This is a genomic window from Methylobacterium sp. GC_Met_2, from assembly GCF_026540795.1.
Lineage (GTDB): Bacteria > Pseudomonadota > Alphaproteobacteria > Rhizobiales > Beijerinckiaceae > Methylobacterium.
In genome coordinates this window covers 1-56,782 of sequence record NZ_JALNUM010000015.1, presented here as the reverse complement: position 1 = coordinate 56,782, position 56,782 = coordinate 1, and the positions used below count along the sequence as shown (strand labels likewise).

Sequence of the window (56,782 nt, the reverse complement as noted above, 5' to 3'; positions counted from 1 at the left end):
AGCGCGATCGAGATCTTGATCGGGATCGTGTTGATCGACTTCGCCACCGCGAGCCACATCGGCACGCGGCCGGCATAGGAGCGGCCGTAGTTCTGCGGGCACCAGTTGCCGATGCAGACCGGGCTGTCGACCACCACCGTTTCGGGCTTGAACAGGCCCGAATTGAGCGCGGCCGAGTAGACGTAGGGCTTGAACGACGAGCCGGGCTGGCGCAGCGCGTCGGTGGCGCGGTTGAACTGGCTCTCGCCGTAATCGGCGCCGCCCACCATGGCGCGCAGAGCGCCATCAGGATCGAGGATCACCATGGCGGCCTCGTCGACATCCATGGCGTCGCCGGACTTGCGCAGGGTGTCGGCCACCACCTCGTCGGCCCGCTTCTGGATCGCGAGGTCGAGCGGCGTCTTCACCGTCAGCACGCGGTCGTTGCGCAGCTTGCCGGCGTCGGCCATGCCCTTGATCTCGCCGAAGGCCCAGTCGAGGTAGTAGTCGGCTGTGATGTCGCGGGTTCGGGTGACCGGGGTCGCGGGATTGCGCAGGGCGGTCTGGATCTGCCCCTCGGTGACGAAGCCCGCCTCCACCATGTTGTGCAGCACGTCCGCCGCCCGGGCGCGGGCGGCCGGCAGGTTGACGTGCGGCGCGTACTTGGTCGGCGCCTTGAACAGGCCCGCCAGCATGGCGGCCTCGGCGAGGCTGATGTCCTTGAGCGGCTTGCCGAAATAGTAATCCGCCGCCGCCACGGCGCCGAAGGTGCCGCCGCCCATATAGGCGCGGTCGAGGTAGAGCTTCAGGATCTCGTTCTTGGTGAGATGGCTCTCCAGCCAAAGTGCGAGGAAGGCCTCGTTGATCTTGCGCTCGAGGGAACGCTCGTTCGTCAAAAAAAGATTCTTGGCGAGCTGCTGGGTGATGGACGAGCCGCCCTGCGTGCCGTTGCCGCCCTTCGAGTTGTTGACCAGCGCCCGCAGGGTGCCGATCGGGTCGATGCCCCAGTGCTCGTAGAAGCGCCGATCCTCGGTCGAGACCAGCGCCTTGATCATAATGTCGGGAAACTCGTCGAGCTTGAGCGAGTCGTCGTGCTTGATGCCGCGCCGACCGACCTCGGTGCCGTAGCGGTCGAGGAAGGTGACCGCGAGATCCTGCTGCTTCAGCCAGTTCTCGCTGGTGAGCTGGAAGGCAGGCTGCGCGAACGCCAGCATCAGCACGGCGCCGCCGGTGCCGATGGTGACGCCCTCGCTGGTGAGATCCAGCACGGCGCGCTTCCAGCCGCGCACGGCGAAGCGGCCCATGACCCGCCGGAAGCGCTCATAGGCTTCGCCGGTTGACCGGCCGCTGTCGTACAGGCTGGCGTTGACCCAGGCGTCGAAGGCGAGGGCGGCCCGTTCCAGGCGAACTTTGATCTCGGTGAGCGTCGGCAGGCGCACGATGTCGAACCCGGCTTGTCGAGCGCCTCTGCGGCGGGGCGTGAAGCGTCTGAACCGCAGACACGGGAGCTGCGGCCGGGCCACCGCACGGCATCCTCCTCCATAGCAGGATCCGGAACCGCGGGCGAGGCTCTGCGCAGTCTCGCGAATCGCCGCGGACGCGCTTGGGCATAACGCGCGGAGACCTGACCCAGTCGCAGGATTGCGGCCACGCTTGCTCCGCCGCCCCGGCTCGGGCAGAGAGACGCCCTTCCGATCGAGAGACCACATCGATGCCCAAGCCCGAGGCGGTGCGCCACGGGGCGGCCGAGCCGTTCTGGCGCACCAAGACGCTCGAAGCCATGACCCCAGCCGAGTGGGAGAGCCTGTGCGACGGCTGTGGCCGGTGCTGCCTCCTGAAGCTCGAGGATGAGGACACGGGCGAGGTCCACCACACCGATATCGGCTGCACGCTGCTCGACGGTCTGACCTGCCGGTGCCGCGACTATGTCCGCCGCCAGAAGCGGGTGCCCGATTGCGTCCGGCTGACGCCCGAGGCGGTGCGGGCCATCGCTTGGCTGCCGCAGACCTGTGCCTACCGCCTCGTGCGGGACGGGGAGCCGCTCTATCCCTGGCACCCGCTGATCTCGGGTCGGGCCGCGAGCGTCCACGAGGCCGGCATCTCGGTGCGCGGCCGTCTGTCCGGCAACGAGGAGGAGTTTTCGGAAGAGGAATACCCGGACCGGATCGTGGACTGGCCGGCACTCGATCCGCAGGCGGGCTGAAAAGTCCTGGATTGGAAAGGTCGAGACCTTTCGCGGTTCCAGGGCAGAGCCCGGGAATCCGTCAGGACTTCGCCCTGACAACCCACCAAAGGGCTGAAGCCCTTCGGAAACCCGGGATCCCGGATCAGACAGGCTCCGTGCGCGATGACGGGGCGAGCAGCCGTCCCCCGGCCAGACCGTTCACCGCGATCACGATGGCGACCGCCGCCGCATGCATCAGGAGATCCGTCGCGGTGGCGTCATGCGGGTGGACCGGCATCAGCAGAGCCGCCGCAGCCGCCGACACGGCGAGGCCGCCGAGCGCCGCCGTCAGGTTCGGCCGCAGCGGGCAGGCGCGGCGCAGCATCGTCACGATCAGCACCGACAGCGGCACCGAGGCGCAGATCAGGAAGCTGAAGCAGTCCGCGACCGTATGGGCCCCCGGGAGGTCGGTTCCGGGGGCGATCCACTCCCGCAGGCAGCCCAACCCGCTGGCACCGATCCAGAGGGCGAGGGGCGGCAGCGGCAGCAGCGCCCACCGGCCCGAGCGGCCCGGAACGCTCGTGGCGAAGGCTGCGTAGGCCGCGGTGATCGCCGTCAGCACGGCGCCGATGGCCGCCAGGGCGAGATCCGGCACGTGCATGCGCAGCATGAAGCCCGTCATGCCGGCCTCGGCCACCAGCAGCAGCCCGGCCAGCAGCGCCGCGCCGAGCCACACAGCCGTGCGGATCCCCGGCGCCGGCAGCGGCCGGACCGGCTCCAGCTCGCCGGCCAGTGCCTCGACGAGCCGGTCGTGACGGGTGGCTTCGCAGCCGGCACGCTCAGCCATCACTCCGCCTCCCGCGTCAGGCTGGTCCGGAGCGCCTTCAGCGCCCGATGCAGATTGACCTTCAATGCGCCCTTGCTGCGGCCGGTGAGCGCCGCGGCCTCGTCGAGCGACAACTCGCGCAGGCCGAGCTGCTCGACCGCCTGCCGCTGCCCATCGGGCAGGGACGCCACCGCGCGGGCGAGCGCCGCGGCACGGTCCCGCGCCTCGAGGCTCTGGCCGGGCGCCGGGCCGGGATCGACCTCGGCCTCGTAGGCGAGGGGATCGTTGACCTCCCGGGGGCGGCGGCCCGACCGGCGCAGCCGATCGATCGCCCGCCGCTGCGTGATGGCCCGCAGCCAGGGCATGAACGGACGGGCGGGATCGTAGCTCGCCCGCGCCCGGTGGACGGTCATCAGCGTGTCCTGCACGACGTCGTCCACCGCCTCGCCGCGGACGCCCTGCGACCGGGCGATCGCCGAGACGACGGGCAGGCAGGCCTTCAGCAGCGCGCGATAGGCAGCGGCATCGCCGCGTTGCGCCGACGCCATCAGACCCGCGAGTTCCTCTTCGAGCACCATCCGGGCCCCGCCGCCGTTCCGCCCCCTGGCTCGTGCCGCATCTTGCCCGGCCTCGGAGCCCGGCGCCAGCGACCAGCCGCACGGTGCGAGCCCGGCCTGCACGGCGAGGATCATCGCAGCGCCTCCCGCTGCACCCCATCCTGATCGAGGCGGGCGGCAGCGAGGATGCGCCCGTCCTCCGCCTGGAGCAGAGCGGCCGCCGCCTCGCCCTCCGGACGCGCCGCCGCGAAGGTCGCAGCGCCCCCGGACCAGCGGCCGAGATCGCGGATCGCGCGGACGACGTTGGCCTGCTCCAGGGTGCGCCCGGCATTCTCGCCGCGCAGTACCCGGGTGGTGTGGCTCGGATCGAACCCGACCAGCACCACCTTCGCGGCGCCGTTCCCGGTGCCGACCCGTACGACCAGTTGATCGCCTTCGCGGGTCAGAGCCAGCGGGATGCCGGGTCCGGCCGCCCGGGCCCGCGCGATGGCGCCGCGCACAGCCGCCTCGTCGGATCCGACGAGGCCGACCGTTCCGTCGATCACGGCCTGCGGCGTGTAGGTGGGCCCGCCGAGCCGGGCCGCATAGGCCTCCTGCCGCGCGGTCGCGGCCGGCAGCGCGTAGGGGTCACGCCAATTCAGATGGTTCCAGTAGGTGACGTGGAACGCCAGCGGCAGGATTGCGGCGCCTTCATGCGCGAGGCGCCCGATCAGCGCCTCTGCGGGCGGGCAGGAGGAGCAGCTCTGCGAGGTGAAGAGCTCGACGACGACGGGGCGTTCTGCGGCCGCGGCCGGGCCGAGGGCGGCACCGAGGAGGGCGAGGGCGATCGAGACGACAGGGCGCATGGACGAGATTCCTGCGCGCCGGTGGATCGATCCGGCGCACCTTTCCCTTCGCCCCGCGGCGGCTTCGGTTACCCCGGGTCCGACCCGTCGAGTTCGAACGCGTCCACGTCGCGCAGCAGCGCCACGAAGGCTTCAGCCCCATGCGCCAGGGCCGCGCGCCCGGCCTCCGCAGTGCCGAGGCGCGCGTCGCCGATGGCGCCGGAAGGATGAAGGTCGCCCGCCTTCCAGGCGAAGGCCGCGGGTCGGCCGGCACGCAGATGGGTGAAATCGCGGACCATCGCGCGCGTCCGCGGCGGGAAATCGGCGATCCGGTCGGTCCGCACGAGGTCCGGCCGCAGCGCCAGCATCAACGCGGTCTCGACCCCGCCGGCATGGATGCCGTGGGCGATCTCACCGGCCGGAAACAGGCCCTCCGGGTAGCCGAACCGCGCCCAGGCGGTCGTCACCGCCACCATCCTGTGCCGGGCGCGCAGCTCGGCCGCCGCGAGATCGATGATGGCGCTGTTGCCGCCGTGGCTCGAAACCATCACGAGCTTGCGACAGCCAGCCCGGTGGAGGGCGGTGCCGATCCCCGTCCAGGCGGCCAGCGCCGTCCCGGTGTCCAGCGAGAGCGTGCCCGGAAAGGCATCGTGCTCGTCGGACTTGCCGATCGCCTGCACGGGCAAAATCAGCACGTCGAGATCAGCCGGTGCGCACGCGCACACGCCAGCGAGGTAGCCCTCCGCGATGATCGTATCGGTCGCGAGCGGCAGATGCGGGCCGTGCTGCTCGATGGCGGCCACCGGCAGCACCGCAATGGCACGCCGCATGTCGCGGCTCGCCAGGTCATCCGTGGTGAAGTCGGACCAGAGCCGCGCCGCCATGCCTGCCGGGACCTCCGCCTGCGCCGGGCGGCGACAGGTCACCGGCCCCTCTAGACGGTGCGGGGCCGGCGAGTCGACAGGCCGCCGAGTGAATCGACTCAGCCGAACAGCGCGTCGATATCGTCCTGGGACGGCACGGCTCCGTCGGCCTGGGGGCCGTTGAGCATCAGATCCTCGGCCCGGGCCCGGCGGGTACGCTCGGCCGGGTCCGTGGACGCGGTGTCGCGCGCCTTCACGGCGCCTACGAACCGGGCCAGGCGCTGCTCGAACAGCCGCAGCGATTCGACGACCTTGGCGATCCGCTGCCCGGTGATGTCCTGGAACGCGCAGGCCTCGAAGATCGTGTTGATGCGCTCTTCGACCGCCTCGCGGTAGCCCGGCCCGTCGGGCAGGCCGAGCATGGCTTCGGCGGCTTCCATGATCGTGTTGGTGGCGCCGGCCGTCGCCACGACGACGCTGCCGAGCTCCTCGTGCGCCATGGGGATCCGATCGCGACTCATCTCGTTCGCGCGGAGGGCCCCGATCTCCTCGCGGAGATGGGAGATGTACTCGGCGATCTCGCTCAACTCGGCGATGACGGCCTGCGGTTCCCGGAACCGCACTTCGGACTGCCGGGGGACGGCTAACGACATGCTGTTCTCCTGAGATCGGCCTCCGTCCGGACCATCCGCGCCGTGTACGGGCGTCTTCCGAAGGATCGGGGAGCCGGGCGGACGGCGCGGGGCGCGTGTCATCGATCTCAATCAGCTGCCGCAGACGGCTTCGATCTTCGATTTCAGGGTGGCGGCGTTGAACGGCTTGACGATGTAGTTGTTCACGCCGGCCTTCTTGGCGGCGATGACGTTCTCGGTCTTCGATTCGGCCGTCACCATGATGAACGGCGTCGTGCGAAGATTTTCGTCGGCGCGCACGTGCCGGAGCAGCTCGTACCCCGTCATCGGCTCCATGTTCCAGTCCGAGATCACAAGGCCGTACTTGCGGTCCTTGAGACGGGCCAGTGCCTCGGTACCGTCAGAAGCGTCATCAACCTCTTCGAAGCCGAGCTGCTTCAGAAGATTTCGAATAATGCGGACCATCGTCTGATAATCGTCGACAACGAGGATCGGCATGCTCAAGTCGAGAGCCATCGAACCACTACTCCGTAATTGCCCGGCGGGAGGCCGCGGCGGCTCCCGGAAAGATTAACGCTTCGCTATGGCTGCAATTTAGCTGCGCCGCACGTGATTTTGAATAGGGCCTGCGCATTGCGAAGCCGTTAATTGCAGCCGGCGGCGCATGGCATACCAAAGTGTTGCACCGCGGCATCCGCCCCTCGCTTGACCCTCCGGGCGCCTTTGGGCAGGGTCCGGTCGCGTCGGCCCCATGCGGGCATGACCTGCGATCCGAACCCGACCTTTCGCGTATCCGACCCCGACACAATGGCCTCAGGCGACGAGACGGCGGCGCGGTCCTTCACCATTGGCCGTCCTGACGCGCCGGTTCCGCCGGACCTTGCGGGGGCCGTGGCGGCGATCGGCAATTTCGACGGCGTCCATCTCGGCCATCGCGTCCTCGTGGAGAGCGTGCGGGCGGCGGCTCGGGATACCGGCCGGCCGGCCGTCGTGCTGACCTTCGAGCCGCATCCGCGGGCCTATTTCACCCCCGACGCGCCGATGTTCCGCCTCACCAGCCTGGCCGCCAAGGAGGTCGTGTTCGCGCGCCTCGGGCTCGACGGGCTGATCGTGCGCCGGTTCGACGGGGCGCTTGCCGCCACGGGGGCGCACGCCTTCGTGATCGACTTCCTGAAGGGATCGCTCGGCCTGTCCGGCGTGGTGGTCGGCCACGATTTTCATTTCGGCCGTGGCCGTGAGGGCACACCCGCGGTCCTGGCCGATCTGTGCCGGGAGGCGGGCCTGAGCTGCCGCATCGTGGCGCCGGTCGCCCTCGGCGACGAGGCAGACCCGGTCTCATCGAGCGCGATCCGCGCGGCGCTCGCCGCGGGGGACATCGCCCGGGCCAACGCCCTGCTGGGCTACCGCTGGTTCGTGCTGGGCCCCGTCCGCCACGGCGACAAGCGCGGCCGGCAGCTCGGCTTCCCCACCGCCAACGTGATGGTGCCCGATTGCGGTCTCGCGCATGGGATCTACGCGGTGCGGGTGCGCATGGCATCGGGCCGGTTCCGCGATGGTGTCGCCAGCTACGGCCGCCGCCCGACCTTCGACGATGGGGCGCCGCTCCTCGAAACCTACCTGTTCGATTTCTCCGGCGATCTCTACGACCAGGAGATCGCCGTGGAGTTCGTGGGCTATATCCGCGGGGAGGAGCGGTTCGCCAGCGCCGAGGCGCTGGTCGAACGGATGCACATCGACGCCGACGCGGCGCGATCCCTGCTGGCGCGCGATGCAACCCGGTCGATGCTGGACTGAGGTCCCGGGGGGATCGCCGGCCGCGCCGATCGTGTAGAAAGGCGGCATCAAGCAGGAGGCGGACGTGCTGGGTCGTTACGAGCGCGCGAACAACGGCGAAGCGGTGGTCGAGTACGGCGACGGCACCATGCGGGTGATCAAGCCCGGCAGCTTCGTGCGTTGCGCGGTGACCGGCGAGCCGATTCCCCTCGATGGGTTGCGCTACTGGAGTGCGCTGCGCCAGGAAGCCTATTCCTCCCCCGAGGCGATCCTGAAGCGGTTGAAGGAGACCGGCCGGCCCTGATCGTCAGGGAGCGGCGTCGAGCACCTGTTGCAGTTGGCGGCGCACAGCGTCCGGATCGTCGAACACGAGGCGCACGCGCAGCACCCGCACCCGGGCCACGAAGGAAGCGGGCAGGCGCACGGCGTCCTTTTCGGTCGTGACAAGCTCGGCATCGAGTCGCCGCGCCGCCTCGAGCAGGGCGGCCAGTTCGCCGTCCCGATAGGCATGGTGATCCGGGAAGGCGCGCTGCGCGGCGAGCGTGGCCCCTGTCTCAACCAGGGTGGCGAAGAATTTTTCCGGGCGCCCGATGCCCGCGAAGGCGTGGCAGCGCCGGCCTGCCCAATCGTCCGTCTCCCGGACGAGGCGTGCCCGGTGGACCGGAACGCCCCGGTCCGCGGCGGCCCGGGCGATGGTGTCGCCCGGCGCCCCCTCACCGATGACGATCAAGCCGCCGACATGGGGCCATTGCCGGGCGAGTGGCGCCCGCAGCGGCCCCGCCGGAACGGGCAGGCCGTTGCCCACGCCGACGGGCGCATCCACGACCACGAGGCTGAGATCCTTCACGAGCGACGGGTTCTGCAGCCCGTCATCCATCACGATGGCGTCGGCACCCAGTCGCCGGCACAGGGCGGCTCCTCCCGGCCGATCACGCGCGACGATCGTCGGCGCCCGGCAGGCGAGCAGCAACGGCTCGTCGCCGACCTCCCCGGCGCTGTGCCGGCGCGGATCGACCTGCATCGGACCGGCCGTCCGGCCGCCATAGCCGCGGGACAGGAAGGCGGGCGCACGCCCGAGTTCGGCGAGCAGGGCCGCGACGGTGAGCGCGGCGGGCGTCTTGCCTGCCCCACCGAGCGTGAAGTTGCCCAGGCACAGGACAGGACAGCCCGCCCGCACGCCCGTCCGATCCATGCGCCGGGCCACCAGCGCCCCGTAGGCTGCCCCCGCGGGTGCCAGGACGCGCGCCAACGGATGATCCGGTCCGGAAGCCCAGAATCCGGGAGGCCGCATCAGGCCCGCGCGAGCGGGCGCACGCGACCGCCCCGGTCGAGGCGTTGCAGCTTCATTTGTGCGACGAACGGGTCGAGCACCGCGAGCGTGCGGGCTACCGCTCCCTCGAAGGGCTGAAGGGCGCGCTGTCCCGCCTGCGCCATGGTGGCGAGCCGGGCCTGATTCCCCAGGAGCTCGCCCGCAACCGCGGCCAGTTCGACGCCGTCCTGCACCGCAACGGCCCCGCCGGCCCGATCGAGCGCTTGGTAGACCATGCCGAAATTCTCGACATGCGGTCCATGCAGCACCGCCGTGCCGAGACGCACCGGCTCGATCGGGTTCTGGCCGCCCCGGCTCACCAGCGAGCCACCCAGGAACCCCAGGGGAGCGAGGCGGTAGAACAGGCCCAGCTCGCCGATCGTGTCGGCGACGTAGACGTCCACGGATGGATGGGGGCGCCCACCGGCGGAGCGCCGGGCGGTCCGCAGCCCCAGGGCTGCTGCGCACTCGACGACCTCCGCGCCCCGGGACGGATGCCGCGGGGCAATGAGCGTGAGGAGTTGGGGGAAGCGCTCCTTCAACAAGGCGTGCGCGTACGCGATGGTGGAATCCTCGCCCGCATGTGTGCTGGCCGCGATCCAGATCGGCCGTGCGGCCACCATGGACCCCAGATACGCGAGTTGCTGCGGGTCGGCCGGGGGCACCGACGCGTCGAATTTCAGGTTGCCGGAAATGCTCACCCGCGGCGCGCCGAGCTGGGCGAAGCGGGCCGCATCGTCCTGGGTCTGGCTGAGGCAGATCGCGATCCGCGACAGGAGTGCCTTGGCGGTGCGCGGGCAACGCTCCCAACCGCGGAACGAGCGTTCCGACATGCGGCCGTTGACCAGGATCAGCGGGATCTCGCGCTCATCGAGCGCCAGAATCATGTTGGGCCAGATCTCCGATTCAGCGACGACCGCGAGGTTCGGCTGCCAGTGATCGAGGAAGCGCGCCATCCAGCGCGGCGCGTCGAGGGGCATGTACTGATGGACGGCGCCGACCGGCAGGCGGGCGCCGATCAGGTCGGCGGCCGCGCGGGTGCCCGTGGTGACCAGAACCGAGAACCCGCGGGCGATCATGCCCTCCACGAGGCCGATCAGCGACAGGGCCTCGCCGACGCTGGCGCCGTGCATCCACACCAGGGGACCGACCGGGCGGGCCCGCCCGGGCAGGCCGCGCCGCTCGGGGAGACGCAGCGGATCCTCCTTGCCGCGCTGCGCCCGCCACGCGAGGAGCCCGGACAGGGCCGGCTCGCCGACCCACAGGCCGACCCGGTAGGCCCGCAGCGGCAAGGTCACGGAGGGACGCCTCATGCGGCGTCTCCCACCGGCGCGGCGGCCTCGACCGAGGGCGCATCGCGGTAGAGCGCAGCCCGGTCGGCGCGCCCGACCAGGGTGTAGGCGCGGGCATGGACCCGGTTCATCTCGGCCTCGACGAAGCGGCGGAGCGTCTCGAAGGCTTCGCCCGCGCTGTCGCGCGGCACATAGATCGGATCGCCCAGCACGATCGCGCCGCGCCCGAACGGCAGGCCCAGACAGGCGCGATCCCAGGACTTGAAGCGCAGATGCCGGCTCGTCACGACGGCCGCCGGGATGATGGGCCGGCCCGAGAGGCGGGCCAGCGTCAGGATGCCGGCGTCGCACCGGCGCGAGACCTTCGGCACGTCCGCGCTGAACGCCACGGACTCGCCGTCCTTGAGCGCCCGCAGCATGGCCCGCAGCCCTTCGGCCCCACCCTTGGCGCGCGCATCCGTGGCCCGATTCCGGCCGCGGGCGCCCGAGGCCCGCATCACCCGGACGCCGAGTCGCTCCAGCGCGATGGTGTTGATGTTGCCGTCCGTGTTGCGCGAGATGATCGTGGCGACCCTGTCGTGGGACCGGCGCATCAGGGGCATCATGATGTGCTGGCCGTGCCACATGCCGGCGATCATCGGCGTGTGCGCGTCGATCCAGGCATTGGCCTGCCCGGCCGACGCGCCGCCGGCCTGGACCACGAAAGGGTTGGTCCGCTGCACCAGCCGCAGGTAGGCCGCCGCGAAGCGGCCGAGCAGGCGCTGCACGCCGGGCTGACGAAGGAAACGTTTGCCGAGGCTCATGTCACGCCTGGGGTGGCCGGAGCGCCACCCGATCAGTTCCGGATCGGAATCGACAGCGCATGCTCTAGCCCCCGCGCATCAGACGAAACAATCGGCCCAGATCACAACCTGCGCGCGAAGCGCCGGCTAAGCTGCTGCCCCGGGGTGACGCGGATGCTCCTGCGGCACGGCGAAAACACGGCGAGCCGGCTTGTTTAGATTTATTCCAGACTATAGATTGGAATCGATCTAGAAAAGGAGAGCCGCTATGGCCGCCGTCCTCGAAAGCTCCGCGGCGCTGGCTGCAGAAGCCCGCCGCGCCTTCGTCCTGCGTTACGTGCAACCCGGCCTCGCCGGTCTGATCGATGGCTCGGTCTCGACGCTGGCGCCGATCTTCGCGGCGGCCTTCGCCACGGGTCACAACCACGCGACGTTCCTGGTGGGCCTCGCGGCCTCGGTCGGGGCAGGGATCAGCATGGGCTTCACCGAGGCCCTGTCGGACGACGGCAGCATCACCGGCCGCGGCGACCCCTGGATCCGTGGCCTCGTCTGCGGCGCGATGACGACGCTCGGCGGCCTCGGCCACACGCTGCCCTACGCGATCCCCGACACCCTGCCGGCCGGCTGGCCGAATCCCTTCTGGCTTGCCACGAGCCTCGCGGTAGTGGTCGTCATCGTGGAGCTCGTGGCGATCGCGGCGATCCGCACCCGCTACATGGCCACGCCGTTCCCGCGCGCAGCCCTGCAGGTCATGCTCGGCGGCGCCCTGGTTCTGGCCGTGGGGATGCTGATCGGCAGCGCGTGACAGGTGCCGCTTGACGGCGGCGCCCGCGCCCGCGATGCGAGGGCCGCTCCTCGGCCGCTCCCGGGCCGTCCCGCGCGTGATTCCCGGCGTTGACCTTCCGCCTCGTCCACCTCAGCGATCCGCATGTCGGCCCCCTGGGCCGGGTGCGTCTGCATCAGCTCATCGGCAAGCGGGCCACCGGCTACGCCAATTGGCGGCGCGGCCGGTCGCGCAGCCACGACATGACCGTACTGGAGAGGCTGGTCGCCGATCTGAAAGGGCAGGGGGCCGGGCACGTCGCCTGCACGGGCGACCTGTGCAACATCGGCCTGCCGAGCGAGTGGGCGACGGCGCGCACCTTCCTGGAGGCGTTGGGCTCACCGGATGCGGTGAGCTTCGTGCCGGGCAATCACGACGCCTACGTCCGCGGCTCCCTGGAGGGGCTGCTCGAAGCCTGTGGCGCCTACACGGGCGACGATTCCGGATCCGTCGGCCGCTTCCCGTATCTGCGGCGGCGCGGGCCGCTTGCCCTGGTCGGCCTGTCGAGCGCGATCCCGACGAAACCCTTCGTGGCCACGGGACGCCTGGGCGCGCCGCAGCTGGCAGCGGCCGAATCCCTGCTCCGGGCGCTCGCCACCGAGCCGGGCCGTCCATTCCGGGTCGTGATGATCCATCACCCGCCGCAGCCGGGCGGCGCGACGGCGGGCCGCGAATTGCTCGACGCGGCGGCCTTCACGGCGATGATCGGACGCGCGGGTGCGGACCTGATCCTGCACGGCCACAACCACGTGACCAGCACCGCCCGCATCCCGGGCCCCGATGGGCGCGGCGTGCCGGTCGTGGGTGCATCCTCAGCGTCGGCCCGGCCCGATGGGCATGGGGCCGTCGCGGCGCGCCGGGCCTCTTACATCGTGTACGAAGTCGCCCAGGCGGGAGACGGCTACGCGCTCGCGGCCCGGCGCCGCGGACTGGGCGCCGAGGGCACGATGTGCGACCTCGGGCCCGTTGATGTGGCCTGAGCCGATCAGACGACGGCTGCGAGCTTCTGCCCGGTCAGGCTAGCCTCGTAGCGCTCGGCCTGGAGCCGTGTCAGGCCGCAGATCAGGGCCAATGTGCCACGATACACGGTGTACGTGCCGTCATGCGTCGGCTTGACGCGAATCACCTCTGCCATGGGTCTTGTCCTGTGTTGGAGGTTACTTGCCGTGGACCGAGGAGATCGTCCCTCCCTCGTGAATGATTCTGTTGAACGCGCGGACAATGAGCACGTTATCGATCAGACCCCTCGTGGCAAGGGTCGGATACGGACGAATGCTTAGGTATTTCTGCTGCGGCGCGGCAAATCCTTGTACGGACTGACGATCCCGGGCTGCGCAAAAAAGCGGCGGCTGGCCTGCATATTGAATGCAACTATGCGACGCCGCCCAGCGACGCGAATCAGGGGCGGATTTTGGCCCCTTGGGGCGCGCGAGAGGAATTTCGATGCAGCTTTGGCGTCTGACGGCGACCGACCTGTCGGCTTTGATTCGGACCGGTCAGGTCTCGGCCCGAGAGGTCGCGCAGGCGGCCCTGGACCGGCTCGACACCGTCAACGGCCGGATCAACGCCGTGGTCGAGCATCGCCCGGAGGAAGTGCTGGCGCAGGCGGAGGCGATCGACGCCGCCCGCGGCCGCGGCGAGGCCCTTGGGCCGCTGGCGGGCGTGCCCGTGACCGTGAAGGTGAACGCCGACCAGCGCGGCTTCGCGACCACCAACGGGCTACGGCTCCAACGCGATCTCATGGCCGGGGACGACAATCCCGTGGTCGCCAATCTCCGCAGGGCCGGCGCGGTGCTGCTCGGGCGGACGAACACGCCAGCCTTCTCGCTGCGCTGGTTCACCACCAACCAGCTCCACGGCGACACCAAGAACCCGCGCGATCCGGCTCTGACGCCGGGCGGCTCGTCGGGCGGGGCCGGCGCCGCGGTGGCGGCCGGGATCGGGGCGATCGCCCACGGCACCGACATCGCCGGCTCGGTGCGCTACCCGGCCTATGCCTGCGGGGTGCACGGCCTGCGCCCGAGCCTCGGCCGCATCCCGGCCTGGAACCCGTCTTCCCCCGAGCGCGGGATCGGACCGCAGCTCATGGCCGTATCGGGGCCGCTGGCCCGCAGCATCGCGGATGTGCGCCTCGGCCTGGAAGCCATGGCGGCGCCCGATCCGCGCGATCCCTGGTGGGTGCCGGCGCCGCTCGTGGGCCCGGAAGTCCCGCGCCGGGTCGCCCTGTGCGTGCGGCCGGGCGGTCTCGCCACCGTGCCGGAGGTCGAGAACGCCCTGCGGGATTCGGCCCGCCGACTGTCGGAAGCCGGCTGGACGGTCACCGAGATCGCCGACACGCCGCCGATCCGTGAGGCGAGCGAGCTGCAGCTGCAGCTCTGGCTGGGCGACGGCTACGCGGCTGTCCGTGAAGCGGCCGAGCGCGAGGGTGACCCGGCGGCGATCGGCCTCCTCGAGAGCTTCCGGGCGCGGGCCGAGGCGATGCCACCGGACGCGATCGCCCGGGCGCTGACGCGTCGCCTCACGCTCGTCCGGGACTGGTCGCTGTTCCTGGCCGAGAACCCGGTGCTGCTCGTGCCGGTCTCGGCCGAGCTGCCGTTCCCGGACGGGCTCGACCGGACGGAGGCCGGCGTCGCCCGGGCCTTCGAGGCGAACCTCCTTCAGGTCGGGCTGGCGCCGCTCGGGATCCCGGCGCTGACGGTGACCACCGGCCTCGTCGGGCGCACGCCCGTGGGCGTGCAGCTCGTGGCCGCCCGCTACCGGGAGGATCTGTGCCTCGCGGCCGGTGCCGCGATCGAGGCGGCCGGGGTACCGGAGATGCCGGTCGATCCGGCCTGAGACCCCTTCGACCTGGGTTTCCAAAGGGCTGAGCCCTTTGGCGGGTTCTCAGGGCAGAACCCTGAGATGGTCTCCAGGGCTCTGCCCTGGACCCGCGAAAGGTCTCGACCTTTCGAAACCACGACTCACGCAGCCCCGAGGCTCGCCAGCAGCGCCGCGAACAGCCGTGCCCGCTGCGGCAGCGTCTCGATCAGCACGTGCTCCTCCAGGGTGTGATAGCCCTGACCGAGGGGACCGAGCCCGTCCAGCGTCGGAATGCCGTTGGCGCCCGTGAAATTGCCGTCCGAGCCGCCGCCGGCGCTGCGGTGGGGCAGAGAATGGCCGAGCGTCTCGCTCAAGCCCCGCGCCGTCTCGTAGAGGGCCATGCAGCCGGCATCGGGCTCCCAGACCGGCCGGGTCACGCCGCGGGTCACGGTGAAGCGGACGCCGTCCTCTTCCCCCGCCAGAGCCAGCATCCGCGTGACGCCGTGGTCGAGATCGGCCTGTCGCTTGGCCATGCTGAGCGCTTGGCCGCGGCAGAGCGTCGGCACGCAATTGACCCATTGCCCGCCCGAGACGATGCCGGTGGAGAAGGTGCAATCGGCATCCGACAGGGCATCGATCGCGAGGATCTTGCGCGCCATGGCGCGGATCGCCGAGCGCCCCTCGTGGGGCGAGGCACCCGCATGACTCGGGCGGCCGGTCGCCTCCAGGTCGAACCGCGCGATGGCGTAGCGGCCCGTGACCACGCCATTCTCCGGCTGGCCGGGCTCGGGCACCAGCACGAAGGTGTGGCGGGCGGCCTCGGCCTCGATCAGGTCGCGGGTCGAGGGGCTGCCGATCTCCTCGTCGCCGGTGAACAGCACGGTGATCGGCAGCGGCGTCTCGATCCCGGCCGCCGCGAGCGCACGGATCGCCGCCAGCGCGATCACGTTGCCGCCCTTCATGTCCAGGATGCCCGGTCCGTAGGCGCGATCACCCGCGATCCGCCAGGGCAGGGCGCCGAGCGTCCCCACCGGGTGGACAGTGTCGAGATGACCGAGGATCAGGATCCCCGGCTCGTCCCGGCGCGGATGCGCGAAGCGCGCGCGGACGCAATCGCTCAGGCCCATCCGCCCCGGGATCGTCTCGACCCGCGCGCCCAGGAGGGCGAGGTCCCGGGCGGCCACACCCATCATCCGGTTGACCGCGGCCGCGTCATAGGTCGGGCTCTCGCATTCGACCCAGGGGCGCAACGTCGCGAGGATCTCACCCGCGTCGAGGTGCAGATCCGGGATCATCGGGCGGCCTCCGCGGCGAAGGGGTCGGCGACTCGGGGCCAGTAGCGGCCCGAGCGCTTCGTGTAGGGGATCGCGCCGTAATCCGGCGGGACCGCCCCGGGCGCCGCCACGTAGCGAACCGCGCTCGCGATGGGCGCGAAGGCGGCATAGAAATGCTGCATCGACTTCACCACGACGATCCGCTTGTCGTCGAGGCTGAGCCCGAGCCCCGTGAAGGCGTCCGGCGCGAAGGCCTGCTGGCGCTTGTGGGTCAGCACCACGTGGAGCCCGTCGGCCTCGACCCAGGCGGCGGGGCCGAGATGGGCCCGGCCGCCACTCAGCCCGGTCTGGCTGTGGTCCTCGGAGAGGCCGCGCACGGTGACGCGCAGGTCGACGGGATCGCCCGAGGTCACGCCGCACTTGCCGCCGATCCGGAGCGTGAAGCGCGCCCCGAGCCCGGCCTCGTGACAGATCCCGACCGCGCCGGGATCCCAGATCAGGCCGAGGGCCACGTCCCGCACCCCGCGCTCGGCCAAGCGCGCGAGGATCGCGGTGTTGTCCGAGGGGGCGCCCGCGCCAGCATTGTCGGCGAAATCGGCGAGCACCATCGGGCGCGGATCATCGGAGTCCAAAGCCGCATCGATGGCGGCGTCGATCGTGTCGCAGCGGCTCGCCGCCTCCTCGCGCATCGCCCAGACGGCGGTGGCGAGGTCGTCGGCGAGCGCCTGCGCCTTGCCGGCATCGCCGTCGGCGACGACGAGTATCTTTGCGCCGACATCGGCCACGTCGCCCCACGGGAAGCCGTGCCCGAAGGACACCGACAGGATGCCGTCCCGCCCCTCGAGCGTTTCCATCCGGCGCACGAAGCCCGCGACCGGCTCGCGGCTGGTGCGCCACATGTTGATGATCCGGCAATCGGCATAGGCCATCACCGGCCGGATCTCTTTTGCGACCGACCGCATCACGAGCGGATAGAGATCGCGGGCGCGGTCGACGATATCGGTGTGGGGGTATTCCTTGTAGATCACGATGAGGTCGGCGCTCTGCCGCATCGTCTCGGTCAGGTGGCAGTGCAGGTCGAGCTCGACGCCGATCACCGCGTCCGGCCCCACGATGGCGCGGACACGCTCCAGGGTGTCGCCCTCGCAATCATCATAACCCTCGGCCACCATGGCGCCGTGCATGAACAGCAGCACCGCATCGACCGGCAGCGCGGCCTTGAGGTCGTCCAGCAGGGCGTCGCGCAGCTCCTCATAGACGGCCCGGAGCGTGATCCCGCCGGGCTGCGCGAAGGTCGAGAGGCTCTCGACGACCGTATGGCCGTCGGCCTCGGCCAGTTCGCGCCACGCCTTGAGGCCGATATTGCTGAGACTCGGCGGGTTCCGGGTGCCGTCCCGGCGGGCATAGTCGGCGTGGAAGGCCGCGCGGCCCGTCGGCAGCGGCGCGAAGGTGTTGGTCTCGGTGGCGAGGCCCGCGATGAAGATCTTCAAGGTTCCGTCCCACTCCGTCCCGGCCGCCCGGTCAGGGGGGGCTCAAGGTGATGATCGTCTCGGTGGCGGTGTCGACAGCCTCGCGGCTGTAGAGCATCGGCACATGGTCCTGGCGGCCCCAGATCGGGGCCAGGTCGGCGTAATGCGGGCTGCCCGGGTCCCCGGACTGGCCCGGCACGTTGATGAAGACCGATCGGTCCCAGTCGCCCACGTCCACGATCATGCGGAACGAGGCGCCGTGGGTGAGCCGGAACGTGTCGGTCCGGTACTCCGCGTGCATGACCGATGCCGCGGCCCCGCCGACCGGCAGCGGGCCGACATCCCAGGCTTGATCGGGCCTCAGGCCGGTGAGGGGATGGGCGAACAGGGCGTGGTGCAGACGGCCCCAGGACCAGCCGATCCGGGGCTCGCGAAGCGCAATCGTCTCCGCATCACTCCCTCCCCCCGCAGAGGGGGGAGGGAGAGGGCCTTCTACCTCCGGCGTGAGCCTGCCCATCGGGTCCGACCCCATCCGCTCCAGGCAGTCCCGGAACGCGGCCCCGAGGGCGTTCGCCAGCAGCTTTTCGCGTGTCACGACGTCGAGACCACCGTCCAGCCGCTCGATCAGGCTTTGCGTGTCACCGGGCGGCAGCAGGCGCCGGGTGCCGGCATCGGGCACCAGCGTCTCGAGCAGGGCCGGCCGCAGATGGTGGACCCAGCACACCTCGATGAGGGCGGCCGCCGCGGAATCCGGATCCAGTCGGCCCTCGAACGACGCCAGCAGCGCCTGGGCCGAGGCGATATCGGGGTCGGAGGCGGGCGACATGGCCCGGACCAGATTCGCAAGCCGGCGGGCGGGCTCGGAAAACGTGTCGCCCTGAAGCGCGCGCGAATCCTCCAGGCTGTGCCGGGTCTGGCCGCCGAGTACCGCCCGGATGCGCCGGGCGCGCCAGGGTTCGGCCCATTCGAACCCGACCTTGTGCGCCTCAGCATCAAAATCCGGCGGCAGGTTCATCGCGTTGGCAGTGGCGAGCCAGCCCGCCTCCGGGTCGAGACTGCGGGGCAGGGTGCCGGGATCGTGGAAGCCGGCCCAGTCGTAGCGGCCGTCGCCCGGCACCGGCAGCAGCCCGTCATGGGCCGGCCGCACCGGCGCCTTGCCGGCCATGAACCACGCGATCCGCCCCGTGGCGTCGGCGTAGAGCTGGTTCACGGACGGCGCCGACCAGTGGCGCAGGGCTTCGCCGAAGGCTTCCGGGGTGGTGGCGCCGAGATAGGCGAGGCTGCCGAGATAGGCGGCAGCACCCGGCTCGGACCAGACGGTCCGCAGCGCGAAGGCGCGGCCCGCGGCCTCGCGGATCACCGGGCCGTGCCGGGTGTAGCCGAGCAATACGGTCTCGTCCGGCCCACCGCGCACCGGGATGTTTTCCACGACGCGCTCGATCGGCTCCCAACCCTCGCCGTAGCGGTAGCGATCCGGATCGGCCGGGTCGGTCTCGCACACGAACAGATCCTCCTGATCCATAGGCGCGATGGTCAGGCTGAAGGCCGCGTGGCCGTTATGGCCGATCGAGATGCCCGGCAGCGCCGGCTCGCCGGCCCCGATTACGTCGAGCCCCGGCGCTGTCAGATGGACCGCGTAGCGCAGGGACGGCTGCAGGTAGACCCGGTGCGGGTCGCTCGCCAGGATCGGACGGCCGGTCTCGGTGCGGGCGGCCCCCACCACCCAGTTGTTCGAGCCTTCCACCGGCTCCTTCGGGGCGGCGCGGGGTCCCCGCGTGACGGCGCCGTGCGCGTCGACCTTGCTCCAGGCCCAGGCCTCGTCGCGGGGTGCCACCAGGCGTTCGGGCGAGACGCCCACCGTCGCGGTGGCGAGGCGAAAATCGTCGAGGAGATCGTCCGGCCAGTCGGCGGCATCGAGCCGGTCCGGCACAACCGGGTCGTGCGGTGGGCTGATCCGCTTGCGCAGGTCGTCCGCGGCGAGCCCGGCCGCCCGGGATTCGGCGCGGGCCAGAACGCGGGCGCGGGCGACCTCCGAGAGCACGTTGCGCACCAGACCGTGGCTGCGGATCCGCACCACATCCTCCGGCTGCCAGCGGGCCGGGCGCGTGTCGGTGAGGGCGAATTCCGGCGGCAGCAGTTCGGGCCGCGCCTCGGTGAGCGCCACGTAGGCGTTGAGCCCGTCCACGAAGGCCGTGACGATGGCGCGCGTGTCCTGCGGCCCGTACGCAGCCCATTCGGCCGCCATATCGCCCCGGAACAGGAACAGCCGGGCGGCGCGGTCCTGCGCGAGGTATCCGGGTCCGAAATTCGCCGCCAGCAGGCCGAGGCCGCGCTTGCGCCAGAGGTCGAGCTGCCAGAGCCGATCCCGCGCCGCGTTGAAGCCCTGCGCCCGGAAGGCGTCGCGCGTCGAGCCGGCCCGGATATGCGCCAGCCCCCAGCGGTCGACCCGGATCTCGACCGGGCCGTCGAGCCCGGGGAGGGGGTACGCGGCCCCGCTCACAGGGCGACTTCGATCAGGTGCGGCCCCGCGTTGGCGAGCGCGTGCTGGAACGCCGCGATGAAGTCCGACAGGGTTTCGACGCGCCGTCCCTCCACGCCGAAGCCCCTGGCGAGGCTCACCCAATCCAAAGCCGGATCGTCGAGGCTCAGCATGCCGATCGCCTTCGGGCCGGGATTGAGCGCGCCGACATTGGTCAGCTCCGCCCGCAGGATCGCGTAGGAGCGGTTCGACCAGACCAGCGTCACCACGTCGAGGCGTTCCCGTGCCTGAGTCCAGAGCGCCTGCACCGTGTAGAGCCCGCTGCCATCGGCCTGGAGGTTGATCACCTTGCGGTCGGGGCAGGCGATGGCGGCGCCGGTCGCCATCGGGATTCCAAGCCCGATCGAGCCGCCGCTGAGCTGCAACCACGTGTGGGGCGCCGCGTCCCGAGTCAGGGCGAAGAAGTTGCGGCCCGTGGTGATCGACTCGTCGCAGATCACCGCGCCCTCGGGGATCAGCGCGCCAAGCACCTGCCCGATCGTGTCCTGATCGAGCGGCCCCGAGGTCGGGAGCTTCGGGCGCGGTGCGGCGGCGACCGGCTCGGCGGGCGGGGCGCCGACAGCCTCGGCCAGCCGCCCCAGGGCGTCGATCTGGTCTTCCTCGGGGGTGGCCAATGTGATGGTGGAGGAGCCGTCCGGCGCCAGCAGGCTCGGCTTGCCCGGATAGGCGAAGAAGCCCACCGGCGGGGTCGCGCCGATCAGGATGATATGGCGGAAACCCTTCAGGGCGTCGATGCCCTGGTCGATCGGGTAGGGCAGGCGCTCGATCCGCACGGTGCCGGCACCGCGATCGATCCGGGAATTCGACGTCATCGCCATCAGCTGCGCGCCGGTCTTGCGGGCGATCCGGGCGGCGATGACCCGGCCTTCGTTCCGCACCGCCCAATCGCCGAGATGCAGGAGCACCGGCTCACCGCTCTGCAGCGCGCTCACCGCGGCCGCGATCGCGGCGTCTCCGGCCTTGGCCCGCTCCGGGATCGCCGGCACCGGCGCGGGCCCGGTCCCGGGATCCCAGGCGGTATTCGCGGGCAGAATCAGGGTCGCGACCTGACCGGGCGCGGTGCGGGCGGCCGCGATGGCGGCGGCGCCGTCCGAGCCGATCTCGGCGGCGCTCATGCCGGTCCGCACCCAGGACGACATCGGCCAGGCCAGACCTTCGATGTCGGAGGTCAGCGGCGCGTTGTATTCCCGGTGGTAGGTCGCGTGCTCGCCGACGATGTTGACGACCGGGGTGCGCGCCTTCTTGGCGTTGTGGAGGTTGGCCAGCCCGTTGGCGAGGCCCGGCCCCAGGTGAAGCAGGGTCGAGGCCGGCTTGTCGGCCATGCGGGCGTAGCCGTCGGCAGCGCCGGTCGCCCCGCCCTCGAACAGGAACAGCACGCAGCGCATCCCCTCGACCCGGTCCAGGGCGGCCACGAAATGCATCTCCGAGGTGCCGGGATTGGTGAAGCAGACCTCGACCCCGCCCTCCACGAGGGTCCGGACGAGGCTCTCGGCCCCATTCATCGCAGCCGGCATCCCATCGCTCACGGGCAGCTCTCCCTCTCGCTGGCGGCCTCGGCGGCGCCATGGATTCTGTATTATCGTGACGCCGTGGCGGTCCAGCGCAAGGGGCGGCGGGTGACATCTCCCGTTCGCCAAACGCTGGCATCATGGCACGGTCTGGCGCGGGACTTGCCGGAGGCGAGCCGCACCTTCCACCCGTGGGGTCCGATGAAAACGCGCCGCCTGATTGCCGCCGCCCTGGCCTGTTCCGTCGCCTCGACTGGACCCGTCGTCCTGGCGGGGCCTGCCAGCGCCGAGAGCGTGCTGCGCATCGCCATGACGGCCACCGACATTCCGACCACGACGGGGATGCCCAACAACGGCTTCGAGGGTATGCGCTTCCTCGGCTACCCGATCTTCGAGGGGCTGGTGCAATGGGACCTCAAGAGCACCACCAAGCTCGCCGGCATCGTCCCGGCCCTGGCCGAGCGCTGGGAGCAGGACCCGAACGACAAGGCGGTCTGGACCTTCCACTTGCGCCAGGGCGTCAAGTTCCATGACGGTACCGCGTTCAATGCCGACGCGGTGATCTGGAATCTGGACCGCTACTTCAAGAACGACAGCCCGCAATTCGAGCCGCAGGGCGCGGGCATTTCCCGGGCCCGGGCGCCGCTGGTCGGATCTTACAAGAAGATCGACGACGCGACGGTTCAGATCACCACCACGCAGGTGGCGTCGTACTTCCCCTACATGGTGGTCTACCTGCTGTTCACCTCACCCCAATCCTTCGAGAAGGCGGGGCGCGACTGGAGCAAGGTCGCCGCGCTACCGGCGGCCGGGACGGGGCCGTTCAAGATCACCCGCGTCGCCCCGCGGGAGGCGGTCGATCTCGCCAAGTTCGACGGCTACTGGGATCCGGACCGGATGGCCAAGGTCGACCGGGTCCGGCTGCTGCCGATCCCGGAGGCGAATGCCCGGGTCGCGGCCCTGCGGTCCGGACAGGTCGACTGGATCGAGGTGCCGGCGCCCGACGCGATCCCGTCCCTGAAGCAGGCCGGGTTCACCATCACCACGGGCTCCTACCCGCATGTCTGGCCCTACATCTACAACATGGGCGCGAAAGACAGCCCCCTGAAGGACGTGCGTGTCCGGCAGGCGCTGAACTACTGCGTCGACCGGTCCGCCCTGGTGGAGCTGCTCAACGGAACGGCCGAACCGGCCTCGGGATGGCTCAACGACAAGGACCCGAATTTCGGGTCCCCGAAGAACCGCTACACGTTCGACGCCGCCAAGGGGAAGGCGCTGCTGGCCGAGGCCGGGTATTCGGATACGAAACCCCTGAAACTCAAGATCATGATCTCGTCGTCCGGCTCGGGACAGATGCTGCCCATGCCGATGAACGAGTACCTGCAGGAGAACCTGAAGCAGGCCTGCAACGTCGATCTCAGCTTCAACGTGGTCGAGTGGCAGGTGCTGTTGAACTCCAGCCGCGCGCTGCCGGATGCGCAGAGCCTGCAGGGCTCGTTGGCGCTCAACGTCTCCTCGCCCTCTTCGGACGCCGCCGTGATGGCGCGCTACTTCGGAAGCGACCGCTTCCCCCCGGCCGGCTTCAACTTCCCGAACTGGAAGGACGACGCGTTCGACGCCGCCCTCAAGGCGCTGGCCGAGACCACCGACGCCAAGGTGGTCGACGCCCAGACCAAGGCCGCGCACGAGCGCCTCGTGGACAACCCGCCCTGGCTGTTCATCGTCCACGACCTCAACCCGCGCGGGATGGCGAAGACGGTCCACGGCTTCGTCTCGCCGCAATCCTGGTTCGTCGACCTCACCCTCGTCAGCGTGAAATAAGCCGATGCCCGATCTCGATCCCGTCCACGCCTCCGCGGCCGAACTCGCCCGGGCGATCCGCGCGCGCAGCCTCTCGCCGGTCGACGCGGTGGACGCGCTGCTCGGGCGCATCACGCAACTGGAGCCGAAGCTTCAGGCCTTCACGGAGGTGTTCTCCGCCGATGCGCGCCTCGCCGCCGAGGGGGCCGACCGGGCGATCCGGTCGGGCCACACGGTGGGGCCGCTCCACGGCGTGCCGGTGGTGCTCAAGGACCTGATCGATCTGGAGGGCCGGATCACCATGGGCGGCTCGGCCGCCCACCGCGCCCGCAGGGCCGAGCGCACCGCGACCGTCGCCCGCCGCCTGATCGCGCAGGGGATGATCGTGCTGGGCAAGACCCACACGGTGGAATTCGCCTATGGCGGCTGGGGTACCAACCAGCATCTCGGCACGCCCTGGAACCCCTGGGACACGGAGGTTCCGCGCACGCCCGGCGGATCGAGCAGCGGCACCGGCGTCGCGGTGGCGGCCCGGATGGCGCCCTGGGGCATCGGCACCGATACCGGCGGCTCCGTGCGCCTGCCGGCTGCCTTCTGCGGGCTGACGGGGCTCAAGGTGACGGTCGGGCGGGTCTCGACCTGGGGGATCGTGCCGCTCTCGACGACCCTCGATTCGCCCGGGCCGCTCGCCCGCACGGTGGAGGACGCTGCGCTCCTCTACGAAGCGATCTCCGGGCCGGATCCCCTGGATCCGACCACCCGCGGCATCCAGCCGGAGGCACCCTGGCCCACGCTCGACCGCGGCGTGCGCGGCCTGCGCCTCGGCCGCATGCCCGTGGTCGAGCGGGAGGGCGTCGCCGCCGACATGCTGGCCGCCTACGACGACGCCCTCGACCGGCTCGCCCGGCAGGGCGCCGAGATCGTGGACGTGGCCCTGCCGTTCCGGTTCAGCGACTGCGTGGCGATGAGCGCGATCACCAACGCCGAAGCCTACTTCGTCAACGGGACGTTGGCGGAGGACCCGTCCGCGCAACTCGGCGACGCCGTGCGGGCCCGGATCCTGGCCGGCGCCACGGTCTCGGCGCAGGCGTATCTCGGCACGCTTCACCGCCGTGCCGCGATGAAGCAGGCCTATGCCGAGGCGTTGGCGGGGATCGACGCCCTGCTGACGCCGACCACGGAATCGGCTGCCGTGGCGCTCGCCGCGGTCGACGAGGCGCACCTGCCCTCGCGCTTCACCCGGTTCGGCAACCTGCTCGATCTCTGCGCCCTGGCGCTGCCGAACGGCTTCACGGCCGAGGGCCTTCCGCTTTCGCTGCAAGTCGTTTGCGGCGGCTACGAGGAAGCGATGGCGCTGCGGATCGGGCAGGCCTTCCAGCAGGCCACCGACTGGCATCTGCGTCAGCCATCCTTGTAAGGATCGAGGCCTGCGGCGGCGGCGGACGCGATCAGGATGCGGGGTTGCGCGTCAGCGGTTGAACAAACCCCCTGATCGACGCGAGGCACCACCAGACGAGCTTTACGTTGCTGATGACAGCATTGACGCCGAAATGGACCATCAGGAAGGCGTACAGGCAGCCTACGTCAATGACCCCGATCACGCTGGCCGTGGCGTCCGACAGGATGCCGATCCACCACGCCCCCGTGACGGTGGCTAGACCGAACAGGCATAAACCCAAGGCGAGAAGGGCGGGGTGTGCCGCGCACCATTGGGCCACGGCCTGGTTATTCTGAGATGACCCGTCCATGCCCCCACCCGAATCGATGAGCGGGGCCGATCATACGGGATTGCGACTGTCCGTCCTCTTGGCGACAGGCATGACCGCGGACGCCTGTGCGGCCCAGCACTGATGATCTTCGCGCCTCGCCGCCGTCCTTCGGAGGCGCTGCTCAGGCTGCCGGAGCCTGCCCGGCGACGACGACGCCGAGGGTGCCGAGCAGCGAGGATCGGGCGCGGCTCACCCGGCTCTTCACGGTGCCGACCTGACACCCGAGCTTGCTCGCCGCCTCCTCGTAGGTATGGCCTTCGGCGCCGACCAGCAGCAACGCCTGACGCTGCGCCACCGGCAATCCTTCGAGGCGCGCCCATACGACCTTGAGGGTGCTGGCATCCTCCTGATCGGCGAGGCTGGTCATCTGGCCCGCATGCGTTCCGTCGACATCCTCGATCTCGCGCCGGGTCTTGCGCAACTCCGAGTAGAATTGATTGCGCAGGATCGTGAACAGCCACGCGGTGAAGTTCGTGCCGGGGCGGAACCGTGTCTGGTTGGCCCAGGCCTTGACGAAGGTCTCCTGGACGAGATCGTCGGCCCGGTTGACGTCCCCCGCCAGGGACAGCGCGAAGGTCCGCAGCGCCGGCAGCGCCTTGATGATGTCGCCCCGGAAATCGAAGGGCACAAGCTGGCCGTGGGCGGCGACCGCGACCTCGAACCGCGCAACCAGATCTCCGAATTGCGCCGGCAGAGGCTCCAGCTCGACGAGCTTGAAATAGTCGCGGATCGGCAGGGCGAGGTGCTGCCCGATGGCCGTGGCGTAGCCATCGGCCTTGCGGTCGATTTCGGCCCTGCTCGACGGCTTCGTGGCGTCTTCGATCATGGACGTATCCGGATCCCGTTACTTGTATACTGGAACTGCTCTAACATCCGTACCGGTGGAAATATGAACCGATACCAAACGCTCCCTGCGGTATCGGGGGGTAGAGGCAACGGGCGCCTAACGGCCGAGGTTAATCCATCCGTGCTTCTGAGCTGGAAGCGGCCTGTCCGGCGGTGCAGACTGCGCATCGTGAGGAGCGCGCGATGAATCAGCACCACGGGGATCACGATCATGTGCATCACGGCAGCGAAATCTCGCCGGTCGAAGCCCGTGTGCGGGCGCTGGAATCGCTGCTGACCGAGAAGGGGTATCTCGACCCGGCCGCCCTCGACGCGCTGGTCGAACTCTACGAGACCGAGGTCGGTCCGCATCTGGGCGCCCGGGTGGTGGCCCGGGCCTGGGTCGATCCCGCATTCCGGACGCGGCTGCTGACCGAGGCCACGCCGGCGATCGCGGAACTGGGCATCGGCGGGCGCGGCGGCGAGCATATGGTGGTGGTGGAGAACACGCCCGAGATGCACAACCTCGTCGTCTGCACGTTGTGCTCCTGCTATCCCTGGCCGGTGCTCGGCCTGCCACCGGTCTGGTACAAGGCGCCGCCCTACCGGGCCCGGGCGGTGATCGATCCGCGCGGCGTGCTGGCGGAGTTCGGGGTGACGCTGCCGGAGACCACGCGCATCACGGTCTGGGATTCGACCGCCGAGACCCGCTACATGGTCCTGCCGCTGCGCCCTGGGGGCACCGAGGGCTTTTCCGAAGAGGCCTTGGCTGCCCTCGTCACGCGCGATTCCATGATCGGCACCGGGCTGCCCAAGGCCCTGCCGGTCGAACCCGCGGAGATGCCGGTATGAACGGTGCCCAGGACCTCGGCGGCGCGCACGGCTTCGGGCCGGTGGTGCCGGAGCCCGACGAGCCGGTGTTCCACGCCGCGTGGGAGCGGCGCGTCTTCGCGATGGCGCTCGCCATGGGCTATACCGGCGCCTGGAACCTCGACGGCAGCCGCGCCGCCCGCGAGTCGCTGCCCCCGGCCGAGTACCTCGCGTCGAGCTACTACGCGATCTGGCTGAAGGCCCTGGAGAAGCAGATCGCCGCCACCGGGCTGGCCACGCCTGCCGAGATGGAGGCCGGCCGGGCTGCAGAGCGGGCCAAGCCCGTGGCGCGGACCCTCGCGCGCGACGGCCTGGAGCAACGCTTCCGGGCGGGCTTCCCGAGCAGCCGGGCGACCGACGCCCCCGCCCGCTTCGCGCTCGGCGACGCGGTCCTGGCCCGCAACATCCACCCGACCACGCATACTCGGCTGCCGCGCTACGTCCGCGGCAAGCGCGGGCGGATCGTACGCGTCGACGGAGCTTTCGTCTTTCCCGACACCAACGCCTATCAGGCGGGCGAGAACCCGGTCTGGCTCTACACGGTTGCGTTCAGCGCGCAGGACCTGTGGGGCGAGAGCGGCGATCCCGGCGGGACCGTCACGGTGGCGGCCTTCGAACCCTATCTGGAACCCGCGTGACCGACTTATCGCCCAGCCCCTTTTCGGCCCCCTGGGAGGCCCAGGTCTTCGCCATGGTGGTCAGCCTGCGCGAGGCCGGGCTGTTCACGTGGTCGGAATGGGCGGAGCGTCTCGGCCAGGGCATCCGCCCGGCGGGCGCGCCCGAGCGCGCCGCAGATTACGGCGCGTGGCTGGCCACCCTGGAGGGCATCCTCGCCGAGCGCGGCGTGGCCGGCCCCGAGACCGTCGCGGCGCGGACGGAGGCGTTCCGGCGGGCCGCCGAGGCCACGCCGCACGGCGAGCCGATCCGCCTGGAGAATGACCCGCTCTACCGACCCTGACCACGCAGGCTCTCGAGTGGCACCGGGGCGGCATGCGACCGTCCGGTCATCAGCTGTTCGAGGAGCGCCAGCACCTCCGGCCGGCCGCAATTGCGCGCCGGCTCGAACGGCGTCCAAGTCTGCACGAAATCGAGGCGCTCGAACACGTCGCGGTAGCGGCGCAATTCGTTCGGGGTGAGCGGAACGCCGCGCACGAAGGCCTTGTGGGCCGAGATCGTGGTCGCCCGGCGGAAATCGGTCGGATCGAGCTCGAACTTCAGGGCGTCGCCGCAGAAGCAGATTTTTCGCGATCGATCGTAGAGAACCGAGTGGCCGTCGAAATGACCCGCGGTCCGATGCAGCTCCAGCCCCGGCAGCGGCTCCAGGAAATCGTCGTAGGGCCAGCTCACCTGCAGCGCCGCGCTCCACGTGAAGTCGGCCGCGGCCAGGCAGAGTTCCGGGTCGAACCGGTCCTGCAATTGCGGCAATGCCCCGTAGGCGTGCGGATGCGAGGCGGAGAGCACCGCCATGCCGCCGAGGCGTTCGATCTGGTCGAGGGCGGCCTCGCTGAACACCGGGCAGCCCTCGAAACCCATGTTCCCGTGCTCGGTCTGGATCAGGTAGGCGGACGGGCCGATGCCCGAGACCGGATCGTTCCAGAACCGCCACACGCCCGGCTCCAGTTCCTGCCAGTGGCACGGAAAGGCATCCTGTGCCTCCCGCGCCGTGCGGAAGCGCCAGCCGTCCTGCGGCACGACGTGGCGGGCATCGAGACACATCGGGCAGGCGGCCGGGATCTCGAAATGGCGCTGCCAGAACCCGCAATTGTCGCAGGTGTAGGCGGGCAGCTTCAGGGCGCCCGCGAAGGGCAGATAGCCGGGCATTTTCTTGAACCTTCTTCGGGGCGGCTGGAGCAGGCGGCGCGACGGGGTGCAGCCGTCTACGTCCGATCCGGCAGCCGGCGAGCCGAGCGGGCGGCGTGGACGGTGCCGGCGAGCCCGATCAGCGCCAGACCGGCGAGCCCGCCGACCACGAGGTCGCGGGTGCGGCTCGTGACGAACTCGCTGCGGCTCGCCTTGGTCCGACCGGAGAAACGGCCGTCGATCCCGACCGGGCCCGGCACAGGTTCGAACAGGTTCCCCTTCATCTCGGGGATGGTCTCGTCCGAGAGCTGGGCCGACCACATGGAGGCGGCCTTGCGGTCGGCGAGCGCCGGAGCCAGGGCCTGCGCGGCCGCCATCATCATCGACGAGCGCCCGACCCAGACCTCCCGGCGCGGATTCTCGACGGCGTACGCGATCGCCTCGGCGCAGAGCCGCGGGTCGAAGACCGGATCCGGCGCGTATTGCCGGTGCCCGGTCCGGTTGCGCGCCCAGTTGAACTGGGGCGTGTTGACCGCCGGCAGGTAGATGACGCTGAGGCTGACATTCACCCGGTCGTGCAGCAATTCGCAGCGCAGGGCGTCGGTGAAGCCCGAGACCGCGAACTTCGCCGCGCAGTAAGGCGCCTGCAGCGGCGCGGCCCGGACCGCGAGGCCGGACGAAACCTGGATGATCGCGCCCCGGTTGCGCCGCTTCATGTAGCGCAGCGCGGCGAGCGTCCCGTAGACCTGGCTCAGATAGGTCGTCTCGGTGACCCGCCGGTACTCGTCCGGGGTGATCTGGTCGGCCGGGTTCACCACGGTCGACATCGCGTTGTTCACCCAGGCGCGGATCGGCCCAAGCTCGGCCTCGATCCGCGCGGCGGCGGCGTCCACGGCCTTCGAATCGGCGACGTCGGCGCTGATCGCCAGCACCGGCTGCCCGTAGGCCGCCAGCGCCCGCTCGGCCGCGGAGAGCCGGTCCGGATCGCGCGCGATCACCGCCACCGACCATCCCCGTTCGGCGAGGGCATGCGCCGCCGCCAGTCCGATCCCGGCCGTACCGCCGGTCACGACCGCAACCCGAGCCATATCCACCTCATCGTCGTCAGGAATTCGAACGGCAACCCGGATCGCGCCGGTCGGTTGCCCTGCGGCATCGGGCCGGAACGTCACGGGGGGCGTCGATTTCGCGTTCCGCCACGCAACGACCGAGTCCGGCCGCTGTTAACCGCTTGTGTTGCGTCATGCCGAACCACCGAAGGTCGAAGTCATGCGCTCCAGACGACGCTTCTCCCTGCCGATCGATCCCTGGCCCCAGGCCTCGCTGGCCGAGCGGACGGCGGTCGGGATGGTGCTGACCTTCCTGCTGCTACTTCCGGCCTGCGCGGCCGGGGCGGCGCTGTTCGTGATCGCCGTGGTCGCGATGTACATCTCCTGGTCCTACGACCTCGGCGCCGCCCTGCGCGGCGTCATCGTCCGGCACGCTGTCATCCCGGGCCGTCGTGGCCGGGTGGTCCGGAAGGTCTGAATATCCACCCGGCGCGCAGGACACCTCCGGCGCAGTCGTTTGCGGGTTCAGAATTCGCCCGCTCCGCCATCAATGGCCGCTGAAAACCCCTCGCCCCGCTTGGGGGCTTCGATGTTCACAGATCGCAGTCCGACTGAGACACGCGCCCACCCTCCCCCCTCCGCGGAGGGGGGAGGGAGATGCGCGGCCGCCCCTCAGCCCTATCCAACTCCGATCTGTGAATCCGGTAGCCCCGCACGCGGGGAGAGGAGGGCTTCGCGGCCTTCGAGACCGGATGCGTGAACCTCGCACAGCGGTGCGGACCCGCACGGCGAGCTATCCTCGCCGCCGTGTTCGCTGTGTGTTGCCCGCGCTCCGATTTGACCTGACCATGCCGGGTGGGCCAGTCAGGTTCGGAACGAGAGACCGCCATGTTCCGTACCCTGATGACCGCGCGGCGCTTCGCGCCGCTGTTCTGGTGCCAGTTCTTCTCGGCCTTCAACGACAATTTCCTGAAGAACGCGCTCGCCTTCCTGATCCTGTTCGGGATCGGCGGGGAGGCCGATGCCCATGCGGGCGTGCTGGTGACGCTGGCGAGCGCCGTGTTCATCGGGCCGTTCTTCCTCCTGTCGGGCCTCGGCGGCCAATGGGCCGACCGGTACGACAAGGCGCTGATGGCGCGGCGGCTCAAATTCGCGGAGATCTTCGCGGCCGGCACCGCGGTGCTGGGCTTCCTGCTGCAGTCCGTGCCAGTGCTGTTCGTGGCGCTCGGCCTGTTCGGGACGATCGCGGCCCTGTTCGGCCCGATCAAGTACGGCATCCTGCCCGATCACCTGCGCCGCGAGGAGCTGCCCGCCGGCAACGCGCTGGTCGAGGCCGCGACCTTCCTGGCGATCCTGCTCGGCACGATCGCGGCCGGCGCGGCTTCGGCGCTGGGCGGCTCGGGCGTCCTGTTCGGCGCCCTGGTGATGGGCTTCGCGATCCTGTGCTGGCTCTCGGCCCGCATGATCCCGGCGACCGGGGAGGGGGCGCCGGACCTGCGGGTCGATCCCAACATCGCCCGCTCGACCCTGTCGCTGCTGCGCGACCTCTGGGCCGACACGCGCCTGTGGCGCGGCTCGCTGATCGTGAGCTGGTTCTGGCTGGTCGGCGTCGTGGTGCTGTCGCTCCTGCCGGTTCTGGTGCGCGGCGCCTTCAACGGCACCGAGACGGTGATCACGCTGCTGCTGGCGCTGTTCTCCATCGGCATCGCGCTGGGCTCCGGGCTGGCCTCATGGCTCGCCAGCGGCCGGATCGTGCTGCTGCCGACGCCGGTCGGCGCCGTGCTGATGGGCCTGTTCGGCCTCGACCTCGCCTGGACGATCGGCCACCTGCCGCCGCCATCCGCCGAGGCGATCGGTCCGTTCGACTTCCTGCGGACCGGCGACGGCCTGCGCGTCGCCATCGGCTTCCTGGGTCTCGCCATGGCGGGCGGCCTCTACATCGTCCCGTCCTTCGCGGCCGTGCAGGCCTGGGCCGAGAAGGCGATGCGCGCGCGCATCATCGGCGCCGTCAATGTGGTGACGGCGGCCTTCATGGTGGCCGGCACCCTGGCGCTCGCGGCTCTGCAGGGGGCAGGCCTGTCGATCGCGAGCCTGCTCGCCGTCGTCGCGGTGCTGAACCTGATCGTCGGCGCCATCGTGTTCGCGACCCTGCCGACCAGCCCGTTCCGGGACGCCCTGTCGATCCTGTTCCGGGCCTTCTACCGGCTTGAGGTCCGCGGCCTCGACAACGTCGCGGCAGCCGGCCCGAACGCCATCGTGGCGCTCAACCACGTGTCGTTCCTCGATGCGCCGCTTGCTTTGTCCCTGCTGGAGCAGGAGCCGGTCTTCGCGATCGACAGCGGGATCGCGCAGCGCTGGTGGGTGCGGCCGTTCCTGCGGGTCACCAAGGCGATGCCGCTGGACCCGACGCGCCCGCTCGCGACGCGGACGCTGATCAACGCCGTGAAAAGCGGCGAGACCCTGATCATCTTCCCCGAGGGCCGGCTCACCGTCACCGGCAGCCTGATGAAGGTCTATGACGGCGCCGGGCTGATCGCCGACAAGTCCGGCGCCATGGTCGTGCCGGTCAAGATCGACGGGCTGGAGCGCACGATCTTCTCGCGCCTGTCGCGCCGGCAGGTCAGCCGCACGTGGTGGCCGAAGGTGATCGTGACGGTGATGCCGCCGGTACGGCTGACCGTCGATCCCGCCCTCAAGGGCAAGGCGCGGCGGCAGGCGGCGGGCGCGGCCCTCTACGGGATCATGTCCGACCTCGTGTTCCGCACCGCCGATATCGATCGTGGCCTGATGGCGGCTCTGATCGAGGCGGGCGATCTTCACGGCTGGCGTCGCAACGCCCTGGAGGACCCTGTCGGCGGTCGGCTCTCCTACAGCCGGCTCGTGATGGGCGCCAACATCCTGGGCCGCAAGCTCATGCCGCTGGCCCCCGTGGGCGGCCGGATCGGGGTGATGCTGCCGAACGCCAACGGTGCCGCCGTCACGCTGTTCGCGCTGGCCTCCGCGGGCCGGGTGCCGGCGATGATCAACTTTTCCGCCGGTCCCGCCAACGTCCTCTCGGCCTGCCGGGCCGCCGAGGTGAGCAAGGTTCTCACCTCCCGGGCCTTCATCGAGAAGGGGCGGCTCGGGCCGCTCGTGGAGGCGATCCGCGGATCGGTCGAGCTGATCTACCTGGAGGACGTGCGCGCCGGCATCACGACCGGGGACAAGATCCGGGGCCTGCTGGCGCCCCGCCGGCCCCTTGTGGCGCGCTCCGGCGAGGATCCGGGGGCGGTGCTGTTCACCTCGGGCAGCGAGGGCACGCCGAAGGGCGTGGTTCTGGCCAATCGCTGCATGCTCGCCAACGTGGCCCAGGTGGCGGCACGGATCGATTTCGGCCCGATGGACAAGGTGTTCAACGTCTTGCCGGTGTTCCACGCCTTCGGCCTCACGGCCGGGCTGGTGCTGCCCCTGGTCTCGGGCGTACCGGTCTACCTCTACCCGTCACCGCTGCACTACCGGATCGTGCCGGAGTTGATCTACGGCTCGAACAGCACCGTGCTGTTCGGGACCGACACGTTCCTGACCGGCTATGCCCGGTCGGCCCATTCCTACGACCTGCGCTCGCTGCGCTACGTCGTGGCCGGCGCCGAGGCCGTGAAGGAGGCCACCCGGAAGACCTGGGCGGAAAAATTCGGCCTGCGCATCCTGGAAGGCTACGGCGTCACCGAGTGCGGGCCTGTGGTCGCGCTCAACACGCCGATGTTCAACCGCTTCGGCACGGTCGGGCGGATGCTGCCGGGCATCGAGACGCGGCTCGAGCCGGTACCGGGGATCGACGACGGCGGCCGACTGTCCGTGAAGGGGCCCAACATCATGCTGGGCTACCTGCGCGCCGAGACGCCGGGGGTGCTGGAGCCGCCGCCGGGGGGCTGGCACGACACCGGCGACATCGTGGCGATCGACGCGATGGGCTTCGTCACGATCAAGGGCCGGGCCAAGCGCTTCGCCAAGATCGCGGGCGAGATGGTGTCTCTCGCGGGCATCGAGTCGCTGGCCGCCGAACTCTGGCCCGACCACCTGAGCGCGGTGGCCGCGGTGCCGGATCCGCGCAAGGGCGAGCGGCTGATCCTGTTCACGCAGGCGAAGGACGCAACGCGATCAACCTACCAGAGCTTCGCCAAGGATCGCGGCGCCTCCGACGTCGCGATCCCTGCCGAGGTGGTGGTGCTGGAGGCGATCCCGATGCTCGGCACCGGCAAGGTCGATCAAATAGCGGTCACCAAGCTGGCGCTGGAGCGGGCGAAGGAAACCGCTGCCGCTTAGGGCCGTGCCCATCGCATTGCGATCGGGCACGGCCCTAAGCCTTTGTCGTGACGCGCTCTCTCGCGCCGAACCGGCATCTACTTCGGCGGAGAGCGCTCTGACGGTTTTGCCCGACTGCCTCAGAGCCGTGGGGCGGCATCACCCAAACGGAGGATGCAACGACTCCCGGTATGAATTCGTATCACGAATACAGCTCCGATTCGGTCCGATGACGCGATCGAGCGACCGGGCTGGATATCGTCGCCGCGGGTTGCATCGAGAGAGGCAGATCATGTCGAAGGACGGGCAAGTTCCAGCTTGGTTGGCGAGGCGGACGTATTTCAGGCGCGTCGGGCGCTGGTTGAAACCCGGCAAGGCTCGCGGGACCGGTTCGACTTACGACGCTGCGGTCGCACCGCTCGCATCGAACGTGGTGCCGTTCCCGGTGCGGTTCGAACGGCCGGAGCGACTGAACTTCGCGGAGCAGCGCAGCATCGGCATCGCGTAGCCGGGGCCGCGCAAGGACGGGCTTGCCTGCGCTGCGGGAACCGGGAATCCTGCGTGCCGTCAGGCTAGTCCGGACCCCGGAGGAGACGTGCCGCAGGACGGGTTCGACCCCGATGGAGGAGCGCCCCCGGCGCGGCGCCTGGCCGTCCGCTCGGGTCTCGTGACCGTGGGGTTGGGGCTGGGCCTGTTGGCGGCCAGCCTTGGCGCCGCCGGGGTCTATACCGCGGCGCTGCCACCCGTGGACCTCTCGTCTGCGGCGACACGCTCCACCGTGGTGCTCGATCGATCCGGAGCGCTGCTGCGCCCCTTCGCGACCGCGGACGGGCGGTGGCGCCTGCCGGTCATCGCGGACGCGGTCGATCCGCGCTTCCAGGCGATGCTGCTCGCCTACGAGGACCGCCGCTTCGCGCATCACTTCGGCATCGACCCCGCGGCCCTGCTGCGCGCCGCGGGGCAGTGGCTGGCGCGGGGGCGCATCGTGTCGGGCGGCTCGACCCTGTCGATGCAGGTGGCCCGTCTGGTCGAGCCGCGGCGCGAACGCTCCCTCGACGCGAAGCTCCGTCAGATGGTCCGGGCCGTCACCCTCGAACGGCGCCTCGGCAAGGCCGGAATGCGCGACCTCTATCTCGCGCTCGCCCCCTATGGCGGTCCGCTGGAGGGCGTCCGGGCGGCGAGCCTCGCGTATTTCGGACGGGAGCCCGCGCGGCTGACAGCGGCGCAGGCCGCGCTGCTCGTCGCCCTGCCGCAATCCCCCGAGGCCCGCCGTCCAGACCGGTTCCCGGAGCGCGCCCGCGCCGCCCGCGACCGCGTTCTCGACATCGCCAGCGCCCGGGGCGTCCTGACCGCGGCGGAGGCCGAGGCCGCGAAGGCGGAGCCGGTTCCGACCGCACGAAAGCCCTTCCCGATGCTGGCCGCGCACGCCGCCGAGGAAGCGGTGGCAGCCGATCCGACAAATCCGGTGATCCGCCTCGCGATCGATGCCCCCCTGCAGGAGCGGCTGGAGGCGCTGGCAGCCGAGCGCGCCGCCGCAACGGGACCCGACCTCTCGGCGGCGATCCTCGTCCTCGACAATCGGGACGGGCGCGTCCTCGCCCAGGTGGGCAGCGCCGGCTACCTGGATGCGACCCGGCGCGGCGCCATCGACATGACCCTGGCGATCCGCTCCCCCGGTTCCGCCCTGAAGCCGTTCGTCTACGCCATGGCGTTCGAGGATGGCTTGGCCCATCCGGAAACGCTGCTGGAGGATCGCCCGACGCGCTTCTCGGCGAGCTACGCCCCGGAGAATTTCGACCTGTCTTTCCAGGGCACGGTCACGGCCCGGCGCGCGCTGCAATTGTCGCTCAACGTCCCCGCGGTCGCGCTCATGGAGGCGGTCGGCCCGGCCCGCTTCATCGCGCGGCTGCGCGCGGCCGGCGCCGGGATCCAACTCCCGCGCGAAGCGGCGCCCGGCCTGCCGGTGGCGCTCGGCGGGCTCGGCATCACACTCACCGACCTCGCGCGGCTCTATGCCGGGTTCGCCCGCGGCGGCACATTGCCCGGCATCCAGCGCCGCGCCGAGGCGGGGGCGCCCGGATCCGGCCGCCAGGTGGCGAGCCCCGTAGCCGCTTGGTACATTGCCGACATCCTGCGCGGGACGCCGCCGCCCGAGAACGCCCTCCCGAACCGCATTGCCTACAAGACCGGCACGTCGTATGGCTATCGTGACGCCTGGGCGGCCGGGTTCGACCGGCGTGTGACGGTGGCGGTGTGGGTCGGACGTCCGGACGGGGCGGCGGTTCCAGGCCTCGTCGGAAGGGTCGTCGCGGCGCCGATCCTGTTCGACGCCTTCGCGCGCTTCGGCGGCGAGTCCGAGCCGGTTCCCCGGCCGGCCAACACCCTGATGGCCGGATCGAGCAGCCTGCCGCCGCCGCTGCAGCGGCTGGGTCGCGACGCGGCCGGTGCACGGGGTCCGACCTTGCGGATTGCTTATCCCCCCGATGGCGCACGGATCGACCTTGGTCTGGCACCAGGCGGGCATGGCCGAGACGGCGACGCCGTCGCCCTCAAAGCGCTGGGCGGGGTGCCACCGCTGACGTGGCTGATCGATGGTCAGCCAGTCGCGCAAACGCTGCGTCGCCGTGCCGAATGGTTTCCCCAAGGGGTCGGCTTCGCGCGTATCTCCGTCCTTGATTCAACCGGAGCGAGTGACAGCGTTGCGGTCCGGCTGGAATAACCCGAGACCACGGATTGCATTGCGGAAGCTTGGCGGCGCCGAAGTTTTTCATACGCGTGCACTTTCCGGCCGCGGAATATTCATGCGGAGATTCATCGGTCATCAACGAATAGCGGTATAAACGTGCCCTGTGAGGTTGATGATGGCGTGGAAGGTCAGCGCCGCGGTCGCGGCGATTCTTGGATTCGTCGGCGTGGGGCTCGGCAGCGGCCCGGACTCGCGCCGCGCCGGCTGGCGCGACACCTATCGCCCGCCCGCCGAGATCCCGTTTCCGGCCGAAAACCCGTACACGGCCGCCAAGGCCGAACTCGGTCGCCGCCTGTTCTTCGATCCGATCCTGTCCGGCGATCGGACCCGCTCCTGCGCGACCTGTCACGTCCCGGATCTGGCCTGGGCCGACGGGCGCGCCCGCGCGGCGACACGCCAACAGGGCGACATGGACCTGCGTACGCCCACGGTCCTCAATGTCGCTTGGCAGGACGGCCCACTCGGCTGGGACGGCAAGTTCCACACGCTCGAATCGGTCTCGGCGATGCCGATCATGGCGCCGGGCAACATGAACCTGCCGATGAACGAGGCCCTGGCCCGGCTTTCCGCCGACCCGGACTACACGGCAGCCTTCGCGAGCGCCTTCGCGGATCCGGCCGTCACCCGGGAACGGCTGGAAGCAGCGCTTGCTACCTTCGAACGCCTGATCGTGACCGAGCCGGCCCCGTTCGATCGGTGGATCGCCGGCCAGGAGGACGCGATCGCCGAGCCGGCCAAGCGGGGCTTCGACCTGTTCAACGGTCGCGCCGGCTGCGCCAATTGCCATTCCGGCTGGTCGTTCACCGACAACTCGTTCCACGACATCGGCGTCGGTCAGGGGACCGACATCGGGCGGGGCCGCTTCAAGCCGACCTCGGTCGCGCTGCGCTACGCCTTCAAGACGCCGACGCTCCGAGAGGTCGGCCAGCGCGCGCCCTACATGCACGACGGATCGGTGCCGAACCTCGAAGCCGTGATCGATCTCTACGACCGCGGCGGGATCGACCGCCCGAGCCGCTCCCGGTTGATCAAGCCGCTTCATCTCACCGCCACGGAGCGGAGCGATCTCCTGGCTTTCCTCGCGACGCTGTCGGCACGGACGGAGCGCGACCTCGTGACCGCGTCGTTCTCGGCCCAGCCGCCGACGCCCTGACGCTGGATCCGCCTTAACGGCCGAGGTCGAGCCCGCGCGGGGGGCGTCCGGTATTCCGTTGCTCGCAGGCTTCCAGCGCGGCGGCGAGGCGGGCCTCGTTCGCCGCCGCGCCGTTTGAGAGGCTGACCACCGTGGCCAGCGTCCAGGCCCCCGCGATGACGGCGAGCGCCACCGCGCCGATCAGCCCGTAGGTCAGCAGCTTGTTGCGGCGCAGATCCTTCGTGACTGTCTGGATCAGGTCGCGGTTGTCTTCGGCGAGCGTGTTCCGCGCGGCCACCAACTCGTTGTACATGTTGGTGATCGAGTTCGTCGACATGTACACGAGGAGCAGGTGAACGACGAAGTCGTCGTTCGTCGTCGTGTTCAAGGCGGCCGCGATCCGCACGGCGAGCTGACGCTCCCAGGGCTGAAGATCGCGGCCGTGGACCGACCGGTAGAACCGCTCGAGGTTGGTCACGGCCGGAGCGCTTCCCGCCACACCTGGTGGAAGTTGCGCCGGAGGCGGCGGCCTTCAACGCGCAGGCGCATCGGCGCCGTGTTGGCCAGCGTCTGCCACGTCATGTTCTGCACGCGCAGGGCCTCGATCAGGCGCTCGCCGATCCTCTCGATCTCGATCACACGGAAATTCGGCTGCTTGAGCAGGGCTTTCACGAGTTCGGAGGATTCGAGGTAGTCGAAATTGGTCGCCTGAGCGGTGTTCTTCGCCAGGATCGCCCGGTCGCACTCGATCAGCATCGGCTTGAGTTCGCGCAGGACATCGAGGGCGGTCGGATCGACGGCACCGGCCGCGACGACCACGGCGAGGCGGATGTTCGATTCCCGGCAGCTCTCCACGATGATCTCGGCGCAGCGACGGGTCGTCTCGGTGTCGCCGGCCGGGAAATCGACCACCACGAAGCGCTCGGCGGCCTCGATCACGTGCTCGATCATGTCCTGGCACAGGGTCGGGTCGACGCGGCCGGTGCTGTCCTCGGCGCGCAGGCGCTGACGGAAGCAGGTGATGTCGGGCCGGCGCGGCACGAAACTCTCGCTACCGGGGTTGGTCTCCTGCATTAAAGCCGTGTGGAAATGGCGATTGGCCGGATCGGTGTCGATCGCCAGGACCGGACTGACCTCGGCGCAGAGATCGGCGACCTGAAGCGCAATCGTCGTCTTGCCGACACCGCCCTTGCCGCCCAGGCACAGGATCAGGATCTTCGCCGCCGAACCGAGAAGGTCGCGCTGGATCAATTGGATCTCGTCCGGTCCGTACCAGGCCGGAACCTTGGTCTGCGTATCATCGGCCATGAAGTCTCTCCTTAGTGATGGATAGGGCGGTGCCGCACGCCGAAGCGGTGAGGAACCGTCCCGCGGGATGTCAGGATTGATGCGCTGCAGCCGGGGCTGCTCCCGGGGCCGGGACGCCGTCAGGGCTTCGCTTCGGTCATCTTCGATGCCCCGGCCACGCCCGGCCGGACATGCGCCAACCCCCGCGATTCGCCCGGTGGGCCGGCGGCAGAGCGATGGCCCTCCCGGTGCCACGGCTCAGGGAGGCGCGACCGCCGCAGGTCGACAGGTGTGTCGGGCCTCGGAATGGCGTCCCTCCCCATTGCGCGCATCCCGTTGCTCGGTCTCTCGCTCCGGCGGACCAGCCGCATAGGCCCAGCCCCTGAATTCGGTTCGACCAAGACAACGCGCTGGCTCACGCAAGATGCGAACCCGATACCTGCCGTCTCTGCAGGCATCTTTCCGCTACAGCCTAAACATTAATGAATCAATCTCGCGCTATTCACTGGTGTATTCAGTTTATGTTTGCGGTCTTATATCGCCGTCCTTAGCAATAATTTTTATATATACTACTACGCGTAACAGTTGTTGCTTAAATACTATAAATATTGAGCACACAAGTGGAAATCATTACGGCTCGGCGCCGGGGTCGTGGCCCTGATGCGGATCAGACCTGCAGAACGTGTCGACAGCGCGGTACAGACGTGGTCGCCGCAAAACCCAACGCGGTCGAGACTTGCCATCTGACGGGGATAGTCGAGCCAACAGCCGTCAAAGCAGCAAGCGGTTCGGCACTGTGCTGCCGAGGGTCGTGGCCCCCGCTCGAAGGTCCCGCACAGCCAGAACGAGATTCGACGCTACCTAAGCACAATCCACAGCGTTAACCGTTCACTCACATTCGTTAACAAACCCTTGGCTAAAATGCGCCGGGTATATTTAAGTAAACCGGTAACCACGGTGTCGTTGCGCTGCGACGAGGGCTCAATGCCAACATCCAACAAAAAGTCGGCCCCGGCAGTCGCCTGCGCCCTCGGCCTGACCGGCCCTTTGATCCTCGCGGGGACGAACGCCGCCGAGGCGCACGTCAAATGGTTCTGCGCCTTCGACGTGGCCGGTCAGCCGCAGGGCCTCGAACAGGTCCTCTGCCTCGACTTCGAGTGGCTCACCGGCCTCGCGCTGCTCTGCCTGATGTTCGGATGCCTGGCGGAGGGCACGCCCCTGGGAGGCGCACTGCTCAACGCCCTCGATCGCGTGACCACGCGGATCCGCACCGACACGGAGTTGCTGGTCCGCGCCACGCTGGGCTTCTTCCTCGTTTCCCTGTTCGTCCTCGGCGGCATCATCCTGACGCCGGAGTTGAAGACCGACGTGGCCTGGATCCCGTGGTTTCAGCTCGGGCTGGCCGGCTGCCTGATCTGGCGCCGCACGATGCCGGTCACCGGCCTGGGCCTCGTCTTCCTGTTCAGCTACGCGACCGCGCAATACGGGCTGTTTCACCTCGCCGACTATCCGATCTTCCTCGGGATCGCCGTCTACCTGATCGTGCAGGGTCTCGACCTGAAGCCCTTCGACATCCGCCCCCTCGACCTCGTCCGCTGGTCCGCCGCGGTCACGCTGATGTGGGCTTCGATCGAGAAGTGGGCCTATCCGGAATGGTCGGCGCCGCTGCTCGCCGCCAAGCCGCAGATGACCATGGGCGCGACCCCCGAATTGTTCATGCAGGCCGCCGGCGTGATCGAGTTCACCCTCGCCTTCGCGTTGATCTGGACGCCCCTGGTCCGGCGCTGCGCAGCGATCATCCTGGCGGCGATCTTCGTCTCGGCGATCGTCGAGTTCGGCAAGGTGGACGCGATCGGCCATTCCGGGATCATCGTGGTGCTGTTGGCGATCGCCGCCGACGATGTCCGGGTTCGGGTGCGGGCACGCCAATTACTCCTGGCGCCGGCTTGGTACGGCGCAGCGCTGGCCGCCTTCCTGTTCCTCTACTACGCGGGCCACGCCGCCCTGTTTGGTAGCCTCGGGACCCTGCCGGTCATCTGACGGCGGCTCGGCCCGGGATCATCGCGCCTCCAGCAGCGGCGCGATCACGTCGGTCAGGCCGTTGATCAGGATCTGCGTGCCGACGCAGAGCAGCAGGAATGCGAACAGGCGTCCGACCACCCGGGCCCGGGCCGGGCCGATGAGCGCCACGACCCGGTCGGCCGAGGCGTACAGGAGGGCGACCGTGACGGCGACCACCAGCGCTGCCACCGTGACGCCGAAATAAAAACCGGCCCGCTCGGCGTAAGCCGCCGGCCGGTTCGCGCCCAGGGTGATTGCGACGGCGATCGTGCCCGGCCCAGTGGTGAACGGCAGGGTCAGCGGGAAGAAGGCGATCTCGGAGAGCACCGCGGTGGGTACCGGCTCGGAGGAGGCCGCGGCGCCCGGCCCGGCCGAGCCCGAAGCCTCGGCCTGCTTGCGCGCCTCCCGCGCCTCCGGTCGGTTGAGCTGGGTCCAGGCCGACGACATCACCACCAGCCCGCCCGCGACGCGCAGGGCCGCCAGGGTGACGCCGAAGAAGTTGAGGATCGGCGTCCCGGCCCAGAGAGCGCCCAGCATCACCAGCGCCGCGTAGACGCCGATCCGGCGCGACAGGAGTACCCGCTCGGCGTGACTGTAGGCGCTCGTCACCTGGGCGAAGATGAAGGCGCCGCCGATCGGGTTGACGATCGCGACCAGGCCCGAGAGGGCGAGCAGGAACTGCTGGACGGTGAAATCGATGCTCATCAGGGTCGGTCCATGCGGACCGTCCTCCTAGGCCACCGGGCGCGCCGACGGAATCCGGTTTCCGCAGACGGCCGCTCGCGACAACGCGCGCTCAGCCAGGGGCAGGAGCCGGCACCAGCACCCGGGCCGGGGCGAGGCGACGGGCGCGCCGCACCTGCCGCACCGTGACCGGCCGGTACAGCTGCTTCGTCGCGTCGACCACGTGCAGGCCCGCGAAGGGCAGCGATAGGCTGGTGCCGGTCCACTCCCAGGCCGGCCCGGTGCGCAGCATCAGCCGCGAGCGCACCGGCGGCATGTAGAGCGTCTCGGTCCAGTTCACCGGCGAGAACAGCGTCTCGCGCATCAACCGGCCGAGCTGCGAGCGGCTGTAGGGCTGGCCATGGCCGAAGGGCGTCGCCTCCCGCCGGGCCCAGACCCCCCGCCGGTTCGGCACCACCAGGATCATCCGCCCGCCGGGGGTGAGGGTCCGCCACACCTCCTGGAGCAGCTCGGAGGGGCTCTCGACGGCTTCGAGGGCGTGGATGAGGAGGATCCGGTCGACGGCGGATTCGGGCAGCGGCATCATGGTGGGATCGGCCAGCGCCGTGCAGGATCGGCCGCTCGCCGGCCAGTTCACCACGCCCTGGCTGATCGGCATGAACGCGAGGGTGCGTTCGGCGATACAGTGGATCGGACCGAGATACGGCATCGCGTAGCCGATCCCAAGCACGCGCAGGCCCGAGACCGAGCCGAGGAACGCGTCGATCGAGCGGCCGACCACGCGATGCGTGGTGCGGCCCAGGGGGCTGGCGTAGAAGGCCCGCAAATCGTTGACGTCGAGACGCATGAAGAGGCAGGCTACCGACACGGGAACGGGTGCGTACTCAATGGTGACCCGGGTCGCCCGCGGCAAGCATTACGGACCCGAAGTGCACGGAACCCGGCCGTGGGACCGCCTGTTCACGGCGACAGCGTTTGCGCCCCGAGGAGAATCCCCCGATGGCCGCCCAGCCCGAGATCCGCACCTTCCTGTGCCGCAGCGACAATATCGGTGTCCTGATTCGCGATCCTGTCACCGGTGCGTGCGCGGCGATCGACGTGCCGGAGGCCGATCCGGTCCTGAGGGCGCTCGATGAGACCGGCTGGCGGCTCACCGACATCCTCGTGACGCACCGGCACGCCGATCACGTCGAAGGCATCCCTGCGGTGAAGCGGGCCACCGGCGCCCGGGTCGTCGCGCCCGCAAAGGCCGGCGACGCGGTCCCCCAGGTGGATGTTACCGTCCGGGAGGGCGACACGGTACGGGTCGGCGATATGACCGCGCAGGTCTGGGAGACGCCGGGCCATTGCGCCGATCACGTCACGTACTGGTTCTCCGAGGCGGGGCTTGTCTGCGCCGGCGACACACTGTTCACCCTCGGCTGCGGCCGGGTAATGGAGAGCCCGCCCGAGACCCTCTACCGATCCCTGCGGCGCTTCGACGATCTCCCCGATTCTGCTCAAGTCTTCAGCGGCCACGACTACGTACTCTCCAACGCGCGCTTCGCTCTGGCGGCCGAGCCGGACAACGCAGCACTCAAGGCCCGCTTCGCCGAGGCCGAAACCGCGAAGGCGGAGAGCCGTTTCCTCGTTCCTTCGACCATGGGCGCAGAGCGCGCCACCAACCCGTTCCTGCGCGGCGCAGTCCCAGCACTGGCAAAATCCGTCGATCTGCCACCAGGAAGCGATCCAGAATCGGTCTTCGTCGCTCTTAGGGCGTGGAAGAACCGCTTCTGACGCAGGGATAACGAGAAAAATTTGTTGCCTTCTCAAGGCAAACTGACACATAGGAGTGTTTAAGCGGACTAAATCCGCTCAGGTTAACGGGCTCCCGGGGGGAAGCCGTAACGTCAACGCGAAGCGCCGGGACGCTTCAGCCGGTATGATGGGGGTCCGTCTCGCCCTACCACCTGTCCACTTCCCGCCTTCCGCTGCCTTTTTTGAAGCCAGAATCTGACGGGTCCAAGGAAGAGGCGCTGGGCGCCAAATCCAAGCTCTCTGTCGCCGAGGTCGCCGAGACCGGCACGCCCCGGGACGGAGCCGATGTGTCTGGCGGATCGAGGCCACGCGCACCCGTAGCCGCCGACGTTCGGTTGCTCGGCATCGCCACCGAGCATCTCTCCCGGCTCGGCCCCAAGCGTGTGACGGTGGTGGCCGTAGCCGCCGAAGCGGGCATGACCCATGCCAACGTCTACCGCTACTTCCCGTCAAAGGACGCCCTCCTCGACGCTGTGGCAGGGCGCTGGCTGCGCGAGGTCGAAGCCCGGCTCGCCGGCATTGCCGATGCACCCGACCCGGCTGACGACAAGATCGAGCGTCTCCTTACCGCGCTGGCCACCGTTCAACGCGACGCGCTGGTCGACGAGCCGAACCTGTTCGCGGTGCATCTCGACGCCACCGTGGCGGCCCGGCCGATCGCCCGGCGGCACCGTGTACGCCTGCGCAGTCTCGTGGAGCGGGTCGTCGAGGAGGGAATCACCTCCGGGATCTTCTCGGCCCGGGACCGGGAGCGGGCGATCGCCTACATTTTCGATGCGAGCTACCGCTTCACGCATCCGCTGGCGATCCAGCACGATGCCGAAGTGCCGCGCGATCTGATCGAGGCGCGCTTCGGCGCCGTCATTCACGCGATCCAGAGGGTTCTGCGATCTGGGGTTCTCTGACAAGCCCGACACCACCGTGACGGATTCTCCAAGGCCCGGACCCTCAATCCGGGCCTTCGCTGTGTCCGGATGTTTACGGCACCATCGGCAGTGACGAAACGCGCAAATGACAGCTTGCAGAGTCTGTCATCGAAGCTTCTCCACACGCCGGATCCAAGTTGCACTGCACCTAAAACCTTCGCAGCGCTGGCGTTTCTCGGATTGTCTGTGCCGCCGTCCGGCACCCGGAGCTTGGCGCCGATGTCGACGCTCGACCCGCATCGGGTTGAAGCGACGGTGCTTTTCCGCCACACAGCCGCGCAGATTTGGGGCCGCGAATCTGACCGCGAACCGGAACGGAAGCGCAATCCCCGCAACGCCCGACGCATCCTCGATAGCGACACGCAAGGGAGACGGATCCGACATGGCTCGCAACAAGATCGCGCTCATCGGTGCCGGCCAGATCGGCGGCACCCTGGCCCTTCTGGCCGGCCTGAAGGATCTCGGGGACGTGGTGCTGTTCGACATCGTCGACGGCGTGCCGCAGGGCAAGGCGCTCGACATCGCCGAGGCCGCCCCGGTCGAGGGCTTTGACGCGGCCTACGCGGGTGCCAGCGACTACGCCGCCATCAAGGGCGCCGATGTTGTGATCGTCACCGCCGGAGTCCCGCGCAAGCCCGGCATGAGCCGCGACGACCTGATCGGCATCAACCTGAAGGTGATGCAGGCGGTCGGCGAAGGCATCAAGACCTACGCGCCGGACGCGTTCGTGATCTGCATCACCAACCCGCTCGACGCGATGGTGTGGGCGCTTCAGAAGTTCTCGGGGCTGCCCACCAACAAGATCGTTGGCATGGCGGGTGTGCTCGACTCGGCCCGCTTCCGCCACTTCCTCGCGGAAGAATTCAAGGTCTCGGTCGAGGACGTCACCGCCTTCGTGCTCGGCGGGCACGGCGACGACATGGTGCCGCTGACCCGCTACTCGACGGTCGCGGGCGTGCCGCTGACCGACCTCGTCAAGCTCGGCTGGACCACCCAGGAGAAGCTCGACGCTATGGTCGACCGCACCCGCAAGGGCGGCGGCGAGATCGTCAACCTGCTCAAGACCGGCTCGGCCTTCTACGCGCCGGCCGCCTCCGCCATCGCCATGGCCGAGAGCTACCTGCGCGACAAGAAGCGGGTCCTGCCCTGCGCCGCTTATCTCGACGGCCAGTACGGCGTGAAGGGCATGTTCATCGGCGTGCCGATCGTGATCGGCGCCAACGGCGTGGAGCGCGTCCTCGAGGTCACCTTCGACGCCGCCGAGAAGGCGATGTTCGAGAAGTCGGTCGCCTCGGTCACGGGCCTGATCGAGGCCTGCAAGGGCGTCGACAGCAACCTCGCCTGACCGGTAAGCGGAGACCGGGCAGCGCGTTCTGGTCGGAGACCCGATTTCTGATCGCTCGATTTCTCGACGCGCTGTTCGCTTCCACCTATTCGCTCCTCCCTACGAGGCTCCGATGAATATTCACGAATACCAGGCCAAGGCCGTGCTGAAGGAGTTCGGCCTGCCCGTCTCCCGCGGCGTGGCCATCTTCAACCCGTCGGAGGCCGAGGCCGCCGCCAAGGAGCTCGGCGGCCCCGTCTGGGTCGTGAAGAGCCAGATCCACGCCGGCGGCCGCGGCAAGGGCACCTTCAAGGGCGCGCCCGAGGGCGCCAAGGGCGGCGTGCGCGTCACCAAGTCGATCGACGAGGTGAAGCAATATGCCGGCGAGATGCTCGGCCAGACCCTGGTGACGATCCAGACCGGGCCGGCCGGCAAGCAGGTCAACCGCCTCTACATCGAGGAAGGCGCGCAGATCGACGAAGAGTTCTACCTCTCGATGCTGGTCGATCGCGTCACCGGCGGGGTCGCCTTCGTGGTTTCCACCGAGGGTGGCATGGACATTGAGGCGGTCGCCCACGACACGCCCGAGAAGATCCATACGATCGCGGTCGATCCGGCCACCGGCGTGATGCCCCACCACGGCCGCGCCGTCGCCAAGGCGCTGGGCCTCACCGGCCCCCAGGCCAAGGAAGCCGCGTCGCTGACGGAAAAACTCTACGCAGCGTTCGTGTCCAAGGACATGAGCATGCTGGAGATCAATCCTCTGGTGCTCACGGCCGACGGCCATCTCAAGTGCCTCGACGCCAAGATCTCGTTCGACTCGAACGCGCTCTACAAGCACGCCGATATCGTCGCCCTGCGGGACGAGACCGAGGAGGACGCCAAGGAGATCGAGGCGTCGAAATATGACCTCGCCTACATCGCGCTCGACGGCACGATCGGCTGCATGGTCAACGGCGCCGGCCTCGCCATGGCGACCCTCGACATCATCAAGCTCTACGGCGAGGAGCCGGCGAACTTCCTCGATGTCGGCGGCGGCGCTTCAGAAGAGAAGGTCACGGCGGCGTTCAAGATCATCACCGCCGATCCGCAGGTGAAGGGGATCCTGGTCAACATCTTCGGCGGGATCATGAAGTGCGACGTGATCGCCAACGGCGTCATCGCCGCCGTCAAGGCGGTGGGCCTGCAGGTGCCCCTGGTGGTGCGCCTGGAAGGCACCAACGTCGAGGAAGGCAAGGCGATCATCCGCAATTCCGGCCTCAACGTGATCCCGGCGGACGACCTCGACGACGCCGCCCAAAAGATCGTCGCCGCCGTGAAGGGAGCCTGATCATGTCGGTGATGATCGACGCCACGACCAAGGTCATCTGCCAGGGTTTTACCGGCAAGAACGGGACCTTCCACTCCGAGCAGGCGATTGCTTACGGCACCAAGATGGTCGGCGGCACGAGCCCCGGTAAGGGCGGCGCGACCCATCTCGGCCTGCCGGTCTTCGATACGGTGGCGGAGGCCCGCGAGGCCACCGGCGCCGACGCCTCGGTGGTCTACGTGCCGCCGCCCGGCGCGGCGGATGCGATCTGCGAGGCGATCGCGGCCGAGATCCCGCTGATCGTCTGCATCACCGAGGGCATTCCGGTGCTCGACATGGTGCGGGTGAAGCGGGCGCTTATCGGCTCGAAGTCGCGCCTCGTCGGGCCGAACTGCCCCGGCATCGTCACGGCGGGCGAATCGAAGATCGGCATCATGCCGGCCAACATCTTCCGCCAGGGTTCGGTCGGCATCGTGTCCCGTTCGGGCACGCTGACCTACGAGGCGGTGTTCCAGACCTCCAATGCCGGCCTCGGCCAGACCACGGCGGTCGGCATCGGCGGCGATCCGGTGAAGGGCACCGAGTTCATCGACGTGCTGGAGCTGTTCCTGGCCGACCCGAAGACCGAGTCGATCGTGATGATCGGCGAGATCGGCGGTTCGGCCGAGGAGGAAGCCGCGCAGTTCCTGCGCGACGAGGCCAAGCGCGGCCGGAAGAAGCCGATGGTCGGTTTCATCGCCGGCCGCACGGCGCCTCCGGGCCGCCGCATGGGCCATGCCGGCGCAATCATCTCGGGCGGCAAGGGCGGCGCCGAGGACAAGATCGCCGCGATGGAGGCCGCGGGCATCCGCGTGTCGCTGTCGCCGGCCCGGCTGGGCTCGACGTTGGTCGAGGTCCTGAAGGGCTGAGTTCCAGGCGCCAGCGTTGCATCCATCGCAGGGCTGCAACGCCCATATCAGACAGACGATAAATTCAGCGGGGCGGTCACCCGCCCCGTTTCGGTTTGAAGGCGATCCGCCGCGCGGACGGAGCGCCTGAAGGGCAGGGCAGCCTGCCCGCGCGACAGGATGGACGCACCATGGCACGCCAGGACGTGAACGAAGCGCTCCTCGAAACCTCGTTCCTCTACGGCGCCAACGCCGCCTACATCGAGGAATTGCAGGCGGCCTATGCCCGCAACCCGGCCTCGGTGGATCCCGAGTGGCAGGCCTTCTTCAAGGGCCTCGGCGAAGACGAGACGCTCGTCGAGAAGAACGCGGCCGGTGCCTCCTGGGAGAAGCCGAACTGGCCGGTGCCGCTGAACGGCGAGTTGGTCTCGGCGCTCGACGGCAACTGGGGCGCCCTGGAGAAGGCGGTCGGCGACCGGATCGTCGCCCGCGACGCCAAGGAGGCCAAGCCCGGCAAGCCGCAGGACAGCGTCACCGCGACGACCGGCGTCTCGGTCGAGCAGGCCGCCAAGGATTCGGTGCGGGCGATCATGCTGATCCGCTCCTACCGCATGCGCGGCCACCTGCACGCCAAGCTCGATCCGCTGAGCCTTGCGCCGCGGGGCGACCACGAAGAGTTGCACCCGCAACATTACGGCTTCACCGAAGAGGCCGACTGGGACCGTCCGATCTTCCTCGACAACGTGCTCGGCCTCCAGTTTGGCACGATCCGCGAGATCGTCGACATCCTGGAGCGGACCTACTGCCAGACGCTCGGCGTCGAGTTCATGCACATCTCCGATCCCGCCGAAAAGGCGTGGATCCAGGAGCGTATCGAGGGCAAGGACAAAGAAATTTCCTTCACCCCCGAGGGCCGACGCGCGATCCTCAACAAGCTGATCGAGGGCGAGGGCTTCGAGAAGTTCCTCGATCTGAAGTACACCGGCACGAAGCGCTTCGGCCTCGATGGCAGCGAGGCGATGATCCCGGCCATGGAGCAGATCATCAAGCGCGGCGGCGCGCTCGGCGTGCGCGAGATCGTGCTCGGCATGGCCCATCGCGGCCGGCTGAACGTGCTGACCAACGTGATGGCGAAGCCTTTCCGGGCGGTATTCCACGAGTTCAAGGGCGGCTCGGCCTCCCCGGCCGAGGTCGAGGGCTCGGGCGACGTGAAGTACCACCTGGGCGCGTCCTCGGACCGCGCCTTCGACGGCAACAACGTCCACCTATCGCTGACTGCCAACCCGTCGCACCTTGAGATCGTCGATCCGGTGGTGCTCGGCAAGGTCCGCGCCAAGCAGGACCAGTGGGCCAAGCCCAATATCGAGCGCCGCACGGTGCTGCCGCTGCTTATCCACGGCGATGCCGCCTTCGCGGGCCAGGGCGTGGTGGCGGAGTGCTTCGGCCTGTCGGGCCTGAAGGGCCACCGCACCGGCGGCTCGATCCACTTCATTATCAACAACCAGATCGGCTTCACCACCGATCCGCGCTTCTCGCGCTCCTCCCCTTATCCGTCCGACGTCGCCAAGATGGTCGAGGCGCCGATCTTCCACTGCAACGGCGACGATCCGGAAGCCGTCACCTTCGCGGCGAAGGTCGCCGTCGAATATCGCCAGAAGTTCGGCAAGCCGGTCGTGATCGACATGCTGTGCTACCGCCGCTTCGGCCACAACGAGGGCGACGAGCCGGCCTTCACTCAGCCGAAGATGTACCAGCGGATCCGCAAGCATCCGTCGGTGCTGGAGACCTACGGCCGAAAACTGGTCGAGAACGGCTCCGTCACTCAGGAGGCGCTGGACGCCCGCAAGGCCGAGTTCCGGCAGTTGCTCGATAGTGAGCTCGACGTTGCCAACAACTACAAGGCAAATAAGGCCGATTGGCTCGACGGGCGCTGGTCCGGCGTGAAGGCCGTGCACGAGGACGTGGACGACCCGCGCCGCGGCCGCACCGCGGTTCCGGCCGAGACGCTGCAGGAGATCGGACGGAAGATCACGCAGGTGCCGCCGGGCTTCCACCTGCACCGCACGATCCAGCGCTTCATGGATAACCGCGCCAAGGCCGTGGAAACCGGAACCGGTGTCGACTGGGCGACCGCTGAGGCGCTCGCCTTCGGGGCCACGCTGCTCGATGGCAACAGGGTCCGGCTCTCGGGCCAGGATGTCGAGCGCGGCACCTTCTCGCAGCGCCACGCGGTGGTGATCGATCAGGAGAACGAGCAGCGCTTCACACCGCTGAACGCCATCCGCGAGGGGCAGGCCTCGATTGAGATCATCAACTCGATGCTCTCCGAAGAGGCGGTGCTCGGCTTCGAGTACGGCTACTCGCTGGCTGAGCCGAACGCGCTGGTCCTTTGGGAGGCGCAGTTCGGCGACTTCGCCAACGGCGCCCAGGTGGTGATCGACCAATTCATCGCCTCCGGCGAGCGCAAGTGGCTGCGCATGTCCGGCCTCGTGCTGCTGCTGCCGCATGGCTACGAGGGGCAGGGACCCGAGCACTCCTCCGCTCGCCTGGAGCGCTACCTCCAGGCCTGCGCCGAGGACAACATGCAGGTCGCCAACGTCACAACGCCGGCGAATTACTTTCACATCCTGCGCCGGCAGTTGAAGCGCGACTTCCGCAAGCCGCTGGTGCTGATGACGCCGAAGTCGCTGCTGCGCCACAAGCGCGCCGTCTCGAACCTCGACGCACTGGCAGAGGGCTCGACCTTCCACCGCGTCCTCTGGGACGATGCGGAGGAGGAGGGCGCGCCCAACAAGCTGGTGCGCGACGACAAGATCCGCCGCGTCGTGCTGAGCTCCGGCAAGGTTTATTACGACCTGCTGGAGGAGCGGGAGAAGCGCGGCCTCAACGACATCTACCTGATGCGCGTCGAGCAACTCTACCCGTTCCCGCTCAAGGCGCTGGCCAACGAGATGGCCCGCTTCCGCAACGCCGATGTGATCTGGTGCCAGGAGGAACCCAAGAACATGGGCTCCTGGGCCTTCGTCGAGCCCTACCTCGAATGGGTGCTCGGTCAGGCTGGCTCCGCGGTGAAGCGCGCCCGCTATGTCGGCCGCCCGGCTTCGGCTTCCACGGCGGTGGGCCAGATGTCGAAGCATCAGGCGCAGCTTCAGGCGTTCCTCAACGAGGCCCTCGCGGTCTGATGTTTGGGATTTGGCGGCGACCCGCTCGGGCCGCCGCCGTCACTGTCCAGGCCGTCCGGCACGGCCGAACCGATCCGGAAGTGCGAAACGACATGGCTACCGACATCCTCGTCCCGACCCTCGGCGAATCCGTAAGCGAGGCCACCATCGGCCGCTGGTTCAAGAAGCCCGGCGACATCGTCGCGGCCGACGAGCCGATCGTCGAACTCGAGACCGATAAGGTCACCCTGGAGGTCAACGCCCCGGCGGCGGGCCAGCTCGGCGAGATCCTGGTGAAGGACGGCGAGACCGTGGAGCCCGGCGCCCTGCTCGGCTCGATCGTCGAGGCCGGCGCCGGCGCGGCACCGGCCAAGAAGGCGGCTCCGAAGGCGGCCACCGAGACCAAGTCCGAAAGCCGGAGCGAGGCCCCGAAGACCGCCGCTCCCGCCAAGGCCGAGGCGCCGGCCCAGGAATCTTCTGCCGGCTACGGCAACCACGGCGAGGCGGGGCCCCCCGCAGCCCAGCAGCGCCCAGTCGGCGACAACGGCCCGGCCGTGGCCAAGCTCGCCCGGGAATCCGGCGTCGATCCGTCGGGTGTGAACGGCTCCGGCAAGGACGGCCGCGTCACCAAGGGCGACATGCTCGGCGCCATCGCCAAGGGTCCGGCTCCGTCCGCGCCCGCCAAGGAGGCCCGCCCGACCCTGCCGCGGACGCCCTCCGCGGCGGACGATGCGTCGCGCGAGGAGCGCGTGCGCATGACCAAGCTCCGCCAGACCATCGCGCGCCGCCTGAAGGATGCGCAGGACACGGCGGCGATGCTGACGACGTTCAACGACGTCGACATGTCGGCTGTGATGGCGCTGCGCAGCCAGTACAAGGACATCTTCGAGAAGAAGCACGGCACGAAGCTCGGCTTCATGGGCTTCTTCACCAAGGCGGTGATCGGCGCTCTCAAGGACGTGCCGGCGGTCAACGCCGAGATCGACGGGCAGGACCTCGTCTACAAGAACTACTACCACATCGGCATCGCGGTCGGGACCGATAAGGGCCTCGTCGTGCCGGTGGTGCGCAACGCCGACGACCTGTCGATCGCCAGTATCGAGAAGACGATCGCCGGCTTCGGCAAGAAGGCGCGCGACGGCAAGCTGTCCATCGAGGACATGCAGGGCGGCACCTTCACGATCACCAACGGCGGCATCTACGGCTCGCTGATGTCGACGCCGATCCTGAACGCGCCGCAATCGGGCATCCTCGGCATGCACCGCATCGAGGAGCGCCCCGTGGTCCGCGCCGGCAAGATCGAGGCGCGGCCGATGATGTACCTCGCCCTGTCGTACGATCATCGCATCGTCGACGGTAAGGAGGCCGTGACCTTCCTGGTGCGAGTCAAGGAGGCGCTGGAGGATCCGGCGCGGCTCGTGCTGGACCTCTGAGACCGTCGTGGCGATCCGGGATCATGCAAACATGGGTCTTGATCTCGGAGATCGTGCGCAATCTGGGGCTCGCGCTCGCCGCCTTGGTGGGCGCAGCCCTTGTGTGGCGGAAGCTCAAACCTGAGCTGACGCAGACTGGATCTGCAGCGTCACAGGCGGAACTTGCGCGCCGCGCGTACGTCACCGAGCTCTTCAATCGCGCGGCTGGACAACTCGGAGACGAGCGGCTCGAAATACGCTAAGCAGGTTTCGCAAAAGTGGCCACCGGTTTTGCGACAAAAACCTGCGCTGTAACAAGGATCCAAGCGGATGAAGCGTTGGCTTGCCAACGCAAATCTGCTTAGGCGGCGATCTACGTGCTACGCGAAATCGAACGCGATTTTCCTGATCTGTCCGATCCTATATTCGAACTTCTGCAGGCGCACCTACGCGAACGTCGGTCCCGCTACGAGGAACTTGAACCGCCCATCGATGTGAAAGCCGTCATCGAAACACTGCGCATGAGGATTTCCGCCGATGAACCACCGCATTCAATCTAGGGCCCATCCCGCCGTCAATTTTCGAGGCGCCATCATACGCCACACCGACCTCAGCAATGCCGATCTCCGGCAGGCGGACCTATCTGGTGTCGATGCCAGCGGTGCGGCGTTCCGAAACTCGGATTTTCAGGATGCGCTGCTCAGCAAAACGATCCTGCGAGGAGCGGATCTGACCGGTGCACGCAACCTGACCGCGGCGCAACTCGCCACCGCGATCATTGATGAGCATACGCGCTTGCCGAACTACATCGACCGCCAGACTCTGACCGGTAAAACAGGCGATACCGTAGGAGCCGGAGCTTGACCGTGTCTTCCTACCCGGTTGCCATCGTCACCGGCGGCAGCCGCGGCATCGGCCGGGCTGTATCACTGCTGCTGGCCGAGCGCGGCTACGCCGTCTGCCTGAGCTACGTGTCGGATGCCGCCGCGGCACAAGGCGTGGTCGATGCGATTACCGCCAAGGGCGGCCGGGCGCTTGCTGTGAAGAGCGATGTCGGCAGCGAGGCCGACGTGATCACCCTGTTCGAGGCGGCGGACACGCTCGGCCCGCTCAAGGCCCTCGTCAACAATGCCGGCGTGGTCGATGTGAAGTCGGACGTCGCCGACATGAGCCTCGCCCGGCTCCAACGGATGATGACCACCAACGTGGTCGGCAGCTTCCTCTGCGCCCGCGAGGCGGTGCGACGGATGTCGACCAAGCGCGGAGGGGCAGGGGGCGCCATCGTCAACCTGTCCTCGGTGGCGGCGCGGCTCGGCGGACCCAGCCAGTTCGTGGACTACGCGGCCTCAAAGGGCGCGATCGATTCGCTGACGATCGGCCTTGCCCGCGAGGTGGCAGGCGAAGGAATTCGCGTCAACGCGGTGGCGCCGGGCATCATCGCCACCGAGATCCATGCCAGCGGCGGCGAGCCCGATCGGGTGGAACGCCTTGGCCCGGCTGTCCCGCTGGGCCGCGCCGGCACCGCCGAGGAGGTCGCCGCGCCGATCGTGTGGCTCCTCTCGGAGGACGCCTCCTACACCACGGGCGCCATCCTCGATGTTGGCGGCGGCCGCTGATCCTCACCTGACTTATCCCCGCCCGTCCCGCACGCGGCATGACCGACCGGAAGCGAACCTGCATGTCCTACGATCTCGTCGTCATCGGCACCGGCCCCGGCGGCTATGTCTGCGCGATCCGCGCGGCGCAGCTCGGCCTGCGCACCGCCGTGGTCGAGAAGCGCGCCACCCACGGCGGCACCTGCCTCAATGTCGGCTGCATCCCGTCGAAGGCGCTGCTCCACGCCTCTGAGGCTTTCGAGGAGGCGACCAAGCACTTCGCCGATCTCGGCATCGAGGTCAGCGGCGTGAAGCTCGATCTGAAGAAGATGATGAGCTTCAAGGCCGAGGGCGTGGCCGGCAACACCAAGGGCGTCGAATTCCTCCTCAAGAAGAACAAGGTCGAGACCTTCCACGGCACCGGCCGGATCGCAGGCGCCGGCCGGGTCGAGGTCGTGTCCGAGGATGGCGGCAATCAGATGCTCGAGACCAAGAGCATCGTCATCGCCACCGGCTCGGACGTGACGCGCCTGCCCGGCGTGACCATCGACGAGACGGTCGTGGTCTCCTCCACGGGCGCCCTCGAACTCGACCGGGTGCCGAAGAAGCTCCTGGTGATCGGCGCCGGCGTGATCGGGTTGGAGCTCGGCTCGGTCTGGCGGCGCCTGGGCGCCGAGGTCACCGTGGTCGAGTATCTCGACCGGGTGCTCCCCGGGATGGACGGCGAGGTCGGCAAGCAGTTCCAGCGGATCCTGACCAAGCAAGGCATCGCCTTCAAGCTGTCCACCAAGGTGACCGGCGTCGAGGTCGGCAAGAAGGGTGGCGCAACCGTTACGGTCGAGCCGGCCGCGGGTGGCGCAGCGGAGACGCTCCAGGCCGACGTCGTCCTCGTGGCGATCGGCCGGGTGCCCTACACGGAGGGCCTGGGCCTCGACACGGTCGGCGTGCAGCGGGACGACAAGGGCCGGATCCAGACGGATTCGCACTACGCCACCAACGTCACCGGCATCTATGCCATCGGCGATGTGATCGCCGGCCCGATGCTGGCCCACAAGGCCGAGGACGAGGGCGTGGCGGTGGCCGAGATGCTGGCGGGCCAGTCGGGCCACGTGAATTACGGCGTGATCCCGAACGTCGTCTACACGTTCCCAGAGGTCGCCTCGGTGGGCAAGACCGAGGAGGAATTGACGAAGGACGGCGTCGCCTACAATGCCGGCAAGTTTCCGTTCACGGCGAACGGCCGCGCCAAGGCCAACGGCACCACGGACGGTTTCGTGAAGGTGCTGGCCGATGCTCAGACCGACCGGGTGCTCGGCGTCCACATCGTAGGGGCCGATGCCGGCAACCTGATCGCCGAAGTCGCGGTGGCGATGGAGTTCGGCGCCTCGTCCGAGGACATCGCCCGCACCTGCCACGCCCACCCGACGCTCACCGAGGCGGTGAAGGAAGCCGCGCTTGCAGTCAACAAGCGCGCCATCCACGTCTGAGCGTCCGTTCGAGCCGCGAGATCCCGGGTTTCCAAAGGGCTTCAGCCCTTTGGCAGGTTCTTAAGGCGGAGCCCTGAGATCTTGACCCGGGCTCCGCCCTGGACCCGCGAAAGGTCTCGACCTTTCGAAGCCATGACTTGGTCCATCCCCGCGGCGCGGGATCAGGCGATCTTGCGCCGGGCGTTCGGTAAATCCACGATCCGCAGCAGCGCGCTCGGCGCCGGCGGAGCCGTCAGGGCGTTCAGGAGATACGGCCGGCGCAGGCCCAGCGCGTTATGCAGGGCAAGGTCGATGTCGCGGGCGTAGAACGGCATCCGCAGCACCGCATCGACGCCGAAATAGCGGCCCGCCTGGGCAACCGACTCCGGCTCGGAGGTGGTCAGGAGGGTGATGCGGGTGGCCAGGCCCAGGGGCTGGATCTGGCAGGCGAGTTCCAGCCCGTCGATGCCCGTGAGCTTCACGTCGATGAACGCGAAGTCATAGGCCGCGAGCTTCAGTAGCTTGAGGGCGTGGCGGCCGTCATCCGTCTCGTCGAGCTCGATCGAGAAGCCGCTCCGGGCCACGACCCGGCTGATCGCTGAACGCCCGGCCGGAGACGAGCAGGCGAGCAGCGCCCGCGTCGGCGCCCGGCGGCGGGCGTTGGCGTGGAGCAACTGCTCGATATGGCTCGGGTCGAGCGGCGTCTTGAGCACCTCGTAGGCGCCGAGGCTCGTGGCGATCTCCTGCCACTGGGCGAGAACACGGTTGGCGACGAGGACCAGGCAGGGCGGCTCCGCGCCCGCGCGCCGCGCCACCGCGACGGCCTCGGGCCCGCTCAGATCTTCCAGTTGAAGGCCGACGAAGGCCAGGGTCGGGCGACGCCGGAGGAAGATGTCGCACAACGCCTGACCGGACGTCGCCTCGTCGATCACGGCCGTGGGATCGAATCGTTGGACCACGTCACCGAGCGCTGCCCGGCGGCCCGCGTCACAATCCGCAATCACGACCCGTATGGGCGTCCGCGCCTCCGCAAGCTCCATCACGACCGTCCGCGCCGACCCACCCCGTAACGGTCAGAATGGGTGCAGATGGTGACGAAGCCCTTAAAGAAACCGGCTATTCAAGGGATATAACCGATCATCTTACCAGTCTGGAGACAATTGGCCGTCGAATGAGCAACAATGACAA

The 56,782-nt window shown here is 69.2% G+C and carries 51 protein-coding genes and 1 pseudogene (1 of these 52 cut by a window edge); 28 read left to right on the top strand and 24 right to left on the bottom strand.

The genetic code is table 11. The features are described 5' to 3' along the window. Positions 1-1,418, bottom strand: the 5' portion of a protein-coding gene (locus OXS49_RS08265; RefSeq protein ID WP_267423400.1) for a PBP1A family penicillin-binding protein. The gene continues 859 nt to the left of window position 1, outside the view; 1,418 of the gene's 2,277 nt are visible here — the first part of the coding sequence; its start codon is at positions 1,416-1,418; its stop codon lies beyond the left edge, outside the window. A 272-nt stretch (positions 1,419-1,690) separates the two neighbouring features. Here OXS49_RS08265 and OXS49_RS08260 point away from each other — a divergent pair, with 272 nt between their 5' ends. Beyond that, on the top strand, positions 1,691-2,182 hold the full coding sequence (locus OXS49_RS08260) for a YcgN family cysteine cluster protein (protein WP_267423398.1): 492 nt from the start codon (positions 1,691-1,693) through the stop codon (positions 2,180-2,182). Positions 2,183-2,306: 124 nt separating this feature from the next. Here OXS49_RS08260 and OXS49_RS08255 read toward each other — a convergent pair whose 3' ends face one another. From OXS49_RS08255 to OXS49_RS08230, 6 genes are all read right to left on the bottom strand, one after another. Beyond that, positions 2,307-2,990: an NrsF family protein gene (locus OXS49_RS08255; protein WP_244005509.1), complete on the bottom strand. Its 684-nt coding sequence runs from the start codon at positions 2,988-2,990 to the stop codon at positions 2,307-2,309. Beyond that, positions 2,990-3,661: a sigma-70 family RNA polymerase sigma factor gene (locus OXS49_RS08250; RefSeq protein WP_267423396.1), complete on the bottom strand. Its 672-nt coding sequence runs from the start codon at positions 3,659-3,661 to the stop codon at positions 2,990-2,992. Before OXS49_RS08250 ends, OXS49_RS08255 begins: the two co-directional genes overlap by 1 nt. After that, the gene (locus OXS49_RS08245; protein WP_244005512.1) at positions 3,658-4,371 is read right to left on the bottom strand and encodes a DUF1223 domain-containing protein; all 714 of its coding nucleotides are present in this window, start codon (positions 4,369-4,371) and stop codon (positions 3,658-3,660) included. Before OXS49_RS08245 ends, OXS49_RS08250 begins: the two co-directional genes overlap by 4 nt. A 68-nt stretch (positions 4,372-4,439) precedes the next feature. Then, positions 4,440-5,234 carry a creatininase family protein gene (locus OXS49_RS08240; protein WP_244005604.1) on the bottom strand — a complete coding sequence of 265 codons (795 nt, stop codon included), beginning with the start codon at positions 5,232-5,234 and terminating at the stop codon, positions 4,440-4,442. Between the two features lie 98 nt (positions 5,235-5,332). Further along, positions 5,333-5,866, bottom strand: a complete 534-nt coding sequence (locus tag OXS49_RS08235) for a protein phosphatase CheZ (protein ID WP_244005514.1) — start codon at positions 5,864-5,866, stop codon at positions 5,333-5,335. 111 nt (positions 5,867-5,977) lie between these two features. Continuing rightward, a complete protein-coding gene (locus tag OXS49_RS08230; protein WP_091719055.1) occupies positions 5,978-6,361 on the bottom strand; it encodes a response regulator in 384 nt (127 codons plus the stop codon). A gap of 291 nt (positions 6,362-6,652) precedes the next feature. Here OXS49_RS08230 and OXS49_RS08225 point away from each other — a divergent pair, with 291 nt between their 5' ends. Next, positions 6,653-7,639, top strand: a complete 987-nt coding sequence (locus OXS49_RS08225) for a bifunctional riboflavin kinase/FAD synthetase (protein ID WP_267423395.1) — start codon at positions 6,653-6,655, stop codon at positions 7,637-7,639. Positions 7,640-7,703: 64 nt separating this feature from the next. Continuing rightward, positions 7,704-7,922 carry a DUF2093 domain-containing protein gene (locus OXS49_RS08220; RefSeq protein ID WP_244005518.1) on the top strand — a complete coding sequence of 73 codons (219 nt, stop codon included), beginning with the start codon at positions 7,704-7,706 and terminating at the stop codon, positions 7,920-7,922. A gap of 3 nt (positions 7,923-7,925) precedes the next feature. Here OXS49_RS08220 and lpxK read toward each other — a convergent pair whose 3' ends face one another. Genes lpxK through OXS49_RS08205 form a run of 3 tightly spaced genes read right to left on the bottom strand, consistent with a single transcriptional unit; the run spans position 7,926 to position 11,022 of the window. After that, entirely contained in the window at positions 7,926-8,909 is a 984-nt protein-coding gene (gene lpxK, locus OXS49_RS08215) for a tetraacyldisaccharide 4'-kinase (RefSeq protein WP_267423394.1), read from the bottom strand. Continuing rightward, positions 8,909-10,240: a 3-deoxy-D-manno-octulosonic acid transferase gene (locus OXS49_RS08210; protein ID WP_267423393.1), complete on the bottom strand. Its 1,332-nt coding sequence runs from the start codon at positions 10,238-10,240 to the stop codon at positions 8,909-8,911. The genes lpxK and OXS49_RS08210 overlap by 1 nt, the downstream gene beginning before the upstream one ends. After that, on the bottom strand, positions 10,237-11,022 hold the full coding sequence (locus OXS49_RS08205; protein WP_244005525.1) for a lysophospholipid acyltransferase family protein: 786 nt from the start codon (positions 11,020-11,022) through the stop codon (positions 10,237-10,239). The genes OXS49_RS08210 and OXS49_RS08205 overlap by 4 nt, the downstream gene beginning before the upstream one ends. 292 nt (positions 11,023-11,314) lie before the next feature. Here OXS49_RS08205 and OXS49_RS08200 point away from each other — a divergent pair. Continuing rightward, positions 11,315-11,806, top strand: a pseudogene (locus OXS49_RS08200) (VIT family protein); the annotation flags it as partial. An 89-nt stretch (positions 11,807-11,895) separates the two neighbouring features. Further along, complete coding sequence (locus tag OXS49_RS08195; RefSeq protein WP_244005526.1) at positions 11,896-12,804, top strand: metallophosphoesterase; 909 nt, start codon at positions 11,896-11,898, stop codon at positions 12,802-12,804. A gap of 5 nt (positions 12,805-12,809) precedes the next feature. On the opposite strand, the gene OXS49_RS08190 is transcribed toward OXS49_RS08195, so the two are convergent. Continuing rightward, on the bottom strand, positions 12,810-12,959 hold the full coding sequence (locus OXS49_RS08190) for a hypothetical protein (RefSeq protein WP_244005528.1): 150 nt from the start codon (positions 12,957-12,959) through the stop codon (positions 12,810-12,812). 308 nt (positions 12,960-13,267) lie between these two features. Between OXS49_RS08190 and OXS49_RS08185 the strand changes: the two genes are divergently transcribed. Further along, positions 13,268-14,659, top strand: a complete 1,392-nt coding sequence (locus OXS49_RS08185; RefSeq protein ID WP_267423392.1) for an amidase family protein — start codon at positions 13,268-13,270, stop codon at positions 14,657-14,659. Between the two features lie 125 nt (positions 14,660-14,784). Here the strand turns inward: OXS49_RS08185 and OXS49_RS08180 are convergent, their stop codons facing one another. The 4 genes from OXS49_RS08180 to OXS49_RS08165 are packed head-to-tail and all read right to left on the bottom strand — an operon-like array spanning position 14,785 to position 21,407. Then, the gene (locus OXS49_RS08180) at positions 14,785-15,918 is read right to left on the bottom strand and encodes a M20/M25/M40 family metallo-hydrolase (protein ID WP_267423391.1); all 1,134 of its coding nucleotides are present in this window, start codon (positions 15,916-15,918) and stop codon (positions 14,785-14,787) included. After that, entirely contained in the window at positions 15,915-17,387 is a 1,473-nt protein-coding gene (locus OXS49_RS08175; protein WP_267423390.1) for a M81 family metallopeptidase, read from the bottom strand. Before OXS49_RS08175 ends, OXS49_RS08180 begins: the two co-directional genes overlap by 4 nt. Before the next feature lie 31 nt (positions 17,388-17,418). Next, entirely contained in the window at positions 17,419-19,866 is a 2,448-nt protein-coding gene (locus OXS49_RS08170) for a penicillin acylase family protein (protein ID WP_267423389.1), read from the bottom strand. Further along, on the bottom strand, positions 19,863-21,407 hold the full coding sequence (locus OXS49_RS08165) for an acetolactate synthase large subunit (protein WP_267423432.1): 1,545 nt from the start codon (positions 21,405-21,407) through the stop codon (positions 19,863-19,865). Before OXS49_RS08165 ends, OXS49_RS08170 begins: the two co-directional genes overlap by 4 nt. A gap of 207 nt (positions 21,408-21,614) precedes the next feature. Between OXS49_RS08165 and OXS49_RS08160 the strand changes: the two genes are divergently transcribed. Together OXS49_RS08160 and OXS49_RS08155 are read left to right on the top strand one after the other, a co-directional pair. After that, on the top strand, positions 21,615-23,234 hold the full coding sequence (locus tag OXS49_RS08160) for an ABC transporter substrate-binding protein (protein ID WP_267423388.1): 1,620 nt from the start codon (positions 21,615-21,617) through the stop codon (positions 23,232-23,234). Positions 23,235-23,238: 4 nt separating this feature from the next. Further along, positions 23,239-24,630, top strand: a complete 1,392-nt coding sequence (locus tag OXS49_RS08155; protein WP_267423387.1) for an amidase — start codon at positions 23,239-23,241, stop codon at positions 24,628-24,630. A 31-nt stretch (positions 24,631-24,661) separates the two neighbouring features. Here OXS49_RS08155 and OXS49_RS08150 read toward each other — a convergent pair whose 3' ends face one another. Then, positions 24,662-24,961 carry a hypothetical protein gene (locus tag OXS49_RS08150; RefSeq protein WP_267423386.1) on the bottom strand — a complete coding sequence of 100 codons (300 nt, stop codon included), beginning with the start codon at positions 24,959-24,961 and terminating at the stop codon, positions 24,662-24,664. A gap of 142 nt (positions 24,962-25,103) precedes the next feature. After that, entirely contained in the window at positions 25,104-25,808 is a 705-nt protein-coding gene (locus OXS49_RS08145; protein WP_267423385.1) for a sigma-70 family RNA polymerase sigma factor, read from the bottom strand. A 203-nt stretch (positions 25,809-26,011) separates the two neighbouring features. Here OXS49_RS08145 and nthA point away from each other — a divergent pair, with 203 nt between their 5' ends. Genes nthA through OXS49_RS08130 form a run of 3 tightly spaced genes read left to right on the top strand, consistent with a single transcriptional unit; the run spans position 26,012 to position 27,635 of the window. Beyond that, positions 26,012-26,659 (top strand): nitrile hydratase subunit alpha, encoded by a 648-nt coding sequence (gene nthA / locus OXS49_RS08140; protein WP_267423384.1) that lies wholly within the window; start codon positions 26,012-26,014, stop codon positions 26,657-26,659. Continuing rightward, positions 26,656-27,315, top strand: coding sequence for a nitrile hydratase subunit beta (nthB, locus tag OXS49_RS08135; protein ID WP_267423382.1), 660 nt, complete (start codon positions 26,656-26,658; stop codon positions 27,313-27,315). Before nthA ends, nthB begins: the two co-directional genes overlap by 4 nt. Continuing rightward, entirely contained in the window at positions 27,312-27,635 is a 324-nt protein-coding gene (locus OXS49_RS08130; RefSeq protein WP_267423380.1) for a nitrile hydratase accessory protein, read from the top strand. The genes nthB and OXS49_RS08130 overlap by 4 nt, the downstream gene beginning before the upstream one ends. On the opposite strand, the gene OXS49_RS08125 is transcribed toward OXS49_RS08130, so the two are convergent. Together OXS49_RS08125 and OXS49_RS08120 are read right to left on the bottom strand one after the other, a co-directional pair. Then, positions 27,623-28,498: an MBL fold metallo-hydrolase gene (locus tag OXS49_RS08125; RefSeq protein WP_267423379.1), complete on the bottom strand. Its 876-nt coding sequence runs from the start codon at positions 28,496-28,498 to the stop codon at positions 27,623-27,625. The genes OXS49_RS08130 and OXS49_RS08125 overlap by 13 nt on opposite strands. A 56-nt stretch (positions 28,499-28,554) precedes the next feature. After that, entirely contained in the window at positions 28,555-29,565 is a 1,011-nt protein-coding gene (locus tag OXS49_RS08120) for an SDR family oxidoreductase (protein ID WP_244005553.1), read from the bottom strand. Positions 29,566-29,746: 181 nt separating this feature from the next. On the opposite strand from OXS49_RS08120, the gene OXS49_RS08115 reads away from it, so the two are divergent. From OXS49_RS08115 to OXS49_RS08095, 5 genes are all read left to right on the top strand, one after another. Beyond that, positions 29,747-30,004, top strand: a complete 258-nt coding sequence (locus tag OXS49_RS08115) for a hypothetical protein (RefSeq protein WP_244005555.1) — start codon at positions 29,747-29,749, stop codon at positions 30,002-30,004. Positions 30,005-30,414: 410 nt separating this feature from the next. Next, complete coding sequence (locus OXS49_RS08110; protein ID WP_267423378.1) at positions 30,415-33,828, top strand: acyl-[ACP]--phospholipid O-acyltransferase; 3,414 nt, start codon at positions 30,415-30,417, stop codon at positions 33,826-33,828. A gap of 271 nt (positions 33,829-34,099) precedes the next feature. Then, a complete protein-coding gene (locus OXS49_RS08105) occupies positions 34,100-34,315 on the top strand; it encodes a hypothetical protein (RefSeq protein WP_267423377.1) in 216 nt (71 codons plus the stop codon). Between the two features lie 87 nt (positions 34,316-34,402). Further along, positions 34,403-36,526, top strand: coding sequence for a penicillin-binding protein 1C (gene pbpC, locus OXS49_RS08100; RefSeq protein WP_267423375.1), 2,124 nt, complete (start codon positions 34,403-34,405; stop codon positions 36,524-36,526). A gap of 142 nt (positions 36,527-36,668) precedes the next feature. Then, a complete protein-coding gene (locus OXS49_RS08095; RefSeq protein WP_267423373.1) occupies positions 36,669-37,706 on the top strand; it encodes a cytochrome c peroxidase in 1,038 nt (345 codons plus the stop codon). A 13-nt stretch (positions 37,707-37,719) separates the two neighbouring features. Here OXS49_RS08095 and OXS49_RS08090 read toward each other — a convergent pair whose 3' ends face one another. Both OXS49_RS08090 and OXS49_RS08085 read right to left on the bottom strand, forming a co-directional pair. Continuing rightward, a complete protein-coding gene (locus OXS49_RS08090; RefSeq protein ID WP_267423371.1) occupies positions 37,720-38,163 on the bottom strand; it encodes a hypothetical protein in 444 nt (147 codons plus the stop codon). After that, positions 38,160-38,993 (bottom strand): ArsA-related P-loop ATPase, encoded by an 834-nt coding sequence (locus OXS49_RS08085; RefSeq protein ID WP_267423369.1) that lies wholly within the window; start codon positions 38,991-38,993, stop codon positions 38,160-38,162. The genes OXS49_RS08090 and OXS49_RS08085 overlap by 4 nt, the downstream gene beginning before the upstream one ends. Before the next feature lie 963 nt (positions 38,994-39,956). On the opposite strand from OXS49_RS08085, the gene OXS49_RS08080 reads away from it, so the two are divergent. Next, entirely contained in the window at positions 39,957-41,012 is a 1,056-nt protein-coding gene (locus OXS49_RS08080; protein ID WP_267423367.1) for a hypothetical protein, read from the top strand. Between the two features lie 18 nt (positions 41,013-41,030). On the opposite strand, the gene OXS49_RS08075 is transcribed toward OXS49_RS08080, so the two are convergent. Next, positions 41,031-41,738, bottom strand: coding sequence for a MarC family protein (locus OXS49_RS08075; RefSeq protein WP_267423365.1), 708 nt, complete (start codon positions 41,736-41,738; stop codon positions 41,031-41,033). A gap of 91 nt (positions 41,739-41,829) precedes the next feature. After that, on the bottom strand, positions 41,830-42,564 hold the full coding sequence (locus OXS49_RS08070; protein ID WP_243916775.1) for a methyltransferase domain-containing protein: 735 nt from the start codon (positions 42,562-42,564) through the stop codon (positions 41,830-41,832). A 152-nt stretch (positions 42,565-42,716) separates the two neighbouring features. Here OXS49_RS08070 and gloB point away from each other — a divergent pair, with 152 nt between their 5' ends. From gloB to lpdA, 11 genes are all read left to right on the top strand, one after another. Then, positions 42,717-43,493, top strand: a complete 777-nt coding sequence (gloB, locus tag OXS49_RS08065) for a hydroxyacylglutathione hydrolase (RefSeq protein WP_244005566.1) — start codon at positions 42,717-42,719, stop codon at positions 43,491-43,493. Between the two features lie 308 nt (positions 43,494-43,801). Then, entirely contained in the window at positions 43,802-44,419 is a 618-nt protein-coding gene (locus OXS49_RS08060; protein WP_244005611.1) for a TetR family transcriptional regulator, read from the top strand. A 403-nt stretch (positions 44,420-44,822) separates the two neighbouring features. Then, the gene (gene mdh, locus OXS49_RS08055; RefSeq protein WP_244005568.1) at positions 44,823-45,785 is read left to right on the top strand and encodes a malate dehydrogenase; all 963 of its coding nucleotides are present in this window, start codon (positions 44,823-44,825) and stop codon (positions 45,783-45,785) included. Positions 45,786-45,897: 112 nt separating this feature from the next. After that, positions 45,898-47,094, top strand: a complete 1,197-nt coding sequence (gene sucC, locus OXS49_RS08050; protein WP_267423359.1) for an ADP-forming succinate--CoA ligase subunit beta — start codon at positions 45,898-45,900, stop codon at positions 47,092-47,094. Between the two features lie 2 nt (positions 47,095-47,096). Next, positions 47,097-47,981 carry a succinate--CoA ligase subunit alpha gene (gene sucD, locus OXS49_RS08045; RefSeq protein ID WP_267423357.1) on the top strand — a complete coding sequence of 295 codons (885 nt, stop codon included), beginning with the start codon at positions 47,097-47,099 and terminating at the stop codon, positions 47,979-47,981. A gap of 170 nt (positions 47,982-48,151) precedes the next feature. Then, a complete protein-coding gene (locus OXS49_RS08040) occupies positions 48,152-51,142 on the top strand; it encodes a 2-oxoglutarate dehydrogenase E1 component (protein WP_244005574.1) in 2,991 nt (996 codons plus the stop codon). Between the two features lie 92 nt (positions 51,143-51,234). Further along, a complete protein-coding gene (gene odhB, locus OXS49_RS08035; protein WP_267423355.1) occupies positions 51,235-52,554 on the top strand; it encodes a 2-oxoglutarate dehydrogenase complex dihydrolipoyllysine-residue succinyltransferase in 1,320 nt (439 codons plus the stop codon). Positions 52,555-52,577: 23 nt separating this feature from the next. Next, positions 52,578-52,796, top strand: a complete 219-nt coding sequence (locus OXS49_RS08030) for a hypothetical protein (protein ID WP_244005578.1) — start codon at positions 52,578-52,580, stop codon at positions 52,794-52,796. A 274-nt stretch (positions 52,797-53,070) separates the two neighbouring features. After that, positions 53,071-53,397 (top strand): pentapeptide repeat-containing protein, encoded by a 327-nt coding sequence (locus OXS49_RS08025; protein ID WP_267423336.1) that lies wholly within the window; start codon positions 53,071-53,073, stop codon positions 53,395-53,397. A 2-nt stretch (positions 53,398-53,399) separates the two neighbouring features. Next, on the top strand, positions 53,400-54,149 hold the full coding sequence (locus OXS49_RS08020) for an SDR family oxidoreductase (protein WP_267423430.1): 750 nt from the start codon (positions 53,400-53,402) through the stop codon (positions 54,147-54,149). 62 nt (positions 54,150-54,211) lie between these two features. Continuing rightward, positions 54,212-55,615, top strand: a complete 1,404-nt coding sequence (gene lpdA / locus OXS49_RS08015) for a dihydrolipoyl dehydrogenase (RefSeq protein WP_267423334.1) — start codon at positions 54,212-54,214, stop codon at positions 55,613-55,615. A 161-nt stretch (positions 55,616-55,776) separates the two neighbouring features. Here the strand turns inward: lpdA and OXS49_RS08010 are convergent, their stop codons facing one another. Then, on the bottom strand, positions 55,777-56,634 hold the full coding sequence (locus OXS49_RS08010) for a response regulator (RefSeq protein WP_244005614.1): 858 nt from the start codon (positions 56,632-56,634) through the stop codon (positions 55,777-55,779). Positions 56,635-56,782: the final 148 nt, after the last annotated feature.

Coding starts and splice junctions, on each gene's coding strand:
- OXS49_RS08255 (WP_244005509.1), bottom strand. CDS start 2,990: ATGGCTGAGCGTGCCGGCTGCGAAGCCACCCGTCACGACCGGCTCGTC.
- OXS49_RS08225 (WP_267423395.1), top strand. CDS start 6,653: ATGGCCTCAGGCGACGAGACGGCGGCGCGGTCCTTCACCATTGGCCGT.
- OXS49_RS08230 (WP_091719055.1), bottom strand. CDS start 6,361: ATGGCTCTCGACTTGAGCATGCCGATCCTCGTTGTCGACGATTATCAG.
- sucD (WP_267423357.1), top strand. CDS start 47,097: ATGTCGGTGATGATCGACGCCACGACCAAGGTCATCTGCCAGGGTTTT.
- OXS49_RS08105 (WP_267423377.1), top strand. CDS start 34,100: ATGTCGAAGGACGGGCAAGTTCCAGCTTGGTTGGCGAGGCGGACGTAT.
- OXS49_RS08190 (WP_244005528.1), bottom strand. CDS start 12,959: ATGGCAGAGGTGATTCGCGTCAAGCCGACGCATGACGGCACGTACACC.
- OXS49_RS08240 (WP_244005604.1), bottom strand. CDS start 5,234: ATGGCGGCGCGGCTCTGGTCCGACTTCACCACGGATGACCTGGCGAGC.
- OXS49_RS08160 (WP_267423388.1), top strand. CDS start 21,615: ATGAAAACGCGCCGCCTGATTGCCGCCGCCCTGGCCTGTTCCGTCGCC.
- OXS49_RS08125 (WP_267423379.1), bottom strand. CDS start 28,498: ATGCCCGGCTATCTGCCCTTCGCGGGCGCCCTGAAGCTGCCCGCCTAC.
- OXS49_RS08070 (WP_243916775.1), bottom strand. CDS start 42,564: ATGCGTCTCGACGTCAACGATTTGCGGGCCTTCTACGCCAGCCCCCTG.
- OXS49_RS08030 (WP_244005578.1), top strand. CDS start 52,578: ATGCAAACATGGGTCTTGATCTCGGAGATCGTGCGCAATCTGGGGCTC.
- OXS49_RS08245 (WP_244005512.1), bottom strand. CDS start 4,371: ATGCGCCCTGTCGTCTCGATCGCCCTCGCCCTCCTCGGTGCCGCCCTC.
- OXS49_RS08080 (WP_267423367.1), top strand. CDS start 39,957: ATGCCAACATCCAACAAAAAGTCGGCCCCGGCAGTCGCCTGCGCCCTC.
- OXS49_RS08115 (WP_244005555.1), top strand. CDS start 29,747: ATGCGCTCCAGACGACGCTTCTCCCTGCCGATCGATCCCTGGCCCCAG.
- sucC (WP_267423359.1), top strand. CDS start 45,898: ATGAATATTCACGAATACCAGGCCAAGGCCGTGCTGAAGGAGTTCGGC.
- lpxK (WP_267423394.1), bottom strand. CDS start 8,909: ATGCGGCCTCCCGGATTCTGGGCTTCCGGACCGGATCATCCGTTGGCG.
- OXS49_RS08040 (WP_244005574.1), top strand. CDS start 48,152: ATGGCACGCCAGGACGTGAACGAAGCGCTCCTCGAAACCTCGTTCCTC.
- OXS49_RS08025 (WP_267423336.1), top strand. CDS start 53,071: ATGAACCACCGCATTCAATCTAGGGCCCATCCCGCCGTCAATTTTCGA.
- mdh (WP_244005568.1), top strand. CDS start 44,823: ATGGCTCGCAACAAGATCGCGCTCATCGGTGCCGGCCAGATCGGCGGC.
- gloB (WP_244005566.1), top strand. CDS start 42,717: ATGGCCGCCCAGCCCGAGATCCGCACCTTCCTGTGCCGCAGCGACAAT.
- nthA (WP_267423384.1), top strand. CDS start 26,012: ATGAATCAGCACCACGGGGATCACGATCATGTGCATCACGGCAGCGAA.
- odhB (WP_267423355.1), top strand. CDS start 51,235: ATGGCTACCGACATCCTCGTCCCGACCCTCGGCGAATCCGTAAGCGAG.
- OXS49_RS08210 (WP_267423393.1), bottom strand. CDS start 10,240: ATGAGGCGTCCCTCCGTGACCTTGCCGCTGCGGGCCTACCGGGTCGGC.
- OXS49_RS08260 (WP_267423398.1), top strand. CDS start 1,691: ATGCCCAAGCCCGAGGCGGTGCGCCACGGGGCGGCCGAGCCGTTCTGG.
- OXS49_RS08250 (WP_267423396.1), bottom strand. CDS start 3,661: ATGATCCTCGCCGTGCAGGCCGGGCTCGCACCGTGCGGCTGGTCGCTG.
- OXS49_RS08205 (WP_244005525.1), bottom strand. CDS start 11,022: ATGAGCCTCGGCAAACGTTTCCTTCGTCAGCCCGGCGTGCAGCGCCTG.
- OXS49_RS08185 (WP_267423392.1), top strand. CDS start 13,268: ATGCAGCTTTGGCGTCTGACGGCGACCGACCTGTCGGCTTTGATTCGG.
- OXS49_RS08010 (WP_244005614.1), bottom strand. CDS start 56,634: ATGGAGCTTGCGGAGGCGCGGACGCCCATACGGGTCGTGATTGCGGAT.
- OXS49_RS08085 (WP_267423369.1), bottom strand. CDS start 38,993: ATGGCCGATGATACGCAGACCAAGGTTCCGGCCTGGTACGGACCGGAC.
- OXS49_RS08180 (WP_267423391.1), bottom strand. CDS start 15,918: ATGATCCCGGATCTGCACCTCGACGCGGGTGAGATCCTCGCGACGTTG.
- OXS49_RS08110 (WP_267423378.1), top strand. CDS start 30,415: ATGTTCCGTACCCTGATGACCGCGCGGCGCTTCGCGCCGCTGTTCTGG.
- nthB (WP_267423382.1), top strand. CDS start 26,656: ATGAACGGTGCCCAGGACCTCGGCGGCGCGCACGGCTTCGGGCCGGTG.
- OXS49_RS08235 (WP_244005514.1), bottom strand. CDS start 5,866: ATGTCGTTAGCCGTCCCCCGGCAGTCCGAAGTGCGGTTCCGGGAACCG.
- OXS49_RS08155 (WP_267423387.1), top strand. CDS start 23,239: ATGCCCGATCTCGATCCCGTCCACGCCTCCGCGGCCGAACTCGCCCGG.
- OXS49_RS08165 (WP_267423432.1), bottom strand. CDS start 21,407: ATGAATGGGGCCGAGAGCCTCGTCCGGACCCTCGTGGAGGGCGGGGTC.
- lpdA (WP_267423334.1), top strand. CDS start 54,212: ATGTCCTACGATCTCGTCGTCATCGGCACCGGCCCCGGCGGCTATGTC.
- OXS49_RS08095 (WP_267423373.1), top strand. CDS start 36,669: ATGGCGTGGAAGGTCAGCGCCGCGGTCGCGGCGATTCTTGGATTCGTC.
- OXS49_RS08145 (WP_267423385.1), bottom strand. CDS start 25,808: ATGATCGAAGACGCCACGAAGCCGTCGAGCAGGGCCGAAATCGACCGC.
- OXS49_RS08120 (WP_244005553.1), bottom strand. CDS start 29,565: ATGGCTCGGGTTGCGGTCGTGACCGGCGGTACGGCCGGGATCGGACTG.
- OXS49_RS08075 (WP_267423365.1), bottom strand. CDS start 41,738: ATGAGCATCGATTTCACCGTCCAGCAGTTCCTGCTCGCCCTCTCGGGC.
- OXS49_RS08150 (WP_267423386.1), bottom strand. CDS start 24,961: ATGGACGGGTCATCTCAGAATAACCAGGCCGTGGCCCAATGGTGCGCG.